Here is a 43962-nt window from a genome sequence, read left to right as displayed (position 1 = left end):
CGTCATCAGCGAAGAAGCGAGATTATGGAGATCCGAAGACACTCCGTCAACACCCTTTTCGCAATTATTTTAAAAAAGTTGGACAGCACAAAAAATAGGCAGGTCGCTGCCGCTTCGCAATTAGTTAGACATCCAACCTAATTCGCAGAAGCGGAAAACCTGCGGTTACAGCTCAGGCCGCAGCCACTCAAGCTTGCCAACCGCGCCCCAAATTAAAGTTTTATCCTCTCCGGTCGTCAATCAGATCATCCCGCTACTTATATAAGCTGCCGACCATGGAAAACTCCGTCGAGGATCACGTCGCGCAAACCCAAGCCGCCGCCACATCGGTGGCACTCGCACCGGATGCGGTGCCGGTCGGCACACCTCTTTCATGGCCAATCGTCGATGGCGACGGCACGCTGCTGTTCGAGCGCGGCACGACCCTCGCGAGCGCCGACGAGCGCGCGTTCCTGTTCGAACACTTCCAGCCGCAGCGCGGCGATCTGCTGGAGCCCGGTGCGCGTCACCCGAGCGCATCGAACATCCCGTCCGACTCCGCCGATCTGACCATCAAGGACATGCATCTCGAGATCGGCGCGTTGATCGGCATGCGCTCGCAGCTCGGCAGCGGCGCGCCGATGCATCCGTGCCGCATCATCGGTTTCGCGCCGAATCATGCGCTCTTCGTCACACCGCCGCTGCATCAAGGCCAGCCGCTGCCGCTCGCACCCGGCGACAACGTCGAAGTCGTGGCGATCGCAATTCAGGCGGTGTTCCGTTTCGTCTGCACGGTCGAGGCGGTCTGCCGTCTGCCGTTCGACTACGTGGTGTTGTCGAGGCCGGGGGTGATCCGCCGGCTGCGCGAACGCAAATCGATTCGCGTCCATGCCCATCTCGCGGTGCGCTTCGGCATCGGCGAGACGGGCGATACGTACGACGGGCTCGGGCTCGCGCGGGGCGTCAGCGCGCTAGGCATGTCGCTGAGCGCGTCGTGGACGCTGGGCGAAGTCGGCGAGCGGCTGCGCGTCGCGTTTCGCGTGAAGTCGGCCGGTCATGATACGGAGATCCGGACCACCGCCGTGATCCGCAATGTGCAGAAAGGCAAGGCGCCCGGCGAAGCGACCACGCACGGGCTCGAACTCGATCAGCTCGACGCCACGCAACAGATGGCGATGAAGGTCTTCGTGTTCGATCGCCAGGAAGACGTGCAGTACTGGTCGAACGGTCTTAAATGATTGCCGGGGCTGATTACAGGGGCTGAGCAGGAAATCCGCAGCACACACCGGTTGCCGCTCAGCCGATCAACTCCTCCGGCGTGATCCAGCGCGCGCCCCACGCGTTCGCCAGCGCTTCGCAACGACCGAGCCGAAGCGCGCCGCGCTCGAAGTCGACGAACACCACTTGATCCGCGGCAGGCGGCCGGGCGGGTTCGTCGCGAGTGCGGCCGTCGCTCAGAATCCACAGCCAGCGTTGTTGAGCCGGCCGTCTACGCGCGCTGCTCTCGAGCAGTTGCGCGGCGCGGCGCACTCCAGTGCCGAGCGGCGAGCCGCCGCCCGCGCCGACCGGCTCAAGCCAGCGCTCGTTCCACCAGCGCGGCACCGCCGGACCGAAGCGCACGTCGGCAGACATGCCGCCGAAGCAGACCAGCGCGGCCTCGGCACGGGCGGCACCGGCACGGTCGAACAACGCGATCAGCAGGCCCTTCGCGAGTGCAAGCCGTTGGCCGCTCAGCATCGAGCCGGAGCAGTCGAGCACGAAGCAGTGCAGCACGCCGCCGCGCGGTGTCTCGGGGATGAAGCGCAGATGCTCGCGACGCAGCGTGTCGCCGCGCGTCGCGGCGAGCGTGCGCGGCCAGCCGATGCGTCTGCCCGTTGCTTCCCGCGAAGCACCACGCGATGAACCTGCGCCTACGCCTCCTCGCCATCGAAAACCGCTGCGCGAGTCAGCGGCGGCGCCCTTCCGATGGCTCAGCGTTTTTTTGTGTCGAGTGGGATCACGCTTTTGACCGGCGTTGCCGCGGTCGGCTCGGGCGCGAGGTAACCCCAGTCGGTGTCGGCGGAAGTCTCGGGGGACACGCCCGTCGCGTGCGCAGCGCCGCCACCGCTGTCTTGAGGCGGCCGTCCGTCGTTCTCCGGCTCGCGACGACTCGAAGACTCAGCATCGTGCTGACGCCGCCGGTGCATCAACACCGCCTCGGCGACCCGCTCGACATGCCTAACCGTCACCGCGTCCGCCTGTTCGAACGCCGCCAGCGCGCGCGCCGCGCGCAGCATCACGAGATCGGCGCGCAGCCCATCGACGGCTGCATCGATGCACAGCGCGCTCACCTGCGCATGCACCGCGTCGTCGAACGAGAGTAGCGGCAGCGCCGCGCGCGCCGCGCGAATCCGCTCGACGTAGTCGGCCTGTTGCTGCGCATAAGCAGCTCGAAAACCAGCCGGATCGTGATCGAACGCGAGCCGCGCCTTGACGATCGCCTGGCGCATCGGCGGCTCGAACGCGTTCTGCAATTCGACCATCAGCCCGAAGCGGTCGATCAATTGCGGCCGCAGCTCGCCCTCTTCCGGGTTCATCGTGCCGATCAGCACGAAGCTCGCGTCGTGGCTATGCGACACGCCATCGCGCTCGACGGTGTTCACGCCGCTCGCGGCCGCATCGAGCAACGCGTCGACCAATGCGTCGGGCAGCAGATTGACTTCGTCGACGTACAGCACGCCGCGATGCGCCTTCGCGAGCAGGCCCGGCGAAAAGCGCACGGAGCCATCGCGCAGCACGGTTTCGAGATCGAGCGTGCCGATCAGGCGATCTTCGCTCGCGCCGAGCGGCAGATTCACCAGTTGCCCTTCCGGCAGCAGCTCCGCGAGCGCGCGCGCCGCGGTGGATTTAGCGGTGCCGCGCGGTCCGCTGATCAGCACGCCGCCCAGGCTCGGGTCGATCGCCGCGAGCAGCAACGCCTGCTGTAACGGCGTCTGGCCAATCAGCGCGGCGAACGGGAAAACCGGGCGGGCGGCGGCGGGGCTTGTGCCGAAACCAGGCGAGCCGCCCTGAGCGGTCAAACTGCTCGCGCCATTTGCACTGTTCGGACTCACTGAATCATTCGAAACGCCTGAACCGTCCGCACCTCCCGTACTGCTCGAACCGCCCGGACGACTATGACTACTCTGGCCGCTCGCACTGCTCGAACCATTCGCATAGCCAACACCATCCGGCCCGGCCAAACCCTTCGCGCCGCTCGAACCGCCCGCGCTGCTCACATCGACCACACCGTCCAGGTCCAGGCCACCCGCGCCAACTCCCGCACCGCCCACATCCCGCGTCGCTCCACTCATATCTACCTTCCTTCGATCTGCTGTTCACTCGCCAGCAGATGCGTTTCCACCTGCGCGCGATAGTCGCCGGGTTGCTGCCACAGTCCACGCTGGATCGCTTCGAGCAGGCGCTCGCAGACCGAATGCAGCGCGTGCGGATTGTGCCGCTGCATGAACTCGCGCGTATCGGCGTCGTTCAGATAAGCATCGGCGACGAGCGCGTACTGATGATCGGAGATCACCCGCGCGGTCGCGTCGTACCCATACAGATAATCGACCGTCGCGGCGATTTCGGCCGCGCCCTTGTAGCCGTGCCGCTTCACGCCATCGAGCCACTTCGGATTGACCACCCGCGAGCGGATCACGCGCGCGATCTCCTCCTGCAGCGTGCGCACGCGCGGCGCGGCCGGATTGCTGTGATCGGCGTGATAAACGCGCGGCTGCTCGCCGGCCAGGTGCCGCACCGCCGCGACCATGCCGCCCTGGAACTGGTAGTAATCGTTCGAATCGAGCACGTCGTGCTCGCGGTTGTCCTGGTTCTGCAGCACCACGTCCATCGCGGCGAGGCGCGTGCCGAACGCCTGGCGCGCTTCCTCGCCCGCGCTTTTCTGCGTGTACGCGTAACCGCCCCACGCCTGATACGCATTCGCGAGATCGGCGTCGGTCTGCCATTGACGCGAATCGATCATCTCCTGCAAACCCGCGCCATACGAGCCGGGCCGCGCGCTGAACACGCGCCAGCCGGCGCGCTTGCGCGCTTCGGCGGCATCCATCCCGCGCGCGATCAGCGCATCGCGCTCGCGCAGCACCCGCGCGCGAATCGGGTTCAGCTCGGCCGGCTCGTCGAGTTCGGCGACCGCCTGCACGGCCGCGTCGAACAGATGCATCACATTGGCGAACGCATCGCGGAAGAAGCCCGACACGCGCAACGTGACGTCGATACGCGGCCGGTCGAACGCTTCAATCGGCATGATTTCGAAGTCCGTCACGCGATGGCTGCCCGGCGCCCACTTCGGCCGCACGCCGAGCAGCGCGAGTGCCTGCGCGATGTCGTCGCCGCCGGTGCGCATCGTCGCGGTGCCCCAGACCGACAGGCCGATCGCGCGCGGATAATCGCCGTGTTCCTGCAGATGCCGTTCGATCAGTTGCTGCGCCGACTTCACGCCGAGCGCCCACGCGGCCTGGGTCGGCACCGCGCGGGTATCGACCGAATAGAAGTTGCGGCCGGTCGGCAGCACGTCGGGGCGCCCGCGCGACGGCGAGCCGCTCGGGCCCGGCGGCACGAAACGTCCCGCGAGGCCGCGCCGCAGTTGCGTCATTTCCTGCGGACCGCACGCGTCGAGGCGCGGCAGTACGTCGTCGCGCAAACGGGCGATGACCTGAGCCGCTTGCGGCAAGTCGGATTCGGGCGTTGTCGCGGTTGGCAACGCATTGGCGTCACCATCCTCGCCACCGCCATCACCACACACACCCCGCAACAACGCCGCCGCCAGCAATTCCAGCCGCTCGCGCGTATCGCCGTAATGCCGCCACGGCGCATCGCTGACCCGTTGCAGCACGTCCGGCCGCGCACCGTCCCACGCCGCCGCCCAATCGACGCTCAACGGATCGAACAAATGATCGATCCGCAGATCGCGCGCCAGTGCATCGATCAAACCCGCGTTGCGCCCCCGGCCATCGCCGATCGGAAAGCGCCCGAGCGCGAGCAGCGTGTCGCGCCGCTGCACGCCGCGCGGCGACTGCCCGAACGTGTGTAGCCCGTCGCGAATCTGCGCTTCCTTCAATTCGCACAGCCACGCATCGACGCGCGTGAGCAGCGCGTCCTCGTCGTCCTGTCCGCTCGGCGCGGCGAGACTCAGCTCCTCATGCAGCCGATGCTCGACGATCGTCGCCAGAATCGTCCGCCGCAGCAGCTTCGCGCGGCGCGGATCGACCATCAGCGCTTCGTAGTACTCGTCGACCTGGCGCTCGAGGTCCTGCAACGGTCCATAATTTTCCGCGCGCGTGAGCGGCGGCATCAGGTGATCGACGATCACCGCCTGCGCGCGCCGCTTCGCCTGGCTGCCCTCGCCGGGATCGTTGACGATGAACGGATACAGATGCGGCAGCGGTCCGAGAATCAGATCGGGCCAGCACGCATCGCTCAACGCGACGCTCTTGCCGGGCAGCCATTCGAGATTGCCGTGTTTGCCGACGTGCACGACCGCATCGATGCCGAACTGATGACGCAGCCAGAAATAGAACGCCAGATACGCATGCGGCGGCACCAGTTCGGCGTCGTGATAGCTCGCATAGTCGCCCTGCTCGCGCGAGCGCGACGGCTGGATGCCGACGAACACCTGCCCGCAGCGCCAGCCCGCGATCATGAAGCGCCCGCGGCGCAGCGTCGGGTCCTGATCGGGGCGGCCCCAGCGCGCGTTCAGCGCGTCGCGCACGGCGGCGGGCAACGCGTTGAAATGCGCGAGATAGTCGTCGAGCGCGAGGCTTTGCAGCGCCGGGCGCAGATCGCGCACGACCGGATCGTTGGTCACGCCAGCGGTGAGCCGCGCGAGCAGCGCGTCGCCGTCTGCCGGCAAATCGTTCGGCACGTCGCCGACGCGATAGCCTTCGTCGCGCAGCATCGCCAGAATGCCGACCACCGAGGCCGGCGTATCGAGCCCGACGCCATTGCCGATGCGCCCTTCGCTCATCGGGTAGTTCGCGAGAATCAGCGCGAGTTTCTTGTCGGCGTTGTCGAGCGAACGCAGCCGGCACCAGCGGGCGCTCAGCTCGGCGACGAAGCGCACCCGTTCGAGGTCCGGCTGGTAACGCACCACATCGACCTGGGTATGCGGACAGCGATACGCGAGCCCCTTGAAACTGATCGCGCGCGTGATGATGCGGCCGTCCACTTCCGGCAGCGCGATATGCATTGCGATGTCGCGCGAATTGAGGCCGTGGTTGTCCTTCAGCCAGTCCTCGCGATTGCCGCCGCTGAGGATCACCTGCAGCACCGGCGCGTCGCCGGCGAGCGCGAGCGGCTCGGGGTCGTCAATCGCGGAAGCGGCGAACGCGGTCGTGTTGAGCACCAGCGCGGCCCCATGCTGCTCGCACAGCGACTGCACGACTTCGCGACTCACCGCGTCCTTCAGCGACGTGATCGCGAGCGGCAGCGGATTGAGCCCCTGCGCTTCGAGCGCGTCGATCAACGCATCGAACACCGCGGTATTGGCCGCTTGCAGATGCGCCTTGTAAAACAGGATCGCGACGACCGGCGCGTCTTGCCGCCAGCGCGCTTGCCAGTCGGCGATGGTCGGCAGATCGCGCCGCGGATGATAGAGCGACGCGGCCGGCAACGCGCGCGGCGGCTCGGGCTCGCGGCCCCAGTCGAACGCGCGGTACGCGATGCAGCGCAGAAACGCCTCGGCATTCTGCGGACCGCCTTCGCGCAGATAGCGCCACAGCTGCTGACACAGCTCGGGGCTCGCGGTGCTGCGGGCGGTCAGGTTCGGATCTTCCTGCAGGTCGCCGGAAAACATCGCGAGCGTCTGGCCGTTGCGCTGCGCGAGCGCGACCACCTGCTCGATCCCATACGGCCAGTAAGCCTCGCCGCCGAGGTGATCGACCACAACGACGCGCGCGTGCCGCAACACGTCGTCGAGGTAGAAATCGACCGAGGCCGGCTGGCGCAGATAGGTGACGTTCGCGAGCCGCACGCTCGGGAAACCGTCGCCCAGGCGCGGCACCACGCTCGCGAGCAGCGACAGCGTGGTGTCGGCGGAACTGAGCACGACGATATCCGCGGGCTGCTGATCGATGCGGATCACGCCTTGAGTATCGTCGACGAAGCCGCCCGGCGTCGTGCGCAGCAGATGCATGTGCTGAGGCCCTTTACTTTGCGGCGGCGGTGGCGGACGCGGGGGCACCGGCGCTCGCCTGCAACGCCGCGTCGAATGCCTGCTGCAACGCGTGCGCATCGAGGTCTTCGCCGATCAGCACGAAGCGGCTCGGATAACCGTCGCCGCCTTCGCCGGCCTGCCAGCGGCGGTCGAAATAGCTGTCGAAGCGCCGCCCCACGCCCTGGATCACCAGCCGCATCGGCGCGCCCGGCAGTGCCGCGAAGCCTTTGACGCGATAAATCGTGTGGTTTTCGACCAGCGTCTGCAACGCGGCGAGCACCGCTTCACGCGAGCCTGCCTGCGTCTGTACGACCACCGAATCGAATTCGTCGTGATGATGGTCGGGATCGTCGGCCGAGCCGTGATGGTCGTGGCGCAGATGGATCGTTTCCTCCGACGCCGCTTCAAGACCCAGCAGCGTATGCAGATCGAGCTGCCCCTTTTGCGCGTGGACGATTTTCACCTGCGGCGGAATCTCATCGCGAATCGCGGCTTCGACCGCGCGCTGCTGCGCGTCATCGATCAGATCGGTCTTGTTCAGGATCACCAGATCGGCCGCCGACAACTGGTCTTCGAACAACTCGTGCAGCGGCGACTCGTGATCGAGATTCGGATCGGCTTTGCGCTGCGCATCGACGGCGACCGGGTTATCGGCGAACTGGCCGCTCGCGGCCGCCGGACCGTCGACCACCGTGACCACCGCGTCGACCGTGAAACCGTTGCGGATCTGCGGCCAGTTGAACGCCTGCACCAGCGGCTTCGGCAGCGCGAGCCCCGAGGTTTCGATCAGCACGTGATCGATCTCGCCGCGCCGCTCGGCGAGCTTTTCCATCACCGGGAAAAACTCTTCCTGCACGGTGCAGCACAGGCAGCCGTTCGCCAGTTCATACAATTGCCCTTCGGTCTCGACGCCGTTTTCGTCGCAGCCGATTCCGCAGCCCTTGAGGATTTCGCCGTCGATGCCGAGTTCGCCGAACTCGTTGACGATCACCGCGATGCGCTTGCCGTCCGCATGCTGGAGGATGTGCCGCAGCAGCGTGGTCTTGCCGCTGCCGAGAAAGCCCGTGACGATCGTGACGGGAGTCTTGCGCAATTGAGTTTGCATCGTGAGGTCCATCCGTAAGCGTTGCGTCGGCGGTCGGACGGTTCGCGCGTGAAATGGACGAACGACGGCGGCGCCGCGGCAACGGGAACACAGAAAGCGGAAGTGAGGTCATGAACGTGTCGCCGCATCCCCGCGGCGTACGTCCTGCATCTTCGGGCCGGTATCCGGGCTGGCGAATGAGCCGCTTCCCCTTCCCGGTCGAGTGATTTCTCGTCCAGTGGTGATATGCCGACGCGGCCTTGCGCGTGGACATCGAAGCCGGCTTCGCGGTGTCCGGCCATTCGACCGTTACCGCTTTTCGCTTACCGTTGCGGGGACAGCACAGGTTAGCCGCTCCAGAGCAGATGGCTCCCTGTTTCCCGTTTAACTGCCCGCGCACGAACGCGCGGGCGAGCACCCAAAGTGCGTGCGAGTGTAGGCGCGCGGCTTCGCCCAGTCAAGCAACGCGGGGCCGTCCAAACGCCGCCAGCCCTTATCCGGCGGGGCGCCGTGTGCTATCGTATGCGCGCGTTTGGTGCCCGCACATGCGTTCGCGTGTGCAGTTAAACGGGAAACAGGCCGCGCTTTTTGCGCTCAACCTGTGCTGTCCCCGCAACGGTAAGCGACCTGCGACGCAAGCGCCGTTCCGGCCGCGTCGCGCATGCGTTTTTGATGCCACTGTCCTGAGGATGCGCGTTCGCGCGAGTCCGTAAGCCGGGACGGGAAGGCAAAGCGCGTGAGGCCGCCAGCCCGGATACCGGCCAGACGCGGAGGCGGCGTCGCCCGCATCACGTCTGGTACGTGGATGCGCGCGGTTGCGTCGCCGGCCGCCGGAATCCGCGGGGAACGGATGTGAAGGCGTTCAAGCTCGGCATCGTGCGCGGGTGGCGTTGGCTGGTTCGGTTGTTTCTGTTGTTACGAACCCGCCGCCATGCAACGCGCGATGAACCGCGCCAGGATTCGCAGTACCGCATGACTTCTTTCTTTACTGCCGCGCGCGACGATGCGCGCCGGCCTTCTCCCTCCCGCACCGCATGGCGAAGCCCATGCCCGCCGCGATGACGCGCGCGTGGCTGATCGGCGCCGGTCCCGGCGACGTCGAACTGATGACGCTGAAGGCGACCCGCGCGCTCGGCGAGGCCGACGTCGTGCTGGTCGACGATCTCGTGAATCCCGATGTGCTGCAGTTCGCGCGCGCCGATGCGCAGGTCGTCTATGTCGGCAAACGCGGCGGCCATCCGTCTACCCCGCAGGCGGAGATCGTCGCGCAAATGCTCACGCATCTGCGCGCCGGGCGTAGCGTCGCGCGCCTGAAGGGCGGCGATCCGTTCGTGTTCGGGCGCGGCGGCGAGGAACTGGAGGCGCTCGACGCCGAAGGGATCCGCGTCGATGTGATCAACGGCATCACGGCGGGGATTGCCGCGCCGGCGGCGCTCGGCATCGCGGTCACGCATCGCGAGCATGCGCAGGGCGTGGTGTTCGTCACCGGACACGGCGCCGGCAGCGGCGAGCCGGACTGGGCCGCGCTAGTCGCGACCCGTATGACGCTCGTGATCTATATGGGCATGCGCCGGCTCGCGGAAATCACCGCCGCGCTGCTCGCGGTCGGCATGCGCGCCGATACGCCGTGCGCGGCGATCGAAGCGGCGACGCGGCCCGAACAGCGTCATGCGCTTGCGCCGCTCGGTGACTTTGCCGCAACGGTCGCGCGGGCGGGTCTTGGTTCGCCGGCGATCGTTGTGATCGGCGGCGTGGCGTCGCTCGCGCTGGCTCGGGAGGCGGCGGCACAGCGCGATAGCGAAACGCGCCGCGCGCGGTTCGACGAAGCCGGCGACACGGCAGTCGCCGAAGCACGACCGATGCCGTCGCCCGGAGCGGCCGCATCAGCCGCTGGTCGCACAGACTCCGCACACGGCGCCGGTTTGCCGAAAACGCTAAGCGTCGGCATCGGTTGCCGTTCGAACAGCACGGCCGCCGATATCGAAGCCGCGGTGCGCGCCGCGCTCGGCACTCATCCGTTCGCGGGGATCGTCAATGTCGCGACGATCGACAGCAAAGCCCACGAAGCCGGCCTGCTCGAATTCTGCGCACGCCACGCGCTGCCGCTGCAACTGTTTACCCGCGAGCAGATCGCCGCGATCCCGGTGACGTCGCCGTCGGCGGCCGCGCACGCGCATCTGGGCGTCGACGGCGTCTGCGAGCCGTGCGCGCTGCTGGCGGCGAGCCACGCAGCGAGCACCGCAAACACGGCAATCGCCGCGAACACCGCCAACGCCGCCAGCGTTGCGAACACCGGCTGCGCCGCCGACCCTGCCACGCCCGCATCGCACGCACTGCTGCTCGTGCGCAAAACCGTCCACGCCGGCATCACCGTCGCGATCGCCTGCGCCAGCGACGCTCCGCACGCTGACGCCGCTCCTCAATCCAGCGCCGCCCACCCGGCCCCTCCCAACCAGGACCCTCGATGAAAACCGATACCGAATCGCATCAACGCATGACCGAACGCCGCCGCGAAGGCCACGAAAAGAAGCAGGCCGCCGCGACCGTCGAAAAAGGTCTGCTGATCGTCAACACCGGCACCGGTAAGGGCAAGAGCACCGCGGCGTTCGGCATGGCCGTGCGCGTGCTCGGCCACGGCATGCGCCTGGGCGTCGTGCAGTTCATCAAGGGGGCGTTGCATACGTCGGAGCGCGACTTCCTCGGCGCGATCGCGCAATGCGACTTCGTCACGATGGGCGACGGCTATACGTGGAACACGCAGAACCGCGACGCCGACATCGCGACCGCGCGCAAGGGCTGGGACGAGGCGCGCCGGATGATCGAAAGCGGCGACTACCAGATGGTGATTCTCGACGAGCTGAACACCGTCCTCAAATACGAGTACCTGCCGCTCGACGAAGTGCTCGCGGTGATCAACGCACGCGCGCCGATGCTGCACGTGGTCGTGACCGGCCGCCACGCGCCCGACGCGCTAATCGAAGCCGCCGACCTCGTCACCGAAATGCGCGCGATCAAGCATCCGTACCGCGAGCAGGGCGTGAAAGCGCAGCGCGGCGTGGAGTTCTGAGCGATGAGCGCGTGCCCCGCGCTATTCATTAGCGCGCCCGCGTCGGGACAAGGCAAGACCACGATCACCGCCGGTCTCGCGCGCTATCACCGGCGGCTCGGCCGGCGCGTGCGGGTGTTCAAGACCGGCCCGGATTTTCTCGACCCGATGATCCTCGCGCGCGCGAGCGGCGCGCCGGTGCTGTCGCTCGATCTATGGATGGTCGGCGAGAGCGCGTGCCGCAACCTGCTCGCGCAGGCCGCGCAGGAGGCCGATCTGATCCTGATCGAAGGCGTGATGGGGCTGTTCGACGGCACGCCGAGCAGCGCCGATCTGGCGACCGCGTTCGGCGTGCCGGTGCTCGCGGTGATTTCCGCGCAGGCGATGGCGCAGACCTTCGGCGCGCTCGCGTTCGGTCTCGCGCGCTTTCAGCCGCGGTTGCCGTTTCACGGCGTGCTCGCGAACCGGGTCGGTTCCGCGCGGCATGCGCAGATGCTCGAAGAGTCGTTGCCGCCCGAGTTGCGCTGGTGCGGCCACATTTGCGCGAGCGATGAAATCACGCTGCCCGACCGCCATCTCGGCCTGCACCAGGCCGACGAAATCGCCGATCTCGAAGCGCGTCTGGAGCGCGCGGCCGACACGCTCGCGGCCACCGCGCTGGCCGACTTGCCGCCGGCCGTCGAGTTCAGCACACCCCTGCCCGAAGCGCTGCCGCCGCTGCTGCACGGCCAACACATCGCGATCGCGCGCGATGCCGCGTTCTCGTTCATCTACCCGGCCAACCTCGCGCTGCTCGAAGCGCTCGGCGCGCGGCTCAGCTACTTCTCGCCGCTCGCCGACGAACCGCTGCCCGCCGACGCCGACGCGCTCTACCTGCCCGGCGGCTATCCGGAGCTGCATGCGGCGGCGCTCGCCGGCAACGCCACCAGCGCCGCGTCGATCCGCGCACACGCGACGGCCGATAAACCGCTGGTCGCCGAATGCGGCGGCATGCTCTATCTGCTGGAAACATTGACCGATGCACAAGGGATCCGCACACCGATGCTCGGCCTGCTGCCCGGTCACGCGACAATGCAAAAGCGCTTCACGTCGCTCGGCATGCAGCAGCTCGACGGCCTGCACGGCCCGCTGACCGGCCACACGTTTCACTACTCGAAGCTCGACACGCCGCTCGCGCCGCTGCGCTCGGCGACCCGCGCGCACAGCGATGCGCCGGGCGAAGCGCTGTTCCGCGTCGGCTCGCTCGTGGCATCCTACATGCACGCTTACTGGCCCTCCAACCCGGCCTTCACGGCCGCCCTCTTTCATGGCGAAGCCTTTTGACGACTCCGAGCGCGACGCGGTCTATCGCGCGATTTACGAACGGCGCGACATGCGCCACTTCGTGCCCGATCCGGTCGACCCGGCCGTGTTGCGGCGGCTGCTCGACGCCGCGCACCACGCGCCGAGCGTCGGCTATATGCAGCCGTGGCGCATCGTGCGGATCACCGATACCGCGCTGCGTACCGGCTTGCGCGAGATCGTCGAACGCGAACGGCTCGCGACCGCCGACGCGCTCGGCAAACGCCGCGACGAGTTCATGAAGCTGAAGGTGGAAGGGATGCGCGAATGCGCGGAACTGCTGGTGATCGCGCTGATGGATGGGCGCGAGCGCCATATCTTCGGGCGCCGCACGCTGCCGGAGATGGACCTCGCGTCGGTTGCGTGCGCGATCCAGAACATGTGGCTCGCTGCGCGCGCGGAAGGACTCGGGCTCGGCTGGGTGTCGCTGTTCGACGTCGACGCGCTGCGCGAATTGCTGCGGATGCCGGAAGGCGCGCGGCCGGTCGCGATTCTGTGCCTCGGGCACGTCGAACGCTTTTACGACGAACCGATGCTCGAAACCGAGCGCTGGGCCAGCCGTCTGCCGCTCGCCGATTGCGTGTTCGAGAACGGCTGGCCGGAGGGGGAGCCGGAGCAAAAGTAGCGCGGCAGCGCGAGCGGCTGAGCCGCTGCCCCGCTCAGCCCTCAACGCTCCAACGGCTTCATCGACTCGACACTCGGCTCCCCGCTCGCCTTATCGACGCGGAGCTTCACGCGCCAGTCGCCGGGCGCCTCGAACGGCAGCTTCGCGAGCGCGGTCTTCATCAGCAGCGGCAACGCATGCAGCGGATCCGCATCGCGATCGACGAACACCGAGCTGACCTTGTAGCGTTGCGCACCGCTCGTGGCATCGAAGAAGCGCAGCGTCAGCGCGTGCTGATACTGGTTGCCGAACAGCAGCGCGCCGAGGCCGTCGCCACCCTTGCCGCAGTCGGCCGGCGTACAGTCGGTGCCGCCGATCCCGATCGACGCCCGCCGCGTGCTATACGCGATCGACACCAGATAATGCGCGGGCTTGCCCGCGGTCTCGACGAAACCATGCCGCGCCAGTTCATCGCGCAGCAGCTGTTCGGCCCGTGGATGATCGGCGCTGTCCTCCTGCGGCTGGGTGCGCGCGATCGTATAGGTTTGCTCGCCGTGCAGCGCAGTCTCGGCGCTATCGGCAACGGAATGCACGTTGGCGCTCAAGCCCGCGCAGGCGGTCAGACTCGCCGCGGCCAGCGCGGCACAGAGATAGGCGACTTTTGCCATTTTTTGTTTTCTCTCAAGTACATTGGGTACAGCGGGTACAGCGAATACATCTGCTACATCAGGCGCGCGGCGCGACCAGTTCGTCGAGCTGCGCATCGTCGAGCGCGGGCAGCGAGATCGTGAATGCGGTCCCCTCGCCCGGCGCACTGACTACATCGACGCTGCCCCCATGGCGCGTCACGACGGTTTTGACGAAGGCCATGCCGAGCCCCGCCCCGCCCACTTCCGGCCGCTCCGCCTCGTGAAAGCGCCGGAACCGTTCGAACAGCCCCGCCTGCTGTTCCTTCGGGATCCCATAGCCCTGATCGCGAATCGTGCATGACACGCGCGGCGCCACGGGCGTCCGACCCGCGGCCGGCGCGCTCGCGAAGCTGCACTCGATGCGCGTATCGGGCGGACTGTACTTCACCGCGTTGTTCAGAATATTGACCAGCGCGCGCGTCATCAGCGAGCGGTCCGCGTAGATCCAGCGCACTTCATCGGCGTCGTTGCCGGTCTCGGTGTGCAGCGCGATGCGCTTCGCGTGGGCCTGCGGCCAGACTTCGTCGCTCGCGTCGATCACCAGCTCGGTCAGGTTCAGCGGCTCCAGCACGTACGCCTGCGATTCGGCGCGCGCGAGCTGCACGAAGTCGTCAGCGAGCGTCAGCGCGCGCTGCGCATAGCGTTCGATGCGCTCGAGCAGATTGCGCGCGAGCACCGGCTCGGTGCGCGCGCGTTCGATCTCGACCAGCGCGATGATCGACGCCTGCGGCGAGCGCATGTCGTGCGACAGCAGCCGCAGCGCGTCCTCGCGCTGCCGCTCGGCCGCATGCAGCGCCGACACGTCGACGAGGCCGGCGATCCAGCCGGTCGTCTCGCCTTGCGCGTTGGTGCAGGTCGCGTAGCGCAGCAGATGATCGCGCTCGTTCGCGTCGCGCACTTCGACGCCCTGCGCCATCAGCGCGGCGAATTCGCTGCGGGTCGGTTCGAGCAGCGCCGGCCAGTGCGCGTGCGCGTACCGGTTGCGCTCGGTGTCGGAGGCCGCGCCGACGTCGATTGTCTTGACCAGCGTCAGGCCGCCGAGCACGGTCTGCATCGGCTGACCTTCCGGCAGCGGCGCGCCGAGTCGCGCGAAATGCGCTTTCGCCGCATGGTTCGCGATCAGCACGATGCCGCCCAGATCGCTGACGAGAATCGGCTCGGGCACGCTGTCGAGGCTGTCCCACACGAACCGCTTCATGTCCTGCACCCGCTGTGCGGCGCGCGCCATCAGCGCCATATGCTGCTCGAGCACGTCGCCGCCGAACTCGCGGCGGCGCTGCGGGGTTTCCGGCAGCAGATACGGCTCGTCCGCGAGGCGCTGCAACTCGCCGCGCAGATAGGCCATCGTCATTTCGAGGCGGCGCCAGTTCCAGATCGGATACACGATCATCACGCCGAGGATCGCCGGCACCGGCGAGATCCACAGCCGGCCGACGTCCAGCAGCAGCGCGCTGCCGGCCGCTGCGAGCAGCGCCAGCGCGCCGGTCAGCAGCAGCGAGCGGCGCGGCGACAGCACGAGGAAGCCGGCCAGCAGCGCGGCCAGCGCCACCAGCGACGCCGCGAACACGATCCACGCCCGCACCGGCAGGATTTCGCGGCCGGTCAGCAGCGTGTCGAGCACGTTCGCGTGGATGTAGACGCCGGGCAGCGGACCGAGGTCGCCGGACACCGGCGTCGCGAAGCGGTCGTACAGGCCCGACGCGGTCACGCCGATCACGACGATGCGCCCGCGCAACTGCTCGGCCGGCACCTTGCCGGCCAGCACGTCGGCGAAGCTGAACTTCGGGTAGTCCTCCGCGTTGCGGCCGAACGGGATCAGGAAACGGCCCTCGGTGCCGTCGTCGCGCGCGTCCACCGGCGCGCCGGAACGGCGTGGCGGCAGCCCGCCGCGCAGCTGCAGTTTGCCGTGCTCGACCGCGTCGGCGACCAGCAGCATCAGTTGCGGCCAGCGCGAGCCGTCGTCGCCCTGGAAGCGCGCGACGCTGCGCACGATGCCATCGGTATCGACCTCGAAATTGATGTGGCCGAGCCCGGCCGCCGCCTGCGCGAGCGGCGCGACGGGTTCGACCACCGCGTGTGCGCCGGCCTCGTCGGGCGGCGACAGCAGTACCGGCAGATAGGTCGGGCTGAGCGCGATCGCATGGGCGAGCCCGGCGTCGTCGGCATTGGTCTCCGTGAACAGCACGTCGAACACCACGGCGGCGGGTTTGGCCTCGGCGAGCCGTTCGAGCAGCCGCGTATGGTCGCTGCGCGGCCACGGCCAGCGGCCGAGTTGCGCGACGCTCGCGTTGTCGATTTCGACGACCACGATGTCGGACAGCTTGGGCTGGTCGCGCAGCGTCAGGAAGCGGTCGTACGCAAGTTGATCGATGCCGGCGCTAACCTGGCCGAACGAGGTCAGCAGGATCACCACGATGCCCAGACAGCCGACGCCCACCCATTCGATCAGAAAACGCCGGCCGGCACGCCGTCCGAGACGGGCGCGCGGATCGAGACTCAAGCGAGTGGGAGTGGTCGGCAAGGGACGATCGGTTCGGGAGGCGATGACGGGCCGGCCGGCTCGTCATCGCGAATCTACCAGCGTCAGCGCGCCAGCGTAAAGGAGCGGACCGGCCCCGTCTTCTCGTAGAAGCGGCCGTTTTCGAACTGCTCGGCGACGATCGTCCAGTAGTAGACGCCTGCCGGCAGATCGCTGACCACCAGTTCGCCGCCCGACAGATCGGTACGGTCGACGACCGGATGGCTCAGGTCGGCGGTCCTGGCTAACACGAAGCGAAAACGGGTCGGCACGTTGCTGTGGCTGACGAACCAGCGGAACTCGTAATCGCGGCTGCCCGGACGTTGCGCCGCCGACGCTTCCAGCCCCAGCTGACGGCGTTCGAACGCGTAGACGCTCGGCAGGCCGTCGAGCCCATGATTATCGGTCGACGCGATGCGCACGAAATACATGCCGTCGGGCAGATCGCCGAACTCGGCATGCGGCGCGTTCACGCGCTGGTCGCGCACGAGGTCGAGCTGGTCGGCGTCGTGCGAAATCTGCAGGCGGTAGCCGACCGCATGTTCGGCCGGCTTGACGTCGAACGTGACCGTCTTGCCGTCCTGCACGCGTGCCGGTTTGGCCAGCGCCGGCGCCGCCAGCAGTTCGACCGGGCTGCCGACCGCGGAGCCCGAGCGCGTGACGCTGCCGAAACTCGCCTTGACCAGTTGCTCGGACGCCTGCAACGGCACGCCCGGCGCCGGCGCGGCACCCTGGCCGCCCTGGCTGGCCGGGTCGACACCGACCGCGCCGTCGAGCACTGCCACCGCGGTGGTCTGCGTATTGCCGTCGTAATCGACCCGGAAACGCGTGCCGCGCACCCCCGCCACCACGGACGGCGAACGGATCTGGAAGCGATCGTCGCGCCGCTTCGCATGCGTGACCTGACTCTCGACCTCGCCGCGGCGCAAGCCGAAGATGCGGTCGCCGACGCCGGTCAGCACGGTGTGCCGCAGTTTGTCGATATTGACTTCACCGTCCTGCGCGACGGTGACATAGGAGCCGTCGGGCAGTTCCAGCGTCGCGAAACCGTTCGGACCGGTGCGGATGCGATCGCCTTCGGCGAGCGTCTCGCCGGTCTTCAACGGCAGATAGGGAGCCGTGCCGAATGCGTGCTCGGCCGGACCGCTGGTCGCCACCACACGGGCGGTGTCCTGATCCTGACGAAGCCGTTCGGCCGGCAGACGCAACACGAGGCCGGCCGGCATCCGGCGCGGCGCGGGCACGTGGTTCAGGCGGCTCAACAGCGCCCAGTCGGTCGTATCCGCCATGTAACGGTCGGCGATGTCGTACAGCGTGTCGCCTTCGCGCGTCGTGTACGACACATAGACGGGCGCCGCCTTCGCGCCGGCTTTGCCGCGCGGCTGCGCCTGCGCGCCCGCGCTCCAGCCCGCTGCGCTGGTGGCGAGCACACAGGCTGCCGCGAGCCATGCCGCCGTGCGACGGCCCGGCATCGCGGCGCCGTTCGCCGCGGCCGTATTTCCGGACCTCGTCACGCCTCACCCGCCGCGGAAGCTTCGTTGTCGACGGCCGGCGGCGTGTCGGATTCGATCCGCTCGAGGCGGTAGCCGTAACCGTAGATCGGCGTGAGCCGGTAGCCGTGCTCCGGACGCAGACCGAGCTTGCTGCGCAGCATCGACACGTGCGTGTCCATCGTGCGCGACGGGATGTCGGTGGCCTGCTTCCAGATCACGTCGAGAATGTGCGCGCGCGACAGCGGCCGGCTCAGATGCTGAAACAGCAGCAGCGCCAGCTCGAACTCTTTCTGGGTGACGGCGACCGTCGTGCCGCGTACGACCACGTGCTTGGCGCTCAGATCGAACTCGAATTCGCCGAACACTTCCTTGCTCGCCGGCGGCTTCAGGTAATAAGCACGACGCAGCAGCGAGCCGACTCGCGCGAGCAGCACCGCGCCGGACACGGGCTTGACGAGGTAATCGTCGGCGCCGGTGTTCAGGATCGAGGTGATGTCGGTTTCGCGGCCGCGGCTGGTCATGAACAGGACCGGCAGGCGCTCGGACAGGCTTTCGCGCACCCAGCGCAGCACTTCTTCGCCGGACATGTCGGGAACGTTCCAGTCGAGCACGAGCAGATCGAACGTCTGGCGGCGCAGCTGGCGCACCAGCTCACGCCCCGCGCCGAATGCGTGGCAGACGTGACCCGCCGCCGACAGCGTTTGGCAAACAAGATCGGCCTGAGCCGAATCGTCATCGAGGACTGCAATTCTCATAAAACCCCACAACGCAACAGCGCCTTTCGTAACTGGCGGCCGGCGAACCGGCAGACGACCGGGATGACGGTTTGAGCCGTCGATCCGGCTTCCCTAAAAACTCCGGCGGTTACTTTCTGACTAATGGTCCCTTGCCGTGCTCCCCGTTTCGCGCTGCTTCGTGTGAAGCGCGAAATCAGCGCATATATAAAATCGACAGCGATTATGCGGGGCAGATCATCATAATCGAAAACCCTCTTTTTTCCGGCTGCCGTGTCCCGGCAATCCGTCGCGATAAACCCTGGTTGAAAGCGGCTCACGCGTTTTTTCTTGGCTTTTCCCTGGTCCGGCGGGTAGTGCCGGTGTCCGCAACGAAGTCATACGGCATACGTAGACCCCTGCTGGGATGGCGTTTGGCCCCGTCGGCGTATCCCGTGTCAGGGGCTCCGTCCGGAGCCCTCTGATTTAACAATTTGCTGGGTAGTATAAGAATAGTCCCAAAATAAATCGTTTAAACATTGTCAGATTTGTGCATCAGATGTCACTTCATTTGATGCCTTCGACATGCATTAATTTGAGATAGAAGTTTGCGCGGATGCAATACGGATCACATGCCGTTTGGATGGTTGTTTGCTCAACAATAATTTGCGGTGATCGGCTGGCGCGACGGCCTGGTCCCGAGCTGCGAACGCCCCCGAGGACGCCGCGCGATGCAACGTCATACATCGCCGCTGTGCGCGACACGGCACGGCACAACACGGCGGGCAAAAAAATACGGCGTTGCCCGACCAAAGGCAACGCCGCTACGAGGACTACACACGCTCGCCGGGGTCTAGCCGCACGAGTACTGCCACGTTAGCGCCGCCGAAAAACGCGCTCAAGATGAAAGAACTTCGTTTGTAACGGCCTGGGAAGTAGTTCTTACGCGCCACCCGACGGCCGCCGCCACGGAAGTCCCGCGCGGCGCGTGTCTGAAATTGGTCTGAGCAGAAGCCGTTCGCGCGGCGCACTTACACAGCTAGACGTTTTGTTACACTCCGACCCCTTCTAGCGCAACAGCGCCTCTCGCGATGCGTATCGCATCTTCAGCGCACCGTCAGCGCATCCCCTCGATCTCCGGCATCGGCGCGAACAGCGCGTCGAGATCGTCGGCGGAAAACTTCGCGGCGCCGGCCGCGTCTTCGACCAGAATGCTGTCGGCGAGGCTCGCCTTCTGCTCCTGCAATTCGACGATCTTTTCCTCGATGCTGCCCGCCGCGATCAGCTTGTAGACGAACACCGGCTTGTCCTGGCCCAGCCGATGCGCGCGGTCGGTCGCCTGGTTCTCGGCGGCCGGATTCCACCACGGGTCGTAGTGGATCACCGTGTCGGCGGCGGTCAGGTTCAGGCCGACGCCGCCCGCCTTCAGGCTGATCAGAAACAGCGGCACCTCGCCCTGCTGGAAACGCTCGACCGGTGTCACGCGATCGGCGGTGTCGCCGGTCAGCATCACGTACGGGATCGCGGCTTCGTCGAGCGCGGCGGCGATCAGCGCGAGCATGCCGGTGAACTGCGAGAACAGCAGCACACGGCGGCCCTCCTCGATCAGTTCGGGCAGCATCGACAGCAGCAGGTCGAGCTTGGCCGAGCGCATCGCGCGATCGTGTTCGTGCTCGCGTTCGCCGCCGCTCGCGGCGGCGGCGCCCAGCGTGCCGAGCAGCCGCGGATCGCAGCACACCTGGCGCAACTTCAGCAGCGCGTCGAGCACGATGATGTGACTGCGCGCGAGCCCTTGCGCGCTCACCGCCGCGCGCACCTTGTCCTGCATCGCGGTCCGCACGGTTTCGTACAGATCGCGTTGCGCGCCTTCTAGATCGACCGGACACATGATCGTCGTCTTCGGCGGCAGCTCCTTCGCGACCTCGTCCTTGCGACGGCGCAGCATGAATGGCCGGATCCGGCGCGCGAGCAACGCGCGGCGCACGTCGTCGCCGTTCTTCTCGATCGGATTGCGCCAGCGCCGCGTGAAATCCTTCTGGCTGCCGAGAAAACCCGGCAACAGAAAATCGAACTGCGACCACAGCTCGCCGAGATGGTTTTCGAGCGGCGTGCCGGTCAGACACAGCCGATGCCGCGCGTGCAGCCCGCGAATCGCCTGCGCGGCCTTGGTGCTCGCGTTCTTCACGTACTGCGCCTCGTCGAGGATCAGCAGATGGTAGTCGTGGCCGGCGAGCACTTTCTGGTCGCGCCACAGCAATGCGTAGGTGGTCAGGATCAGTTCGTGTTCGCCGATCCGCTCGAAGCGCTCCTTGCGCTGCGGGCCATTCAGCACCAGCACTTTCAACTCGGGCGCGAAGCGCCGCGCCTCCTCGCGCCAGTTGTGCACCAGCGTGGTCGGCACGACGATCAGCGCGGGACGTGTGAGCCGCCCCGCTTCCTTCTCCGCGAGAATGTGCGCGAGCGTCTGCACGGTTTTGCCGAGCCCCATGTCGTCGGCGAGCACGCCGGCCAGATCCTGTTCGCGCAGGTACTGCATCCAGTTCAGCCCCTGTTGCTGGTACGCGCGCAACTCGGCCTTCAGACCGCGCGGCAGCGGCACTTCGCGCAGCCCCGGGCCGGCCTGCAGGCGGCGCGCGAGTTCGCGGATCGATGCGTCGCCGCTGAACTGCCAGCGCCCGGTGTCGTTCAGCGCGTCGAGCCGGCCGGCGTCGAGCGCGGACACGCGTAGCGGCGCGCCGTCGGCGAGCGCGCCGCCGAGCGAATCGAACAGATCGACCAGCACGCGCACGACCGGCTTCAACCGGTCCGCGCGCAGCCGCAGCCGCTTGTTTTCCTCGGTCTTCAATTCGATCGGCTCGGCGTCGCCGATCGTCTCCAGCGCGCCGGACAGCCAGCGCCGGTCGCGCCGGAACAGATCGGCGAGCAGCGGTTCGAGCCGCACATTGCGCTCGCCGACGCGAATGCCCATCTCCAGATCGAACCAGCCGTCGCCGGCCTGCTGCGCGGTGCCTTCGATGGCGTCGATCTCGATCACGTTGTAGCGGAACTCGGCCGCCATCGTCACGCGCCAGCCGTTCGCGCTGAGCCGCGGCAGCGCGTCGTTGACGAATTCGGACCACGCGTCGGCATCGGGCAGGCCGAGCATCGTGTCGGGCAACTGACGCGCCGCGTGGACGCTGCGCGTCGGCACCTTCTGCAGACCGGTCTTGCGCAGTTCGAGCAGGCGCTTTTTCTCGACCTCGTAGCGCCGGCGGATGTGGATCACGTCGCCGCCCGGCAGCGGCACCAGCGTCACGCTGCTGTCGGCGTTGATGCTGACGCCGTCGTAGTCGAAGCTCACGGCGGCCAGTTCGACCGAGCTGGTGTCGCGCGCCGAAGTCCCCGGCGTTCCCGGTGTTTTGCCCGCCGCGCCCGGCTTCGCGCTCTTCGCAACCCGGGACAGTTTCGTCGTGCTGGTCAACGCGTGGCTGTTCAGCGTCAGCACCGGCACCGGCTCGACGTCGATCACGCGCAGCGTGGAGGCGTCGTGGGTCGGCGGCAGCGGCAGCCCCGGCGCGATCTCGCGCAGCACCGATGCGACCAGCGGCGCCTCGGCCAGCGAGATCGGCGGCATCGCGAGATAGTCGGGCAACTGCTGGAACGGCAGCGACAACGGCACGATGCCGGCCGCGTGCGCGACGCCGTCGACGTACCAGACCGGCTCGGTCGGCAGCACCATGCTCGCGCGCGGTTCGGTGCGCAGCACCGGGCGCAGGCGTTGATCGGGCAGCGGCTCCCATTCGATCCTGCCGGGCCGGTCGGCGGCCCGCGCGAGCGGCGTCGGCCCGGCCTGACCGGGGGCGATGCCGAAGTCGCAGAACAGGCGGCCGGTCGCGATCAGTTTCTGCAACGTCTCGGCGCCGCTCGCGCCGCGCAGCACGAACTGACCGAAATCCTCGCGCGAGCGGTTAAGCCACAGGCCGCGCAGGATCGACAGATCTTCGTCGGAGATAAAGCGCGGCTGACGCAGCAACGCCGCCTCGACATCGCTCCAGCTGTCGCCGACTTCGACGATCGTGCCATCGGCGTCACAGCGCGCACGATGCAGCACCACTTCATGGCGCAAATGGAAGCTCGACCAGTTGAGCCGGTAGGCGAGCGTCTCGGTGCGCGCGGTTTTGCGCGGGGGCTGGCTGGCGCTCGCGGTATCGGCGGCTTCGGCCGCGCGGGCCCGTTCGCGAAAGCGTTCGAGCCAGCTGACGAGTTCGGGGCGCACGCCCGGGGATGGAGATGACATTGCCGGCGACGGCGCGTCGAATGACAAAGCAATGCGCGCCGTCACCGGCCGCCCAGCGAAACCGCGCTGCGCATCCGCTCCATCGCTCTCGCCGCTGTCCTCTTCCTCGTCCTGCACCTGCGTGATGTGATCCATCTCGTCGTGGTAGTCGAGTTCCGCGAGCAGCAGCGCCGCGACGTGCTTGCAATCGCGCCCGACCGGGCACGTGCAGTCGCCTTGCGCCCACGGCGAGCCGCCATCGGTGCGAAAGTGCACCCGCGTGCGGTACGGCTGCGGCCGCGACCCCTGCACGTTGCCCGACAGCGTCGAGCCATGCCATTTCACGTTGCTGACCGCGCCCACCGAGCGCGCCTTGGCGACGGTCCACTCACCGAGCCAGTCCGTAATCCTTTCCCGATCGAAGAAAACTGACGACATCCGCGTGCATTCCTGTTCAAGCCGGCGAAGGCGAGCACGCGCGGGACAAAAACACGCGCCGGACGACGCTCGTGAGCGACGCCCGGCCCGCTCCGGCCGGCTGCCATGTGCCTGTGGTAACCGGCCATTTTACGCGTGGGACGGCAATGGCTGCATGGCCCTCAGCGGCCGCCGCGCGCCATGCTGCTCCACACGCCGTCGCGCAAAATCAGCGCATGCAGCAGCGCCGCCGCCAGATGCAGCAGCACCGTCGCGAACAGCGCGAACGCGAGCCACGTATGCAGCGCGCGCAGCAGCGCGAACAGCTGGACGTTGTGCGGCGCGATCGGCGGCAGATGCCACGAACCGGCGAGCGTGACCGGATAGCCGGCCGCCGACAGCATCGCCCAGCCGATCAGCGGCATCGCCAGCATCAGCGCATACAGCACGACGTGCGACGCCTTCGCCGCGAACCGCTGCAACGCCGGCATCTCCCGCGGCAACGGCGGACTGCCGCGCGTGACGCGCACCGCCAGCCGCACCAGCACCAGCGCGAGCAACGCAATGCCGAGCGGCCGATGCAGCGCGACCAGCGCATCGTGCGCGCGCGACACGGTCGCGACCATGCCGACGCCGATAAACAGCATCGCGACGATCAGCGGCGCCATCGTCCAGTGCAGCAGCCGCGCGAGCGGACTGAAATGAGTGCGCGCGGACTTCATGAGTGCTCTCCCTTGTGTGCGTCGGTGGCCGGCGTTTGATGAACCTCCGGATGCAGCGCCTCTTCGCGCGTGCGGCGTTTGAACGACAGCGCGTAGGCGGCCGAGCGCGCGGCCAGCAGCGGATCGTCGGACGGCGCGATGCCGGCGGGCAGGATCGTCGGATCGAAGTTGATGTCGCGGCAGGTGCCGTCTTCCTGCGAGGTCGTGCGCTCGAGCACCAGCGTGCCCGCGTCGATGCGCTGACGGTCGTCGGGCCATTGCAGCGTCGCGTCGTCGGTCGGATCGCCCGCTTGCGCGACGGTCAGGATCAGGTGCCAGCGCAACGGTCCCTGTTGCAGCCGTTCATTGAGATCGGCGGCAAGGAAATTCTTTTCGGCCTGCTGCTCGGCAGTGACCGGCGCGTACGGCGTGTCGGGCACGACCGACCAGCGCACCGCGCGCGTCGTCCCGTGCGCGTCGGTAAACAGGAACGCGTTGATGCCGTAATACGCGGCGTTCGCGAGACTCGACGACGGCGCGTGCGCCTTCACCCAGCGCTGGAACGGCTGGGTCTCGGGATTGGCCGCGAAGAACGCCTTCAGTTTCGCCGGGTCCGGTTTGCCGGTCGCGGGATCAGGCTTCGTCGCCAGCAACTGCTGGTAGAACTGCGCGGGCGTGTGCACGACGAAGAGCGGCGTCGAGTTCATGCCGGTGCGCCACTCTTCGCCGTCCTGCAGCCGGAACTGCAATGCGAGGCTGCGCACCGGCGAACTCGTATCGGGCGCGGACGGATTGCCGCCCGGCACCGCGAAGCGGCCCGACACCGGCGTGCGGCCCGGCGCGAACACCGCCGCATGCGATAGTGCGGCGCCGTTGCCGTTGCTGTCGAAATAGCCCTCGACGCATAGGCCTTTCGCGTGATTGCGTCGATAGCCGGGATGCGGGCCGGCGTTCGCTTCGAACGTATCGATGATGCGTGGCGCGCTCAAACGCGCGGGAGTGAGCCAGCCCGCGGTGTACGCGAAGCCACCCGCGAGCGCGAGCACGACGGCGCCGATCGCGGCGAGCCGGCACGGCACGCAGATCGGCCGCTCGCCGGACGGCGGCGTGGGAACGGAGGGTTGTGTCACGAGGACTCCTTACCGGATGGATCGACGAATCGATCGACGAATGAAGCAACGTTCGGGTGAACACCGCTTTCGACGATCTATTCCATCCGGCTCCGGCGCGCGCGTTCATTCGAAGAATTCGCGCGCGCCGGTTGTGCGCCGGTTGTGCGCCAGTTGCCTGCGAGTTGCCTGCGAGTTGCAAAGCGCTGCGTCGATTCAATTCGCACCGGCAGCCGGTGCGCCGGTCGTCGCGACGCGGCTCGCGGCGGCCGCCGCCTGCGCGGCGAGCGCCTGTTTGCGCTGCTCGACCTGCGGCGCGAACATCGGATTGACGTCCGGATAGGACGCATCGGTGATGTAGTCGAGACCGTTCTGCTGCGCCTCGATCAATTCCTGGTACACCTGAGCACGGGTCTTGCCCTGCGCCAACGCGCCCGCCGAAGCGGTCGAAGCGGCGAGAACGACGAAGGACAACGCGGCCAACGAGAACTTGTTCATGATCGACTCCTGAGAGAGTTGTGCGGGTTCGCATCGAGCAGAACCACCGCACGGCGGGGTTTATTCCTGAATCGACGGCGCATGAAAAAGATCGTTTTCAACGGGAATAAACGCACCCTCGCGGTGTTCACCTTCCGATCGCCGCCCTCCTTCGACCACGCCTCACCATGACCTCGACCGATCACCCGTCCGGCGGCTCGCCATCGGAAGCCGAGATTCAGGCTTATGCCGATGGCACGTTGACGCCCGAACGCGCGGCGGCGCTGCGCGACTATCTCGGCAAGCATCCGGCGGAAGCGCGGCGGGTCGCGTTCTACGACCGGCTCAACGCGCAGATTCAGGCAAGCTTTCCGAGCACCGACAAGCCGGAGCCGGGGTCGGAGCCGGCGCCGCAACGCGCCGGCGGCTCGCCGCGCGGGCGTGGGCGCCGGGGCCAGCTCCCGGCCAGCCGCACGCGCCGTACGCTTGCACTGTTCGCCACCGTCGCGCTGACGCTGGCCGCCGGCAGCGGCTGGCTCGCGGCCTCCCAGGTGTCCGCGCCGGCGCTCGACAACGCCGCCGTGATGGCGCTCGCCGAACTCAGCGCACGGCCCTTTTCCGCCGCTTCGCCGACGCGCGTCGATCCGGCCGCGCCGGAACTCGGCGCGATCGGGCTGCGGCTGGTCGAGCAACGCGTGCTGCAACTCGGCCCGCTGCAACGCGCGAACGAGTTCGTCTATCTGAACGGCGACCAGCAACCGGTGGTGGTGCTGTCGGCCGCGGCGCCGTTCGCGCGCGAGCAGCCGCAATGGTCCGCGCGCCGGGTCGGCGAACTGCGGCTGCTGACGTGGACCGCGCAGCGGCAGCGCTTCGTCGTCGCGGGCAATGCGCGGACCCACGGGCTGATGCGCGCCGCCGACGTGATGACCGCGCGATGACCGCAAGCGGACCGCACGTTAAGCGCAGCCCGAAACGCGACGGAATAAAATGCCCGCACAGGTGTTTGCTGGTCGAAGGCGCGATACGCGGGCCGCTTGCGCGACCGGACCGAAGCGCCTCGTGACCGACCGGACCAAGCCGATGCCGATGCCGATGCCGACCTCAAGCCCCAGAACCGGGACCCATCATGGATGTGCGTGACGAATTGATGGAGCACGTGCCGCGTCTACGACGCTATGCACGCGCGCTGATCAATAACCGCGAGCTCGCCGACGACCTCGTGCAGGACACGCTCGAACGCGCGCTCGCCCGCACCCGCCTGTTCCAGCCCGGCACCGATCTGCGCGCGTGGCTGTTCACGATCATGCACAACGTGTTCGCGAACCAGGCGCGCAAGGCGTCGGCGCGCGCGGTCCACGTCGCGGTCGACGACGACAGCATCGCCGAAAGCGAGCTGGCCGTGCCGTCCGCGCAGATCCAGTCGCTCGAAATGCGCGATCTCGACTACGCGCTGCAGCGGCTGCCGGTCGAACAGCGCCAGGTGGTGCTGCTGGTCGGTCTCGAAGAAATGAGTTATGCCGATGTCGCGCTCGCGCTGAACATCCCGATCGGCACGGTGATGTCGCGCCTGTCGCGCGGACGTGAGCGGCTGCGGGCATTGATGGCGGGCACTCAGCCCGGAGCGAAATTACAGGTGGTGCGATGAGCGAGCCGCAAATGCCGATCGGCGAAGAAGATCTCCACGGCTACGTGGACGGCACGCTGTCCGGCGAGCGCCGGGCCGAGGTCGAGCGCGCGCTCGAACAGAATCCGGAACTGGCCGCGCGCGTCAGCGATTATTTTTCGCTGAACAGCATGTTCCACGAGCGCTACGACCGCGTGCTCAACGAACCGGTGCCGAAGCGTCTGCAAAGCGGCGCGCCGCGCCGCGCGTGGAGCGCCGCGAACTGGCCGCGCTATGCCGCGCGGTTCGCCGGGATGGCGGCCGCGCTGGTGCTGGGCATCGGTATCGGCATGCACCGCAGCGAGCTGATCGGGCCAGTCGCGATCGACACCGCCGATTCTCGTGTCGACCAGACCGTCGACCAACGCGGCGGTCCGCACGCCGACGCGCGTGTGGTCAGCGCGGACAGCGCCGAAGGCTTCGCACGCCAGGCGGCGGTCGCGCACGTGGTCTACATGCCGTCTGTCGAGCGTCCGGGCGACATGAGCGCCGAGCACGAACAGGATTTCGTGCAGTGGCTCGCGAACCGGCTCGGCACCCAGGTGCATCCGCCGATGCTGTCGAAGAGCGGCTTCATGCTGTCGGGCGGCCGCCTGTTGCCCGGCGCCGATGGTCCGACCGCACAGTTCATGTATCGAGGACCGAACGGCGAGCGCGTCACGCTGTGCATCTCGCATCGGCGCGAGAACGCGAACACGACGGCGTTCAAGCTGTATCAGGCGGGGCCGGTCAACGTGTTCTACTGGGTCGACGGCGATTTCGGCTATGCGGTGTCGGGCGGGATCGATCGCAAGCAGTTGCTGCAGCTCGCGCATGACGTTTATGCGCAGTTGACCGGCGCGGCGCCGGGGTGATGGCGCGAGCCTCAGGCAGCGGCATCGTCACGCGCGCTCCCGCGCAGTTCGCGCGGCGTCACCCCTAACAGCCGCCCCATCCAGTGCGCCATGTGACTCTGATGCGCAAAGCCGGTATCGAGCGCGATCCGGCTCGCGCTCAGGCGTCCTTGCAGCAGTAGCGCGCGGGCGCGCTCCACCCGGCGCTGCACCACGTATTGATGCACGGGCACGCCGAGCGTCTCGCGAAACAGCGCCTTGAAATGCGGCACGCTCAGTTGCGCGTGCGCGGCGAGATCCTCCAGTGTCAGGCGCTGGTCGAGATTCGCATCGATAAACTCGATCACCCGTGAGGCCGTGCGCGGCGCCAGTGTCCGGCGGCGCTTTCCTTCCACCGGCTCGCCGCCGATCAGCCGGACCAGCATCGCCGTGCTCAGACTTTCCGCGTAGAGCGGATCGGACGCGTCGTCTGCGTCGAGTTCCGCGCGCAGTGCCCACGCGAGATGCTGAAAGCGCGCATCGCGTATCTGGAAACGAGGGCGCAGTTGTGCGTCGGATGGCTTCGACGTCAGTTGCTCGAGGGTCCGTTGCGCGAAATCGTCGGCGAACCAGACGCTGAAGATCGTGCAGGCGGCGTCGTCGGTCCACTGTCCTTCGAGTCCGGCGGGGATCAGATCGGCGTCGCCGTGCGCCTGGATTCGCGTGAGGCGGCGCGCATCGCACAGACAGCGCGCGCTCACCGGCGCGCCGACGTGTACGCCGACGCGGTGATGCCGGAACGCCGGCAACCGGTGCAAGCCCGCCGACACGTTGACCAGCTCCGCGCCGAAGCCCTGCCAGCCGAGTCCGTTGCTCGAGCGCACGGCGATGCGCGAACCGGTGTGCGGCGCGGGTGCGGGGATCGGGGTGACGGCGTTCATCGCGGCTCTCCTTGGCGGCGGCGGAATGCGTGCATTGTGCGGCGTTTCTAGCAGTTTCGCTGAGGCTGCGAAATTCGGTACTGCCCCGGCCTCTGCCGCCGAAGAAAATCATCCGATTCCGCGCAACTCCATCCACGCCTGCGCGCTTTGCTCGCGCCGCGTCCCTACGATGACGTCATACCGATCATCGAGGAGCGCAATGTGTTCGTCATATTTGGAGCTGCGGGACCTGTCGGCCGGGCGAGCGCGAGCGCGCTGCGGCGCGCGGGCCATCCAGTGCGCGCGGTGGTGCGCGACCAAACGCAAGCCGCGGCGCTCGCGGCCCTCGGCTGCGACATCGCGCGCGCCGACCTGAACGATGCGGAAGCGGTGACGCGCGCGATCGATGGCGCGCACGCGGTGCAGTGGCTTTGTCCGGTGCCGCGTGCACACGACGACCCGGCCGCCGCGATGCGCGCCACGATCGACGCCGGGGTCGCCGCCTTTCGCAAAGCCGCGCCGACGACGCTGCTCGCGCTATCGGACTACGGCGCCGAACAGCCGGAAGGCACCGGCATCACCACGCTGTTTCACTACCTCGAAACGCGCTTACGCGGCGTCGCGTCTTCGCTGACATTCCTGCGCGCCGCCGAACACATGCACAACTGGGCGCGCGTGCTGCCGGTCGCGCTCGAGCGAGGTGTGCTGCCGAGTCTGCATCATCCGCTCGACAAGCTGTTCCCGACCGTGGCCGCGCGGGACGTCGGCGAACTCGCGGCGCAATTGCTGCTCGACGGCGGAGCGGGAAAGACTCAAGCGACGCCGCGCATCGTCAGTATCGAAGCCGCGCAGCGGGTGAGCGCGCTCGATGTCGCCCGCACGCTGCAAGAACTGTCCGGGAAGCCGGTCGCCGCTCACGCGGTGCCGCGTGACGAATGGAACGCCGTGCTACGCGGCGCGGGTCTGGGCGAGCGGCATGCGCGGCTGATCGTCGATCTGTACGACGCGCACAACGCGGGCCGCATCGACGTCGAGGCCGGCGTCAGCGAGCGGCGCTTCGGTGCGACGACGTTGAAAGATGAATTGGTGGCACTGTTGTCGCGCGTGGCCGGTGTTGAAACGCGGGCGCGGAGCGTGGGATGAAGGCCGAAACAGCCTTGAAGATGTGATCGACCGAGGAGAGAAAGCATGCACACCTGCCCGTTGCGGCGCACGTTCATCGAGGTGCAGGCAAAACAATGCGGGCGTCGCGGAGCATCCGACACATCGCCAGCCGAACCCGCGTCGCTGATTCACGCGAAGCGGCCAGTTGCCCGACGCTGGCTTTCTATCGCGATAACCATCGCGAACCTGCTCGGCTGGCGCGAACTAGCAACCCTGCTAGACACGCTCCCCGACAGCAACGACGATTTCGGCCTGCCCTAAGTTTTAAGTTCTGAATGCCGGACAGGCCAGAACCGCTCACTCGTTCTCGTCGAAGTAATGCCCAAACTTCAACTGCTTGGTGCGGATATAGCGCTCGTTCTCTTCGCGCATCGGAATCGCCAGCGCGACCCGCTCGCACACCGGAATGCCGTGCTTCGACAGCGTGTCGAACTTCTCCGGGTTGTTGCTCATCAGCCGCACCGACGTGACCTTCAGCGTGCGCAGAATGCCCGCGGCCGAATCGTATTCGCGTGAATCATCGGGCAGACCGAGATCGAGATTGGCCTCGACGGTATCGCGCCCCTGCTCCTGCAGCGCATACGCGCGAATCTTGTTGGACAGCCCGATCCCGCGCCCTTCGTGCCCGCGCAGATACAGCAGCACGCCGCAACCCTCGGCCGCGATATAGCGCAGCGCAAGGTCGAGCTGCTCGCCGCAGTCGCAACGATAGGAACCGAGCACGTCGCCGGTCAGGCACTCGGAGTGCAGGCGCGTGAGCACGGACGACTGGTTCGCGACATCGCCCATCACGAGCGCGAGATGTTCGGCGCCGCTGTCGACCACCCGAAACACATAGGAAGTGAAGGTGCCGTAGCGCGTGGGAAGCGTGGCGGTGGCGTCGAGAACGACGCATTCGCCGGTGACGGCGCCGTCCGCTGCGGGCGATGAATCCTGAGACGTGAGCATGGCGTTGAACAATGGTGCTGACATGAACCCGGTCGCGCCGGGGATGAGGTGTGGACTGCGAGTTTACCGCTAATCCGCATGCGATACGTGGATGCCCCTTCGCGACGGCGGGAACCGCCAGGCCAAGCCGCCCGCGCCCCGCACCCGCGCCGCCGACCCGCCACGCATCGTTCGGGCCCGCCCACGTATTCCCGGTGTACCGCGGCCACACGTCCCGCCTATACTTGAAGCGCCTGTCCCACACGACAGTGCGCCATGCCGGCGTACTGCACTGCGAAACGGAGCCGCTCCATGACAAGCGTTGCACAGCTTCTTAAAACGAAACCGAACCCCACCGGCGTGTACACGATCGGAGCCGACGATTCCGTCTACGAGGCGATCCGGCTGATGGCCGACAAGGGCATCGGCGCGCTGGTGGTCACCGACGGCGACAGCATCGCCGGCATCGTCACAGAGCGCGACTATGCGCGCAAGGTGGTGCTGCTGGACCGCTCGTCGAAGGCCACGCCGGTACGCGACATCATGAGCAAGGCGGTGCGCTTCGTGCGCCCGGACCAGACCACCGAAGACTGTATGGCGCTGATGACCGAGCGGCGCATGCGCCACCTGCCGGTGATCGACAACGAACGGCTGGTGGGGATGGTGTCGATCGGGGACCTGGTGAAGAACATCATCGCGGAGCAGCAGTTCACGATCCAGCAGCTCGAGTTCTACATCCACGGCGAAAGGCCCTGAGCCGGGAGCGCAGTCCTGATCACTTGCCACGCGGCAACCGTTGCCCGCTGACGCGGACGCAAAAAAAGCCCAAACCTCGCAGAGCTTGGGCCAAGCTACCTTGCGGCAGCGGAGGTTCCTTCGAACAGGACCTCAACGCGCGCACGACTGACACGCTTGCCGGTTCAGTGGTGCGTCGCGCTGGATAGCAAAATCGGGTGGTGCAAGCGGAGCGCGCTGTTAATCGCGGCGCGCTCCGCTTTTTGCTGCGTGGACGACCGGCCGGCTTCGGCTGTTGCATCTGAAATCGGAAGCCTGGCGCGCCGGCGCCGGTGTCCAATCAATCAGTTACCGAAATACACGCCGCGTGCGCCGGTCATCGGCTGGGCCACCCCGCCCGACTGGGTCGAACCGCTCATCGGCGCGCCGTAACCGCTGGTGTCGGCGACCGGGTGAGTCTGCGCGAGCGTGGGGTTTTGCGCCTGGATCTGGCGTTCGGCGGCCTGGACGTCGGCCGGATAGTTCGTGTCGTTCGCCGTCGCCGGGTTATAGCCGGCCTGTTCCAGCTGGATCAGCTGGTTGCGCACTTCCGCGCGGGTGACGGGTTGCTGGCTCGACTGCGCGAACGATACGACCGGTGCGGCGAGGACGGCTGCAATAGCGACTGCCTTGATGAGCGATTTCATGATGACTTACCTCCAATCTGTTTTATGTGCATCGCGGGCCACGTGTTGTGTCGAGCGATTGATCTCAGTCTAGTCATCGGAATCACAAGGGAAAACCCTTAATTTCGAGATAGATAATTGTTTTCGTCGCAATAATTCACGCTGCATTGCGGTCATCGTCCGGCGCAGCGTTTATCGCGCCGTAACAATTGTCGGCTTCGTAATTCTTGCGTCTGACATTTCCGCAATTCGTCTGAACCGAGCGAGTTTCGCTACGACGCGCGTCAGGACAGCGCAAATTGTCCCCCGCACTCCGGCGCGCTCAGGCGCCCGAATGCGGGACTAGCAACAGCTTGCGCGGGCCGCTGACGAATGCGCTGCCCGGCTCGAAGAATCGCAACGGCCGATGCATTTCGCGCGACAAGCCGATTCGCGTCGTCACCCCGAGCGGCGCGGTGCCGGTCTCGATCACGCCGATCCACAATCCGCGCCCGCTGCACAGATCGCGGCCGTCGAACGCCTGGCCGATACCGAACGCCATCGTCAGCCGGCCGGGGCCGCGCGCGAGATCACGCAACGGCACGCCCGGGCGGCGTGCTTCCATCAGCGCCAGTCCTTCGAGCGGCTCGAGCGCGCGCAGCAGAATCCCGGCGCCGACCTCCTCCGCCTCGGCCGACATGTTCAGCATGTACGACACGCCATACGTGAGCCGCACGTACGCGTGACCGCGCGCGAGAAACATCGAGCCGTTGTACGGCCGCCGGCCGACATACGCATGGCTCGTCGAATCGCCGACCGGGTACGCCTCGGTCTCGACGATGCGCCCGCTCAGACGCCCTTCGGGCAGATCGTGCACGAGATATTTGCCGACCATGAAGCGCGCGAGTTCGACGGTGTCGACCGGCAGATCGTCGCGATGCAACGGTCGAATCGGCAAAGGTTCGGATCGCATGGGTGGAAACGTCCTGACGCTGAGAGTGAAAGAGTGAAAGTGACGAACCGGATCGCAGCCAGCCGCCAAACCCGCCAGCCAGCCCGCCAAATCCGCAAGCATGAGACCAACCGCACGCGCGGGTCCAGCACCGCCGCAAATCCCAAAGAATGGCCAAAAACACCCGCCGCACCGGCTCCGCACGCCATCGCCCGTGCGCGATCGGCCCATTCGTTGTACCGACGCCGCACTTTCCCAGCGCGCTAACGGCAACATGGCACTAATTGCTGTATCGTGTGTCTCCGGCCGTCTACACGGCCGTTTGCGTTGCGGGTCCGCGCGTCGAATGACGGGCGGACCCGCTGCGCATTCCGGCTGAAGCAAACGCACGGCTGCCGTACCTGTTCCATTCAGATTGAATCCCGCTGTACCCGCTGGTGAATAAAAGGTCCCCGTCCGGGGAGACAGACGTACCTAAGACAACAGGAGAAGTTGAATGAAAGCAATCAAGATGATCGGCGGCGCACTGATCGTGCTCGCATCCCTCAACGCTTACGCACAAAACGATGCAGCTTCGGCGGCAGCAGCGGCGCCCGCGGCATCGGCACCGACCGCCAAGCAAACGGCCAAGCAGACGCGCGCGGCGAACCGCGCGCTGTCGCGCAAGGTCCGCGGCGTGCTCGCCCGCACCAAGGGCCTGACGGTCGGCAACATCACCGTGCGCGCACGCGAAGGCGCGATCACGCTGGCCGGCTCGGTGCCGGAAGCAGCGCAGATCGACCTCGCGACGAACGCCGCGCAAGGCGTGCCGGGCGTGACCTCGGTGAAGAACGCGCTGACGATTCGCGCGATCGGCCAGTAAGCTGAATCCGCAGTAACGCAGCAAATTGGCGCCGATGCCGCAAGCAACGCATCGGCGCCATTCAAGACTCAAGCTCCAGCCGGCAACGGCTTTCATCCCGCACGGTGTTCGGACCGCCTCAAGCCAGGATTCCCCTGCGCCGCCGAAACCGCGATACTTTCCACGCGCGACGTCCGTTCAGACGCCGGCGTCCCTTCCGCAGCACGATGCCCGCTTCCCCGACCGCCGTTCGGACCGCACCAGTTCGCGTCGTCGCTCAGCGAGGCAACCGGCCGCAGCGCAGCGCCCGCTCGATCATCGTTAGCCCTTATAATTTAATGGCTTAGCGTATCTTTTTGAGATATTGCTTCAGGTTCGTCCCATATTGAAAAACAGGTGAGCGCCGGTTCGTCCGCCCTCCACACGCACCCAAGAGGAAGACCGCATGACTTCGCCCACACCCGTGATGCCCCGTTGGACCCTCGTCGTGCCATTCGTCGCATGGATCGTGCTCGGCGCCGCCTATGCGGTGCCCGGCAACGCGCTGCTGCTCGCGGTGGTCGGCATCTCGCTGTGCGCGGCGGTATTTGCCGCCGTCCACCACGCGGAAGTGGTCGCGCACCGGATCGGCGAGCCGTTCGGCACGCTGGTGCTGGCGGTCGCCGTGACCGTGATCGAGGTCGCGCTGATCGTCTCGGTGATGCTCACGTCGGGCCCGGAAAAAGCCGGTCTCGCGCGCGACACCGTGTTCGCGGCGGTGATGATCGTCTGTAACGGGATCGTCGGGCTGTGTCTGCTGGTGGGCGGCATCCGCCACCTCGAGCAGGACTTTCAGAGCCGCGGCGCGGCGGCGGCGCTCGCGGTGCTCGCGTCGCTGTCGGTGCTGACGCTGGTGATGCCGAACTTCACGACCACCAGCGCCGGCCCGATCCTGTCGAGCTCGCAACTGGCGTTCGCGGGGATTTCGTCGCTGGTGCTGTATTGCGTGTTCGTGTTCGTGCAGACCGTGCGCCACCGCGATTACTTTCTTGCCGGCGTGCCCGACGAAGACGTCCATGCCGAACCGCCGAGCGCCAAGGATGCGTCGATCAGCGGCGCGCTGCTGGTGGTGAGCCTCGTCGCCGTGGTGCTGCTCGCGAAGGTGTTGTCGCCGGTGGTCGAAACCGCGGTGCTGAACGCGGGCGCGCCGCCGGCGGTGGTCGGTATCATCATCGCGGCGCTGGTGCTGTTGCCCGAAGGGCTCGCCGCGGTGCGCGCGGCGCGCGGCGATCGTTTGCAGACCAGCCTGAATCTCGCGCTCGGCTCGGCGCTCGCCAGTATCGGGCTGACCATTCCGACCGTCGCGGCCGTATTCCTGTACATCGGTCAGCCGATCGTGCTCGGCATCAGCGGCAAGGAAATGGTGCTGCTCGCGCTGACGCTGGTGGTCGGCACGCTGACGCTCAGCACGGGGCGCACCACCATTTTGCAAGGCGCGGTGCATCTGTCGCTGTTCGCCGCGTATCTGTTCCTGTCGTTCGCGCCTTGATCAGCGGGCGGCGCGGCGCGCGTGCAACGCCCGCGCCGCGCCGCCGTCCTCACTCCTCCCAATGCGCGACGATCCAGTCGCGAAACAGATTGAGCTTCTGCTGCTGCGCGACCGCGTCCGGATACACGAAGTAGTAGCGCCAGCCGGTCTTGAGCACCGTATCGAACGGGCGCACCAGACGCCGCGCGGCGACGTCCTCGTCGATCAGCGCGAGATCGCTGATCGCGACGCCGAAGCCCTGCGCGGCCGCATTGGTCGCCATGTCGAGCGTGTCGAAGCTCGGACCCAGTTCGGCGTCGATCGCCGCGGCGCCCGCCGCATCCGTTTCCGCGACTTTCGCGAGCCACATCTTCCAGTCGCGATGATCGCGGGTCGGATGCAGCAGCGTGTGGCGCGCGAGGTCGGCCACCTGCGCGAGCGGCTTGTCCTTCAGCAGCTCGGGTGTGCAGACCGGCGTCAGATGCTCGTCGAACAGCGGCACCGCCTGCACGTCCGCGCCCGGCGACGAGCCGTAGATGATCGCCGCGTCGAACGGCTCGCTCTGGAAATCCACAGCGTGCTGCCAGGTGGTCGTGATCTGCACGTGCAGGTCCGGATACTCGGACTGGAAGCGCATGATCTTCGGCAGCATCCAGCGCATCACGCAGGTCGGCACCTTCAGCGCGAGATCGGTGCGCTGCCGCGTCAGGCGCAGCGACATTTCCTCGATCCGTCCAAAGCTCTCCTTGACGACCGGCAGCAGCATTTCGCCTTCGGCGGTCAGCGTCAGGCCCTTCGCGTGCCGCTTGAACAGCGGAAACCGGTAGTAGTCCTCGAGCGCGATGATCTGCCGGCTGACCGCGCCCTGAGTCAGGCACAGATGGTCGGCGGCGCGCGTAAAGCTGCGATGGCGCGCGACGGTTTCGAAAATCTGCAGCGCATTGAGCGGCGGTAGGCGTCGCATCGGTCTATCCACGATCAGAAAAAATCATCGGGCGGCGGGTATGGCGTCCGCCGCGGTATTGCCCGTCAGGCCGACAGGATACGCGATCGGCCGCGCGCGCAGGCGGTGCGCAACGCTCGCGCGAAGGCCGAGCCATGAGCATACGTCATGCAACCCATGCGGATATTTCGATTGTTGCGGGATTTTGGCAAACCTACAGTGCGTCGACATATGACGGATCCGTCAACGCTCACGCTCTCGACCGAGGAACAGACCATGAACCAGCGCCCCGCTCTCCAACCGACCCGCCGCGCGCAGCCGCGCCGCGTGTTCGCCACGCTCGCCGCGACGCTCGCGATGAGCGCGCTCGGCGCGTTGTGCGCGCTGCCCTCGAGCGCGCATGCGGACGCGCTCGACAACATCGCGAAGTCGGGCACGGTGCGCATCGGCGTATTCGAGGACTACCCGCCGTTCGGCTCGATCGGCCCGGACATGAAGCCGGTCGGCTACGACATCGACGTCGCCAATCTGATCGGCAAGGCGCTGAACGCGAAGGTCGAGCTGGTGGCGGTCACCGGCGACAACCGGATGGCCTATCTGGCCGACCGCAAGGCCGACATGCTGCTGTCGGTCGGCCAGACGCCTGAGCGCGAAAAGGTGATCGACTTCTCGCAGCCGTACGCGCCGTACTACCTCGCGGTGTTCGGTCCGAAGTCGCTGCAGGTGAAGAGCGCCGCCGATCTCGCCGGCAAATCGGTGTCGGTCGCGCGCGGCACGCTGGAAGACCTGAGCGTGACGAAGATCGCGCCGCCGTCGGCGAACATCAAACGCTTCGACGATCCGAACGGCGCGATTTCGGCGTTCCTGTCCGGTCAGGCGCAGTTGATGGTGGTCGGCAACGACGTCGGCGCGACGATTCTCGCGCGTCACCCGGCCAACGAGCCCGAGCAGAAATTCTCGCTGTTCAGCTCGCCCGATCACGTCGGCCTGAACAAGAACGAGCCGCGTCTGAAGGCCAAGGTCGACGAAACGATCGCGAAGGCGCGCAAGGACGGCACGATGAACGCGATCTCGCAGAAGTGGCTGCGCGCGCCGCTGCCGGCCGATCTGTGAACGCTGACGCGCGAGCCGTCACGCTCGCGCAGGAATCCGAATCAACGATGAGCACGACGCAATGAGCTACGCGTTCGATTTCAGCGGCTTCGGCCTCTATGCGGACATGCTGGTGCACGGCGCCGCGGTGACCCTCGGGCTTACCGCGATATCGACGCTGCTCGGCGGCATCGTCGGCATCGCCGGCGCAAGCATCGCGGCGGCGGGTCCGAAATGGGCGCGTTGGCTGGTCGCGAGCTATGTCGAACTGATCCGCAACACGCCGTTTCTCGTGCAACTGTTCTTCGTGTTCTTCGGACTGCCGAGCCTCGGTATTCATATCGACGAAGTGCAGGCCGCGATTCTCGCGATGACCGTCAATCTCGGTGCGTATGCGACCGAGATCGTGCGCGCCGGCATCGATTCGATTCCGCGCGGCCAGTTGCAGGCCGCGCAGGCTTTAGGTCTTCAGGGGCGCCAGGTGTTCCGTCACGTGGTGCTGCCGCAGGCGCTCGCCAACGTGTTTCCGGCGCTGCTCGGCCAGGTGCTGATCGTGATGCTCGGCTCGGCCGTGGTCTCGCAGATCTCGGTGCCCGACCTGACCTACGCGGCGAACTTCATCCAGTCGCGCAACTTCCGCTCGTTCGAGGCGTATCTGATCATCACCGCGGCCTATCTGCTGATGTCGATCGTGCTGCGGCAATTGCTGAACCGCTTTGGCCGCGGACTGTTCGCGGGCCGCGCCGCACGCGCCAGCGGCAATGACAACGGCGCTGCGCCACGTAGCTGGTGCCGGCGCCTGCCATGGCGCGGCGGCGCGCGCACACTGCCGACGGAGCGCTGAGCATGGTCGAATTCACGCTGTGGGACATCGCCCGCAATCTGCTGCTGGCCGCGCGCTGGACGGTGCTGCTGTCGGTGATCGCGTTCGTCGGCGGCGGGCTTGTCGGCTTGCTGTTGCTCGCGCTGCGGGTGTCGCCGGTCGCGTGGCTGCGGCGCGTCGTCGTGCTGTACGTCGAGGTGTTTCAGGGCACGCCGCTGCTGATGCAGCTGTTTCTGACGTTCTTCGGGCTGCCGCTGCTCGGCATCGACGTGTCGCCGTGGACCGCGGCCGCGGTCACGCTGACGCTCTACACCAGCGCGTATCTGGTCGATATCTGGCGCGGCTGCGTCGAAGCGGTGCCGCGCGGCCAGTGGGCGGCGGGCGCGAGCCTCGGGATGACGTTCGGCCAGCAGTTGCGCTTTATCGTGTGGCCGCAGGCGCTGAAAATCGCGGTGGCGCCGACCGTCGGTTTTCTGGTGCAGGTCGTGAAAAGCACCGCGCTCGCGTCGATCATCGGTTTCACCGAGCTGACCAAGACCGGCACGATGATTACCAACGCCGCGTTCCGGCCGTTTCCGATCTACGCGATGGTCGCGCTGATCTACTTCGCGATGTGCTTTCCGCTGACGTGGTACGCGCGGGTGCTCGAAAAGCGCCAGAGGGTCGGGCAGCATCGTTGACGGGTACGCCGCGATGGCGCCGCCCGTAAAGAAAAGCGGCCACCGTGCAGATGCGCGGTGGCCGCTTTTTCGGTTGGGCGCCGCTGCTACTGCGCCGCCTGGGTCGACTTGCGCAGCTTCTGCACGTCCGCCACGCCAACCGCCGGCGCGCCGTTGTTCCAGCCCGCGCGCACGAAGCTCAGCACGTCGGCGATCTGCTGATCGTCGAGCACCGTCGCGAAGGCCGGCATCGGGAACGGCGACGGTACGCCGTCGATCACCAGATCGCCGGTGCCGTTCAGCGTCACGTTGATCAGCGACGACGGGTCCTTCGCGAGCACGTTCGGATTGCCGGCGAGCGGCGCGAGCATCGGCGCGAAGCCGCGCCCGTCGGCGCCGTGGCAGTGCAGGCAATACGCGGTGTAGACGCGCGCGCCGGCATCGTTGGCGGGACGCTCGAGCGACACCTTGGTGGTCTGCGGATCGTACCGATACGGCGGCCCGCTGGTGCCGCCCGCCGGCGGCAGCGACTTCAGATACGTCGACACCGCCGCGAGATCCGCATCGCTCAGGTTCTGCGTACTGTTGTTGATCACGCTCGTCATCGAACCGAACGCCGACGCGTGACGATTCGCGCCGGTCTTCAGGAACGTGCGCAGATCCTCGTCGCTCCAGCGGCCCAGCCCGGCGTTGTGCTCGCCGGTCAGATCCGATGCGTACCAGCCGTCGAGCAGCGCGCCGCTCAGGAACGCGCTGCCGCTTTCGTCGAGCGCGCTTTCCTGGAACGCGACGCCGCGCGGCGTATGGCACGAGCCGCAATGGCCGAGCCCCTGCACGATGTACGCACCGCGATTCCACGCGGCGTCCTTGCCGGGTTTGTCGCGATAGGTGGTCTTGTCGAGGAACGCGAGGTTCCAGAACTTCAGCGGCCAGCGCATGTTCATCGGCCATTTGATGTCCGACTCGCGATTGGCCTGCTGCACCGGCGCGACGCCATGCATGAAGAACGCGTAGAGCGCCTTCGCGTCGGCGTCGTTGACCTTCGCATACGACGGATACGGCATCGCCGGATACAGGTTGTGGCCGTCTTTCGCGACGCCTTCACGCAGCGCGCGAATGAAGTCCGCTTCCGTGTAGCCGCCGATGCCGGTCTGCGCATCGGGCGTGATGTTGGTCGTGTAGATGCGGCCCATCGGCGTGGTCATCGGCAGGCCGCCGGCGAACGGCTTGCCCTTCGGCGCGGTGTGGCAGGCCGCGCAATCGCCGACTTGCGCGAGATACGCGCCGCGCTGCACCAGCGTTTGATCGGCGGGCGAATTCGCGGCGGCCTGGGCCGGCGTCTGCGCGGCCCAGGCGAGCAGCGCCAGCGACGCGAACGACGCCACCGACGGCAACGCGGCACGCAACGCCGCGCCAACACCCTTCAGAGTGGTTTTCATCTCGGGCTCCCTTGCGTCACGCGCTGTGCAGTTGACGGCCGACCGGCAATTGCCGCAGCCGGGTACCGGTGGCCGCATAGATCGCATTGGTCAGCGCGGGCGCGAGCGCGGCGGTGCCCGGTTCGCCGATCCCGCCGGGCGCCTCGCCGCTTTTCACCAGATGCACGTCGATCGGCGGCGTCTCGTTCAGACGCAGCATCCGGTAATCGGTGAAATTGCTCTGCTGGACCCGGCCGTCCTTGATCGTGATCTCGCTATAGAGCGCCGCGGTGATGCCGAAGATGATCCCGCCCTGCACCTGAGCCTCGATCGTGTTCGGGTTCACATACATCCCGCAATCGACCGCGCAATTGACGCGCTTGACCGTCACCTCGCCCTGCTCGACCGCGACGACCAGCACGATCGCAAAGAAGCTGCCGAACGCGTGCATCACCGACACGCCGCGCCCTTGTCCCTTCGGCAGCGGACTGCCCCAATCGGCGGCCTGCGCGGCCACGTTCAGCACGTTCAGCGCGCGCGGCGATTTGCCGAGCAGGCTGCGGCGGTACTGCACCGGATCGATCTTCGCCTGGGCGGCCAGTTCGTCGATGAAGCTCTCCACCACGAAGGTGCCGCGCGTCGGACCGACGCCGCGCCAGAACGCGGTCGGCACCGCGTGCGGTTCGACCCGCACGTAGTCGACCAGCTGGTTCGGGAGGTCGTACGGCAGATCGGCGGCGACTTCGACCGCGTCCGGATCGAGCCCGTGATTGAACGCCGGCGGCGCGAAACGCGCCATGATCGACGAGCCGGCAATCCGGTGCTTCCACGCGACCGGCTTGCCGTTCGCGTCGAGCCCGGCGGAAATCGTGTCGTAGTAGTACGGCCGGTACATGTCGTGCTGGATGTCTTCCTCGCGCGTCCACACCACCTTGACCGGCGAGTTGACCTGCTTGCCGACCTTCACCGCCTGGCGGACCATGTCGGTTTCGAGCCGCCGGCCGAAGCCGCCGCCGAGCAGATGGTTGTGCACGATGATCTGCTCGGCCTTCAGGCCGGTGACCGCCGCCGCGGTATCGACGACCCGCGTCGGCACCTGCGAGCCGAGCCACACTTCGCACGCGTCGGCGCGCACGTGGACCGTGCAGTTGACCGGCTCCATCGTCGCGTGTGCGAGGAACGGCTGCTGATAGACCGCGTCGACGCGGCTCTTCGCGTTGTCGAAGGCGCGGCCGATGTGGCCTTCCTTGCGCGCGACCGCGCCGCCGTGTTGCGACGCGGCGGCGAGATCGTCGACGATCCGCTTCATCGACACCTGCGCGCCCGCGCCTTCGTTCCACTTGATGTCGAGCGCCTGCAGCCCGCGTTTCGCGGCCCACGTGTGGTCGCCGATCACCGCGACCGCGTTGTCGAGCTTGATCACTTCGCGCACGCCGGGGATTTTCTTCGCATGCGTATCGTCGACGCTCGCGAGCGTGCCGCCGAACACCGGACAGTTCGCGATCGCCGCGTAGACCATCCCGGGCAGCCGCACGTCGAGACCGAACATCGCGGTGCCGTCCACCTTCTCCGGCGAATCGAGGCGCTTGGCCGGCGTGCCGATCAGTTTGAAGTCCTTCGGATCTTTCAGCGCGACGTTTTGCGGCACCGGCAACGCGGCGGCCGCCTGCGCGAGCTGGCCGTAGCTCGCGCTGCGATGGCTCGCCGCGTGCGTCACCTGCCCCGCCTGCGCATGACAGCTGGCCGGATCGACCTGCCATTGCTGCGCGGCCGCGTTGACCAGCATCACGCGCGCGGTCGCGCCGGCGCGCCGCATCGGCTCCCACGCGAAGCGGATCGAGGTCGAGCCGCCGGTCAGCTGCCCGCCGAGCAGCGGGTCCATGAAGAGCTTTTCGTTCGGCGGCGCGTGATCGAGCGTGACCGAGTCGAGCGGCACTTCGAGTTCCTCGGCGATCAGCATCGGAATCGACGTGTAGACGCCCTGGCCCATCTCGACCTTCGGGATCACCAGCGTGACCTTGCCGGCCGTGTCGATCTGGATGAACGCGTTCGGCGCGAACACGCCGCTTTCCGGCGCCTCGTTCGCATCGCCGCCGATCACGCTCCTGCCCGCCTTCTGGTCCTGGCTGGCAGCCGGCATGCTGAAACCGAGCAGCAGACCGCCGCCGGCCGCCGCGCCGACCGTCACGCCGAATTTGAGGAAGCCGCGCCGCGAGATGCCGCGCGCGGGCTGGGTATCTGCCGGCGAGCGTTGCGCGCCGTTCTGTGCATCGAGCAATCCGCGGGACATGTCAGGCTCCCTTCGCGGCGTGCTTGATCGCCGCGCGGATGCGATGGTAGGTCCCGCAGCGGCAGATGTTGCCGGACATCGCTGCGTCGATATCGGCGTCGCTCGGATTGGGGTTGCGGGCGAGCAGCGAGGCCGCCGACATCACCTGACCGGACTGACAGTAGCCGCATTGCACGACGTCGAGTTCGCGCCAGGCCTGCTGCACTTTCTGGCCGGTGGGCGTGTCGCCGACCGCTTCGATCGTGACGATTTTTTTATCGCCGACCGCCGCCGCGGGAAACACGCAGGAGCGCACCGCGACGCCGTCGAGATGCACGGTGCAGGCGCCGCATTGCGCGATCCCGCAACCGAACTTGGTGCCGGTCAGGCCGACGAGATCGCGCAGCACCCACAGCAAAGGCATGTCGGGCGGGGCGTCGACGGTATGGGTTGCGCCGTTGATATTGAACGTTGCCATGAGCGGCTCCGGGGATGAATGTTGTTGTGGTCCACGCGGTTTGGATCGCGACGCCGCACAGAGCGGGACAAGTCGATGGTTTTGTTCGGCAGGTCGCGCTAATGCGGGCTGCAACGCGGGCTGTGATCGCGCGAGCGTCGCTAGCAAACCGGCCGATTGTAGTCGCGGAACTGGAAGCGCGCTTTGAAGGGTGCGGCGCGCGGTGAGAAGCGGCAATCGCACGATGCGCGTCGCATTGCTCGCCCGCGCATCGCCCCGACGCGCACGACAATGCCGCCCTCTCCTCCCGACAGCGTAAAACGCGCACCGATTCGATGCGTTACCATCGACGGATCCCCCGTCAGTGTGACGGGCGCGCGCCGGACCTCGCATTGCGCCGTATGCGCGGATTGCGATGCGCGAGCGCGCCACGTCACTTCAACCGCAGGAGCCGCCGATGAACGACCCGCAATGCAGTCAATTCCTTTCCGACATTCGCCGACCGTTGCTCGCGCTGCACA

General features: G+C 67.1%; 37 protein-coding genes, 1 pseudogene and 2 riboswitches (1 of these 40 cut by a window edge). Of the genes and pseudogenes, 18 read left to right on the top strand and 20 right to left on the bottom strand.

The window, feature by feature from the left end:
• Positions 1–275 precede the first annotated feature (275 nt).
• On the top strand, positions 276–1217 hold the full coding sequence (locus tag BTH42_RS25915) for a flagellar brake protein (RefSeq protein ID WP_075304022.1): 942 nt from the start codon (positions 276–278) through the stop codon (positions 1215–1217).
• A 58-nt stretch (positions 1218–1275) separates the two neighbouring features.
• Here the strand turns inward: BTH42_RS25915 and BTH42_RS25910 are convergent, their stop codons facing one another.
• From BTH42_RS25910 to cobW, 4 genes are all read right to left on the bottom strand, one after another.
• Positions 1276–1842, bottom strand: coding sequence for a VWA domain-containing protein (locus BTH42_RS25910; protein WP_075304021.1), 567 nt, complete (start codon positions 1840–1842; stop codon positions 1276–1278).
• Between the two features lie 107 nt (positions 1843–1949).
• Positions 1950–3038 carry an ATP-binding protein gene (locus BTH42_RS25905; protein WP_075304020.1) on the bottom strand — a complete coding sequence of 363 codons (1089 nt, stop codon included), beginning with the start codon at positions 3036–3038 and terminating at the stop codon, positions 1950–1952.
• A 275-nt stretch (positions 3039–3313) separates the two neighbouring features.
• Positions 3314–7147: a cobaltochelatase subunit CobN gene (cobN, locus tag BTH42_RS25900; RefSeq protein WP_075304019.1), complete on the bottom strand. Its 3834-nt coding sequence runs from the start codon at positions 7145–7147 to the stop codon at positions 3314–3316.
• A gap of 13 nt (positions 7148–7160) precedes the next feature.
• The gene (gene cobW / locus BTH42_RS25895) at positions 7161–8273 is read right to left on the bottom strand and encodes a cobalamin biosynthesis protein CobW (protein WP_305954806.1); all 1113 of its coding nucleotides are present in this window, start codon (positions 8271–8273) and stop codon (positions 7161–7163) included.
• Positions 8274–8410: 137 nt separating this feature from the next.
• A riboswitch (cobalamin riboswitch) is annotated at positions 8411–8689 on the bottom strand.
• 79 nt (positions 8690–8768) lie between these two features.
• Positions 8769–9033, top strand: a riboswitch (cobalamin riboswitch).
• Between the two features lie 277 nt (positions 9034–9310).
• Between cobW and cobA the strand changes: the two are divergent.
• From cobA to bluB, 5 genes and pseudogenes are all read left to right on the top strand, one after another.
• A pseudogene (gene cobA, locus BTH42_RS36355) lies at positions 9311–10039 on the top strand (uroporphyrinogen-III C-methyltransferase); the annotation flags it as partial.
• Positions 10040–10111: 72 nt separating this feature from the next.
• Positions 10112–10720 carry a cobalamin biosynthesis protein gene (locus BTH42_RS36350; RefSeq protein WP_305954807.1) on the top strand — a complete coding sequence of 203 codons (609 nt, stop codon included), beginning with the start codon at positions 10112–10114 and terminating at the stop codon, positions 10718–10720.
• Positions 10717–11319, top strand: coding sequence for a cob(I)yrinic acid a,c-diamide adenosyltransferase (gene cobO, locus BTH42_RS25885; RefSeq protein ID WP_075304016.1), 603 nt, complete (start codon positions 10717–10719; stop codon positions 11317–11319). The genes BTH42_RS36350 and cobO overlap by 4 nt, the downstream gene beginning before the upstream one ends.
• 3 nt (positions 11320–11322) lie before the next feature.
• Complete coding sequence (locus tag BTH42_RS25880; RefSeq protein ID WP_075304015.1) at positions 11323–12621, top strand: cobyrinate a,c-diamide synthase; 1299 nt, start codon at positions 11323–11325, stop codon at positions 12619–12621.
• A complete protein-coding gene (gene bluB / locus BTH42_RS25875) occupies positions 12605–13264 on the top strand; it encodes a 5,6-dimethylbenzimidazole synthase (RefSeq protein ID WP_075304014.1) in 660 nt (219 codons plus the stop codon). Before BTH42_RS25880 ends, bluB begins: the two co-directional genes overlap by 17 nt.
• A 41-nt stretch (positions 13265–13305) precedes the next feature.
• Here the strand turns inward: bluB and BTH42_RS25870 are convergent, their stop codons facing one another.
• From BTH42_RS25870 to BTH42_RS25835, 8 genes are all read right to left on the bottom strand, one after another.
• Positions 13306–13911: a DUF4136 domain-containing protein gene (locus BTH42_RS25870; RefSeq protein ID WP_075304013.1), complete on the bottom strand. Its 606-nt coding sequence runs from the start codon at positions 13909–13911 to the stop codon at positions 13306–13308.
• A gap of 58 nt (positions 13912–13969) precedes the next feature.
• A complete protein-coding gene (locus BTH42_RS25865) occupies positions 13970–16453 on the bottom strand; it encodes a CHASE2 domain-containing protein (RefSeq protein ID WP_075304012.1) in 2484 nt (827 codons plus the stop codon).
• A 62-nt stretch (positions 16454–16515) separates the two neighbouring features.
• Positions 16516–17922 carry a FecR domain-containing protein gene (locus tag BTH42_RS25860; RefSeq protein WP_075304032.1) on the bottom strand — a complete coding sequence of 469 codons (1407 nt, stop codon included), beginning with the start codon at positions 17920–17922 and terminating at the stop codon, positions 16516–16518.
• Positions 17923–17960: 38 nt separating this feature from the next.
• Positions 17961–18698 carry a response regulator transcription factor gene (locus BTH42_RS25855; RefSeq protein ID WP_075304011.1) on the bottom strand — a complete coding sequence of 246 codons (738 nt, stop codon included), beginning with the start codon at positions 18696–18698 and terminating at the stop codon, positions 17961–17963.
• 1075 nt (positions 18699–19773) lie between these two features.
• Positions 19774–23349, bottom strand: coding sequence for a DEAD/DEAH box helicase (locus tag BTH42_RS25850; protein WP_075304010.1), 3576 nt, complete (start codon positions 23347–23349; stop codon positions 19774–19776).
• Positions 23350–23510: 161 nt separating this feature from the next.
• Positions 23511–24050, bottom strand: a complete 540-nt coding sequence (locus tag BTH42_RS25845; RefSeq protein ID WP_075304009.1) for a cytochrome b — start codon at positions 24048–24050, stop codon at positions 23511–23513.
• Positions 24047–25159, bottom strand: coding sequence for a catalase family peroxidase (locus BTH42_RS25840; RefSeq protein WP_075304008.1), 1113 nt, complete (start codon positions 25157–25159; stop codon positions 24047–24049). The genes BTH42_RS25845 and BTH42_RS25840 overlap by 4 nt, the downstream gene beginning before the upstream one ends.
• A 195-nt stretch (positions 25160–25354) precedes the next feature.
• Positions 25355–25636, bottom strand: coding sequence for a DUF4148 domain-containing protein (locus BTH42_RS25835; protein WP_075304007.1), 282 nt, complete (start codon positions 25634–25636; stop codon positions 25355–25357).
• A gap of 167 nt (positions 25637–25803) precedes the next feature.
• Between BTH42_RS25835 and BTH42_RS25830 the strand changes: the two genes are divergently transcribed.
• The 3 genes from BTH42_RS25830 (at position 25804) to BTH42_RS25820 (ending at position 28132) form a co-directional block, all read left to right on the top strand.
• Positions 25804–26553: an anti-sigma factor gene (locus BTH42_RS25830; RefSeq protein ID WP_075304006.1), complete on the top strand. Its 750-nt coding sequence runs from the start codon at positions 25804–25806 to the stop codon at positions 26551–26553.
• Positions 26554–26741: 188 nt separating this feature from the next.
• Positions 26742–27260, top strand: coding sequence for an RNA polymerase sigma factor (locus BTH42_RS25825; RefSeq protein ID WP_075304005.1), 519 nt, complete (start codon positions 26742–26744; stop codon positions 27258–27260).
• Positions 27257–28132 carry an anti-sigma factor gene (locus BTH42_RS25820; protein ID WP_075304004.1) on the top strand — a complete coding sequence of 292 codons (876 nt, stop codon included), beginning with the start codon at positions 27257–27259 and terminating at the stop codon, positions 28130–28132. The genes BTH42_RS25825 and BTH42_RS25820 overlap by 4 nt, the downstream gene beginning before the upstream one ends.
• Before the next feature lie 11 nt (positions 28133–28143).
• Here BTH42_RS25820 and BTH42_RS25815 read toward each other — a convergent pair whose 3' ends face one another.
• On the bottom strand, positions 28144–29031 hold the full coding sequence (locus tag BTH42_RS25815; protein WP_075304003.1) for an AraC family transcriptional regulator: 888 nt from the start codon (positions 29029–29031) through the stop codon (positions 28144–28146).
• A 201-nt stretch (positions 29032–29232) separates the two neighbouring features.
• Here BTH42_RS25815 and BTH42_RS25810 point away from each other — a divergent pair, with 201 nt between their 5' ends.
• Both BTH42_RS25810 and BTH42_RS25805 read left to right on the top strand, forming a co-directional pair.
• Positions 29233–30153: an NAD(P)H-binding protein gene (locus tag BTH42_RS25810; protein ID WP_075304031.1), complete on the top strand. Its 921-nt coding sequence runs from the start codon at positions 29233–29235 to the stop codon at positions 30151–30153.
• A gap of 45 nt (positions 30154–30198) precedes the next feature.
• Complete coding sequence (locus BTH42_RS25805; RefSeq protein WP_075304002.1) at positions 30199–30435, top strand: hypothetical protein; 237 nt, start codon at positions 30199–30201, stop codon at positions 30433–30435.
• Positions 30436–30471: 36 nt separating this feature from the next.
• On the opposite strand, the gene ribA is transcribed toward BTH42_RS25805, so the two are convergent.
• A complete protein-coding gene (gene ribA / locus BTH42_RS25800) occupies positions 30472–31122 on the bottom strand; it encodes a GTP cyclohydrolase II (protein ID WP_062127657.1) in 651 nt (216 codons plus the stop codon).
• Positions 31123–31413: 291 nt separating this feature from the next.
• Between ribA and BTH42_RS25795 the strand changes: the two genes are divergently transcribed.
• Positions 31414–31857 (top strand): CBS domain-containing protein, encoded by a 444-nt coding sequence (locus tag BTH42_RS25795; protein ID WP_075304001.1) that lies wholly within the window; start codon positions 31414–31416, stop codon positions 31855–31857.
• A 323-nt stretch (positions 31858–32180) separates the two neighbouring features.
• On the opposite strand, the gene BTH42_RS25790 is transcribed toward BTH42_RS25795, so the two are convergent.
• A complete protein-coding gene (locus BTH42_RS25790; protein WP_075304000.1) occupies positions 32181–32522 on the bottom strand; it encodes a DUF4148 domain-containing protein in 342 nt (113 codons plus the stop codon).
• 301 nt (positions 32523–32823) lie between these two features.
• Positions 32824–33453: a DNA-3-methyladenine glycosylase gene (locus BTH42_RS25785; protein ID WP_075303999.1), complete on the bottom strand. Its 630-nt coding sequence runs from the start codon at positions 33451–33453 to the stop codon at positions 32824–32826.
• 475 nt (positions 33454–33928) lie between these two features.
• On the opposite strand from BTH42_RS25785, the gene BTH42_RS25780 reads away from it, so the two are divergent.
• Complete coding sequence (locus tag BTH42_RS25780; RefSeq protein ID WP_075303998.1) at positions 33929–34294, top strand: BON domain-containing protein; 366 nt, start codon at positions 33929–33931, stop codon at positions 34292–34294.
• Positions 34295–34718: 424 nt separating this feature from the next.
• A complete protein-coding gene (locus BTH42_RS25775) occupies positions 34719–35801 on the top strand; it encodes a calcium:proton antiporter (RefSeq protein WP_075303997.1) in 1083 nt (360 codons plus the stop codon).
• A gap of 49 nt (positions 35802–35850) precedes the next feature.
• Here BTH42_RS25775 and BTH42_RS25770 read toward each other — a convergent pair whose 3' ends face one another.
• Positions 35851–36744 carry a LysR substrate-binding domain-containing protein gene (locus BTH42_RS25770; protein WP_075303996.1) on the bottom strand — a complete coding sequence of 298 codons (894 nt, stop codon included), beginning with the start codon at positions 36742–36744 and terminating at the stop codon, positions 35851–35853.
• Between the two features lie 255 nt (positions 36745–36999).
• Here BTH42_RS25770 and BTH42_RS25765 point away from each other — a divergent pair, with 255 nt between their 5' ends.
• From BTH42_RS25765 to BTH42_RS25755, 3 genes are all read left to right on the top strand, one after another.
• Positions 37000–37836 carry a transporter substrate-binding domain-containing protein gene (locus tag BTH42_RS25765; protein ID WP_075304030.1) on the top strand — a complete coding sequence of 279 codons (837 nt, stop codon included), beginning with the start codon at positions 37000–37002 and terminating at the stop codon, positions 37834–37836.
• Between the two features lie 61 nt (positions 37837–37897).
• Complete coding sequence (locus tag BTH42_RS25760) at positions 37898–38659, top strand: amino acid ABC transporter permease (protein ID WP_075303995.1); 762 nt, start codon at positions 37898–37900, stop codon at positions 38657–38659.
• 2 nt (positions 38660–38661) lie between these two features.
• Positions 38662–39318, top strand: a complete 657-nt coding sequence (locus BTH42_RS25755) for an amino acid ABC transporter permease (RefSeq protein WP_075304029.1) — start codon at positions 38662–38664, stop codon at positions 39316–39318.
• 86 nt (positions 39319–39404) lie between these two features.
• Here the strand turns inward: BTH42_RS25755 and BTH42_RS25750 are convergent, their stop codons facing one another.
• From BTH42_RS25750 to BTH42_RS25740, 3 genes are read right to left on the bottom strand one after another with little or no spacing between them, the layout of a single operon-like run.
• Positions 39405–40736 carry a cytochrome c gene (locus BTH42_RS25750; RefSeq protein WP_075303994.1) on the bottom strand — a complete coding sequence of 444 codons (1332 nt, stop codon included), beginning with the start codon at positions 40734–40736 and terminating at the stop codon, positions 39405–39407.
• Positions 40737–40752: 16 nt separating this feature from the next.
• The gene (locus tag BTH42_RS25745; protein WP_075303993.1) at positions 40753–43005 is read right to left on the bottom strand and encodes a xanthine dehydrogenase family protein molybdopterin-binding subunit; all 2253 of its coding nucleotides are present in this window, start codon (positions 43003–43005) and stop codon (positions 40753–40755) included.
• A 1-nt stretch (position 43006) separates the two neighbouring features.
• Complete coding sequence (locus BTH42_RS25740; RefSeq protein WP_075303992.1) at positions 43007–43462, bottom strand: (2Fe-2S)-binding protein; 456 nt, start codon at positions 43460–43462, stop codon at positions 43007–43009.
• A gap of 436 nt (positions 43463–43898) precedes the next feature.
• Between BTH42_RS25740 and BTH42_RS25735 the strand changes: the two genes are divergently transcribed.
• Positions 43899–43962, top strand: the 5' portion of a protein-coding gene (locus BTH42_RS25735) for a hypothetical protein (protein WP_075303991.1). The gene runs 338 nt beyond the window's last position; 64 of the gene's 402 nt are visible here — the first part of the coding sequence; it begins with the start codon at positions 43899–43901; its stop codon lies off the right edge, out of view.

The organism is Burkholderia sp. SRS-W-2-2016, from assembly GCF_001931485.1.
GTDB lineage: Bacteria > Pseudomonadota > Gammaproteobacteria > Burkholderiales > Burkholderiaceae > Paraburkholderia.
The sequence above is the reverse complement of the archived record's forward strand: the minus strand, read 5'-3'. Positions and strand labels throughout refer to the sequence as shown.

Bases quoted from the DNA above. Each gene is read 5' to 3' on its own strand.
- BTH42_RS25915 (WP_075304022.1), top strand. From the start codon at position 276: ATGGAAAACTCCGTCGAGGATCACGTCGCGCAAACCCAAGCCGCCGCC.
- cobN (WP_075304019.1), bottom strand. From the start codon at position 7,147: ATGCATCTGCTGCGCACGACGCCGGGCGGCTTCGTCGACGATACTCAA.
- cobW (WP_305954806.1), bottom strand. From the start codon at position 8,273: ATGCAAACTCAATTGCGCAAGACTCCCGTCACGATCGTCACGGGCTTT.
- BTH42_RS36350 (WP_305954807.1), top strand. From the start codon at position 10,112: ATGCCGTCGCCCGGAGCGGCCGCATCAGCCGCTGGTCGCACAGACTCC.
- cobO (WP_075304016.1), top strand. From the start codon at position 10,717: ATGAAAACCGATACCGAATCGCATCAACGCATGACCGAACGCCGCCGC.
- BTH42_RS25880 (WP_075304015.1), top strand. From the start codon at position 11,323: ATGAGCGCGTGCCCCGCGCTATTCATTAGCGCGCCCGCGTCGGGACAA.
- bluB (WP_075304014.1), top strand. From the start codon at position 12,605: ATGGCGAAGCCTTTTGACGACTCCGAGCGCGACGCGGTCTATCGCGCG.
- BTH42_RS25870 (WP_075304013.1), bottom strand. From the start codon at position 13,911: ATGGCAAAAGTCGCCTATCTCTGTGCCGCGCTGGCCGCGGCGAGTCTG.
- BTH42_RS25860 (WP_075304032.1), bottom strand. From the start codon at position 17,922: ATGCCGGGCCGTCGCACGGCGGCATGGCTCGCGGCAGCCTGTGTGCTC.
- BTH42_RS25855 (WP_075304011.1), bottom strand. From the start codon at position 18,698: ATGAGAATTGCAGTCCTCGATGACGATTCGGCTCAGGCCGATCTTGTT.
- BTH42_RS25850 (WP_075304010.1), bottom strand. From the start codon at position 23,349: ATGTCGTCAGTTTTCTTCGATCGGGAAAGGATTACGGACTGGCTCGGT.
- BTH42_RS25845 (WP_075304009.1), bottom strand. From the start codon at position 24,050: ATGAAGTCCGCGCGCACTCATTTCAGTCCGCTCGCGCGGCTGCTGCAC.
- BTH42_RS25835 (WP_075304007.1), bottom strand. From the start codon at position 25,636: ATGAACAAGTTCTCGTTGGCCGCGTTGTCCTTCGTCGTTCTCGCCGCT.
- BTH42_RS25830 (WP_075304006.1), top strand. From the start codon at position 25,804: ATGACCTCGACCGATCACCCGTCCGGCGGCTCGCCATCGGAAGCCGAG.
- BTH42_RS25825 (WP_075304005.1), top strand. From the start codon at position 26,742: ATGGATGTGCGTGACGAATTGATGGAGCACGTGCCGCGTCTACGACGC.
- BTH42_RS25820 (WP_075304004.1), top strand. From the start codon at position 27,257: ATGAGCGAGCCGCAAATGCCGATCGGCGAAGAAGATCTCCACGGCTAC.
- BTH42_RS25815 (WP_075304003.1), bottom strand. From the start codon at position 29,031: ATGAACGCCGTCACCCCGATCCCCGCACCCGCGCCGCACACCGGTTCG.
- BTH42_RS25805 (WP_075304002.1), top strand. From the start codon at position 30,199: ATGCACACCTGCCCGTTGCGGCGCACGTTCATCGAGGTGCAGGCAAAA.
- ribA (WP_062127657.1), bottom strand. From the start codon at position 31,122: ATGCTCACGTCTCAGGATTCATCGCCCGCAGCGGACGGCGCCGTCACC.
- BTH42_RS25795 (WP_075304001.1), top strand. From the start codon at position 31,414: ATGACAAGCGTTGCACAGCTTCTTAAAACGAAACCGAACCCCACCGGC.
- BTH42_RS25790 (WP_075304000.1), bottom strand. From the start codon at position 32,522: ATGAAATCGCTCATCAAGGCAGTCGCTATTGCAGCCGTCCTCGCCGCA.
- BTH42_RS25785 (WP_075303999.1), bottom strand. From the start codon at position 33,453: ATGCGATCCGAACCTTTGCCGATTCGACCGTTGCATCGCGACGATCTG.
- BTH42_RS25780 (WP_075303998.1), top strand. From the start codon at position 33,929: ATGAAAGCAATCAAGATGATCGGCGGCGCACTGATCGTGCTCGCATCC.
- BTH42_RS25775 (WP_075303997.1), top strand. From the start codon at position 34,719: ATGACTTCGCCCACACCCGTGATGCCCCGTTGGACCCTCGTCGTGCCA.
- BTH42_RS25770 (WP_075303996.1), bottom strand. From the start codon at position 36,744: ATGCGACGCCTACCGCCGCTCAATGCGCTGCAGATTTTCGAAACCGTC.
- BTH42_RS25765 (WP_075304030.1), top strand. From the start codon at position 37,000: ATGAACCAGCGCCCCGCTCTCCAACCGACCCGCCGCGCGCAGCCGCGC.
- BTH42_RS25760 (WP_075303995.1), top strand. From the start codon at position 37,898: ATGAGCTACGCGTTCGATTTCAGCGGCTTCGGCCTCTATGCGGACATG.
- BTH42_RS25755 (WP_075304029.1), top strand. From the start codon at position 38,662: ATGGTCGAATTCACGCTGTGGGACATCGCCCGCAATCTGCTGCTGGCC.
- BTH42_RS25750 (WP_075303994.1), bottom strand. From the start codon at position 40,736: ATGAAAACCACTCTGAAGGGTGTTGGCGCGGCGTTGCGTGCCGCGTTG.
- BTH42_RS25745 (WP_075303993.1), bottom strand. From the start codon at position 43,005: ATGTCCCGCGGATTGCTCGATGCACAGAACGGCGCGCAACGCTCGCCG.
- BTH42_RS25740 (WP_075303992.1), bottom strand. From the start codon at position 43,462: ATGGCAACGTTCAATATCAACGGCGCAACCCATACCGTCGACGCCCCG.